The 56,705-nt window shown below is 54.9% G+C and carries 56 protein-coding genes; 36 read left to right on the top strand and 20 right to left on the bottom strand.

The window, feature by feature from the left end; genetic code table 11:
- Window positions 1-1,240: fibronectin type III domain-containing protein (locus AC0LWF_RS21175; protein ID WP_474653524.1), on the top strand; the 1,240-nt coding region annotated here is incomplete at its 5' end.
- A 263-nt stretch (window positions 1,241-1,503) separates the two neighbouring features.
- On the opposite strand, the gene AC0LWF_RS21180 is transcribed toward AC0LWF_RS21175, so the two are convergent.
- The 5 genes from AC0LWF_RS21180 to AC0LWF_RS21200 all read right to left on the bottom strand — a co-directional run bounded on the left by AC0LWF_RS21180 (window position 1,504) and on the right by AC0LWF_RS21200 (window position 5,714).
- Complete coding sequence (locus AC0LWF_RS21180; RefSeq protein ID WP_474653525.1) at window positions 1,504-1,896, bottom strand: hypothetical protein; 393 nt, start codon at window positions 1,894-1,896, stop codon at window positions 1,504-1,506.
- Between the two features lie 171 nt (window positions 1,897-2,067).
- On the bottom strand, window positions 2,068-2,292 hold the full coding sequence (locus AC0LWF_RS21185) for a hypothetical protein (protein ID WP_474653526.1): 225 nt from the start codon (window positions 2,290-2,292) through the stop codon (window positions 2,068-2,070).
- A gap of 1,222 nt (window positions 2,293-3,514) precedes the next feature.
- The gene (locus AC0LWF_RS21190; protein WP_474653527.1) at window positions 3,515-4,204 is read right to left on the bottom strand and encodes an NUDIX hydrolase; all 690 of its coding nucleotides are present in this window, start codon (window positions 4,202-4,204) and stop codon (window positions 3,515-3,517) included.
- A 3-nt stretch (window positions 4,205-4,207) separates the two neighbouring features.
- Window positions 4,208-4,705, bottom strand: coding sequence for a large conductance mechanosensitive channel protein MscL (gene mscL, locus AC0LWF_RS21195; RefSeq protein WP_474653528.1), 498 nt, complete (start codon window positions 4,703-4,705; stop codon window positions 4,208-4,210).
- A 55-nt stretch (window positions 4,706-4,760) separates the two neighbouring features.
- On the bottom strand, window positions 4,761-5,714 hold the full coding sequence (locus tag AC0LWF_RS21200) for a diacylglycerol/lipid kinase family protein (RefSeq protein WP_474653529.1): 954 nt from the start codon (window positions 5,712-5,714) through the stop codon (window positions 4,761-4,763).
- Between the two features lie 111 nt (window positions 5,715-5,825).
- Between AC0LWF_RS21200 and AC0LWF_RS21205 the strand changes: the two genes are divergently transcribed.
- Together AC0LWF_RS21205 and AC0LWF_RS21210 are read left to right on the top strand one after the other, a co-directional pair.
- Complete coding sequence (locus AC0LWF_RS21205) at window positions 5,826-6,965, top strand: DNA alkylation repair protein (RefSeq protein ID WP_474653530.1); 1,140 nt, start codon at window positions 5,826-5,828, stop codon at window positions 6,963-6,965.
- Window positions 6,962-8,002: an FUSC family protein gene (locus AC0LWF_RS21210; protein ID WP_474653531.1), complete on the top strand. Its 1,041-nt coding sequence runs from the start codon at window positions 6,962-6,964 to the stop codon at window positions 8,000-8,002. The genes AC0LWF_RS21205 and AC0LWF_RS21210 overlap by 4 nt, the downstream gene beginning before the upstream one ends.
- 95 nt (window positions 8,003-8,097) lie before the next feature.
- On the opposite strand, the gene AC0LWF_RS21215 is transcribed toward AC0LWF_RS21210, so the two are convergent.
- The 6 genes from AC0LWF_RS21215 to ilvA all read right to left on the bottom strand — a co-directional run bounded on the left by AC0LWF_RS21215 (window position 8,098) and on the right by ilvA (window position 12,431).
- The gene (locus AC0LWF_RS21215) at window positions 8,098-8,385 is read right to left on the bottom strand and encodes a transposase (RefSeq protein WP_474653532.1); all 288 of its coding nucleotides are present in this window, start codon (window positions 8,383-8,385) and stop codon (window positions 8,098-8,100) included.
- Window positions 8,386-8,425: 40 nt separating this feature from the next.
- On the bottom strand, window positions 8,426-8,569 hold the full coding sequence (locus AC0LWF_RS21220) for a hypothetical protein (RefSeq protein WP_474653533.1): 144 nt from the start codon (window positions 8,567-8,569) through the stop codon (window positions 8,426-8,428).
- Window positions 8,570-8,684: 115 nt separating this feature from the next.
- Window positions 8,685-9,008 (bottom strand): zinc ribbon domain-containing protein, encoded by a 324-nt coding sequence (locus AC0LWF_RS21225; RefSeq protein ID WP_474653534.1) that lies wholly within the window; start codon window positions 9,006-9,008, stop codon window positions 8,685-8,687.
- A 63-nt stretch (window positions 9,009-9,071) separates the two neighbouring features.
- Window positions 9,072-9,677 (bottom strand): TVP38/TMEM64 family protein, encoded by a 606-nt coding sequence (locus AC0LWF_RS21230; protein WP_474653535.1) that lies wholly within the window; start codon window positions 9,675-9,677, stop codon window positions 9,072-9,074.
- A gap of 42 nt (window positions 9,678-9,719) precedes the next feature.
- Window positions 9,720-10,898 carry an MFS transporter gene (locus AC0LWF_RS21235; RefSeq protein WP_474653536.1) on the bottom strand — a complete coding sequence of 393 codons (1,179 nt, stop codon included), beginning with the start codon at window positions 10,896-10,898 and terminating at the stop codon, window positions 9,720-9,722.
- 258 nt (window positions 10,899-11,156) lie between these two features.
- Window positions 11,157-12,431, bottom strand: a complete 1,275-nt coding sequence (gene ilvA, locus AC0LWF_RS21240) for a threonine ammonia-lyase IlvA (RefSeq protein WP_474653537.1) — start codon at window positions 12,429-12,431, stop codon at window positions 11,157-11,159.
- A gap of 419 nt (window positions 12,432-12,850) precedes the next feature.
- Between ilvA and AC0LWF_RS21245 the strand changes: the two genes are divergently transcribed.
- The 5 genes from AC0LWF_RS21245 (at window position 12,851) to AC0LWF_RS21265 (ending at window position 15,934) form a co-directional block, all read left to right on the top strand.
- Window positions 12,851-13,495: a DUF2238 domain-containing protein gene (locus tag AC0LWF_RS21245; RefSeq protein WP_474653538.1), complete on the top strand. Its 645-nt coding sequence runs from the start codon at window positions 12,851-12,853 to the stop codon at window positions 13,493-13,495.
- Between the two features lie 29 nt (window positions 13,496-13,524).
- Window positions 13,525-14,100, top strand: coding sequence for a histidine phosphatase family protein (locus AC0LWF_RS21250; protein WP_474653539.1), 576 nt, complete (start codon window positions 13,525-13,527; stop codon window positions 14,098-14,100).
- Window positions 14,091-14,510 (top strand): GNAT family N-acetyltransferase, encoded by a 420-nt coding sequence (locus AC0LWF_RS21255; RefSeq protein WP_474653540.1) that lies wholly within the window; start codon window positions 14,091-14,093, stop codon window positions 14,508-14,510. The genes AC0LWF_RS21250 and AC0LWF_RS21255 overlap by 10 nt, the downstream gene beginning before the upstream one ends.
- Before the next feature lie 129 nt (window positions 14,511-14,639).
- Window positions 14,640-15,404, top strand: a complete 765-nt coding sequence (locus AC0LWF_RS21260; RefSeq protein WP_474653541.1) for a GNAT family N-acetyltransferase — start codon at window positions 14,640-14,642, stop codon at window positions 15,402-15,404.
- Between the two features lie 272 nt (window positions 15,405-15,676).
- The gene (locus AC0LWF_RS21265) at window positions 15,677-15,934 is read left to right on the top strand and encodes a hypothetical protein (protein ID WP_474653542.1); all 258 of its coding nucleotides are present in this window, start codon (window positions 15,677-15,679) and stop codon (window positions 15,932-15,934) included.
- Window positions 15,935-16,165: 231 nt separating this feature from the next.
- On the opposite strand, the gene AC0LWF_RS21270 is transcribed toward AC0LWF_RS21265, so the two are convergent.
- Both AC0LWF_RS21270 and AC0LWF_RS21275 read right to left on the bottom strand, forming a co-directional pair.
- Window positions 16,166-17,191, bottom strand: a complete 1,026-nt coding sequence (locus AC0LWF_RS21270; RefSeq protein ID WP_474653543.1) for an electron transfer flavoprotein subunit alpha/FixB family protein — start codon at window positions 17,189-17,191, stop codon at window positions 16,166-16,168.
- Window positions 17,192-17,211: 20 nt separating this feature from the next.
- Window positions 17,212-18,060: an electron transfer flavoprotein subunit beta/FixA family protein gene (locus AC0LWF_RS21275; protein WP_474653544.1), complete on the bottom strand. Its 849-nt coding sequence runs from the start codon at window positions 18,058-18,060 to the stop codon at window positions 17,212-17,214.
- Window positions 18,061-18,371: 311 nt separating this feature from the next.
- On the opposite strand from AC0LWF_RS21275, the gene AC0LWF_RS21280 reads away from it, so the two are divergent.
- The 9 genes from AC0LWF_RS21280 (at window position 18,372) to map (ending at window position 31,262) form a co-directional block, all read left to right on the top strand.
- Window positions 18,372-20,675 (top strand): (Fe-S)-binding protein, encoded by a 2,304-nt coding sequence (locus tag AC0LWF_RS21280; protein ID WP_474653662.1) that lies wholly within the window; start codon window positions 18,372-18,374, stop codon window positions 20,673-20,675.
- Window positions 20,676-21,019: 344 nt separating this feature from the next.
- On the top strand, window positions 21,020-23,440 hold the full coding sequence (locus AC0LWF_RS21285; protein WP_474653545.1) for a 3-hydroxyacyl-CoA dehydrogenase/enoyl-CoA hydratase family protein: 2,421 nt from the start codon (window positions 21,020-21,022) through the stop codon (window positions 23,438-23,440).
- A gap of 81 nt (window positions 23,441-23,521) precedes the next feature.
- Entirely contained in the window at window positions 23,522-24,730 is a 1,209-nt protein-coding gene (locus AC0LWF_RS21290) for an acetyl-CoA C-acyltransferase (protein ID WP_474653546.1), read from the top strand.
- Window positions 24,731-25,628: 898 nt separating this feature from the next.
- Complete coding sequence (locus AC0LWF_RS21295; RefSeq protein WP_474653547.1) at window positions 25,629-27,422, top strand: acyl-CoA dehydrogenase FadE; 1,794 nt, start codon at window positions 25,629-25,631, stop codon at window positions 27,420-27,422.
- 17 nt (window positions 27,423-27,439) lie between these two features.
- Entirely contained in the window at window positions 27,440-29,167 is a 1,728-nt protein-coding gene (locus AC0LWF_RS21300; RefSeq protein WP_474653548.1) for a long-chain-fatty-acid--CoA ligase, read from the top strand.
- Window positions 29,133-29,567, top strand: coding sequence for a PaaI family thioesterase (locus tag AC0LWF_RS21305; RefSeq protein ID WP_474653549.1), 435 nt, complete (start codon window positions 29,133-29,135; stop codon window positions 29,565-29,567). Before AC0LWF_RS21300 ends, AC0LWF_RS21305 begins: the two co-directional genes overlap by 35 nt.
- A 114-nt stretch (window positions 29,568-29,681) precedes the next feature.
- Complete coding sequence (locus AC0LWF_RS21310; RefSeq protein WP_474653550.1) at window positions 29,682-29,906, top strand: hypothetical protein; 225 nt, start codon at window positions 29,682-29,684, stop codon at window positions 29,904-29,906.
- Between the two features lie 332 nt (window positions 29,907-30,238).
- On the top strand, window positions 30,239-30,427 hold the full coding sequence (locus AC0LWF_RS21315; protein WP_090579883.1) for a hypothetical protein: 189 nt from the start codon (window positions 30,239-30,241) through the stop codon (window positions 30,425-30,427).
- 91 nt (window positions 30,428-30,518) lie between these two features.
- Window positions 30,519-31,262, top strand: a complete 744-nt coding sequence (gene map, locus AC0LWF_RS21320) for a type I methionyl aminopeptidase (RefSeq protein WP_474653551.1) — start codon at window positions 30,519-30,521, stop codon at window positions 31,260-31,262.
- Here the strand turns inward: map and AC0LWF_RS21325 are convergent.
- Entirely contained in the window at window positions 31,246-32,274 is a 1,029-nt protein-coding gene (locus tag AC0LWF_RS21325; protein WP_474653552.1) for an AraC family transcriptional regulator, read from the bottom strand. The two genes, map and AC0LWF_RS21325, sit on opposite strands and share 17 nt — an antisense overlap.
- A gap of 126 nt (window positions 32,275-32,400) precedes the next feature.
- On the opposite strand from AC0LWF_RS21325, the gene AC0LWF_RS21330 reads away from it, so the two are divergent.
- Entirely contained in the window at window positions 32,401-33,048 is a 648-nt protein-coding gene (locus AC0LWF_RS21330; RefSeq protein WP_474653553.1) for an SOS response-associated peptidase family protein, read from the top strand.
- Between the two features lie 74 nt (window positions 33,049-33,122).
- Here the strand turns inward: AC0LWF_RS21330 and AC0LWF_RS21335 are convergent, their stop codons facing one another.
- Window positions 33,123-33,911, bottom strand: a complete 789-nt coding sequence (locus tag AC0LWF_RS21335) for a helix-turn-helix transcriptional regulator (protein ID WP_474653554.1) — start codon at window positions 33,909-33,911, stop codon at window positions 33,123-33,125.
- A 128-nt stretch (window positions 33,912-34,039) separates the two neighbouring features.
- On the opposite strand from AC0LWF_RS21335, the gene pyk reads away from it, so the two are divergent.
- Both pyk and AC0LWF_RS21345 read left to right on the top strand, forming a co-directional pair.
- Complete coding sequence (gene pyk / locus AC0LWF_RS21340; protein ID WP_474653555.1) at window positions 34,040-35,083, top strand: pyruvate kinase; 1,044 nt, start codon at window positions 34,040-34,042, stop codon at window positions 35,081-35,083.
- Between the two features lie 112 nt (window positions 35,084-35,195).
- Entirely contained in the window at window positions 35,196-37,169 is a 1,974-nt protein-coding gene (locus AC0LWF_RS21345; RefSeq protein WP_474653556.1) for an ABC-F family ATP-binding cassette domain-containing protein, read from the top strand.
- Window positions 37,170-37,499: 330 nt separating this feature from the next.
- On the opposite strand, the gene AC0LWF_RS21350 is transcribed toward AC0LWF_RS21345, so the two are convergent.
- Together AC0LWF_RS21350 and trxB are read right to left on the bottom strand one after the other, a co-directional pair.
- Window positions 37,500-37,940: a Dps family protein gene (locus AC0LWF_RS21350; protein ID WP_474653557.1), complete on the bottom strand. Its 441-nt coding sequence runs from the start codon at window positions 37,938-37,940 to the stop codon at window positions 37,500-37,502.
- A 44-nt stretch (window positions 37,941-37,984) separates the two neighbouring features.
- A complete protein-coding gene (gene trxB, locus AC0LWF_RS21355; RefSeq protein WP_474653558.1) occupies window positions 37,985-38,938 on the bottom strand; it encodes a thioredoxin-disulfide reductase in 954 nt (317 codons plus the stop codon).
- Between the two features lie 260 nt (window positions 38,939-39,198).
- Between trxB and AC0LWF_RS21360 the strand changes: the two genes are divergently transcribed.
- Both AC0LWF_RS21360 and AC0LWF_RS21365 read left to right on the top strand, forming a co-directional pair.
- Window positions 39,199-40,107 carry a DUF8832 domain-containing protein gene (locus tag AC0LWF_RS21360; protein ID WP_474653559.1) on the top strand — a complete coding sequence of 303 codons (909 nt, stop codon included), beginning with the start codon at window positions 39,199-39,201 and terminating at the stop codon, window positions 40,105-40,107.
- A 180-nt stretch (window positions 40,108-40,287) separates the two neighbouring features.
- Window positions 40,288-42,039 (top strand): diguanylate cyclase, encoded by a 1,752-nt coding sequence (locus AC0LWF_RS21365; RefSeq protein ID WP_474653560.1) that lies wholly within the window; start codon window positions 40,288-40,290, stop codon window positions 42,037-42,039.
- Between the two features lie 58 nt (window positions 42,040-42,097).
- Here AC0LWF_RS21365 and AC0LWF_RS21370 read toward each other — a convergent pair whose 3' ends face one another.
- Window positions 42,098-43,135, bottom strand: coding sequence for a hypothetical protein (locus AC0LWF_RS21370; RefSeq protein ID WP_474653561.1), 1,038 nt, complete (start codon window positions 43,133-43,135; stop codon window positions 42,098-42,100).
- A gap of 129 nt (window positions 43,136-43,264) precedes the next feature.
- Window positions 43,265-45,487, bottom strand: a complete 2,223-nt coding sequence (locus AC0LWF_RS21375) for a methyl-accepting chemotaxis protein (RefSeq protein WP_474653562.1) — start codon at window positions 45,485-45,487, stop codon at window positions 43,265-43,267.
- A gap of 226 nt (window positions 45,488-45,713) precedes the next feature.
- On the opposite strand from AC0LWF_RS21375, the gene AC0LWF_RS21380 reads away from it, so the two are divergent.
- Window positions 45,714-46,523, top strand: a complete 810-nt coding sequence (locus AC0LWF_RS21380; RefSeq protein WP_474653563.1) for an alpha/beta fold hydrolase — start codon at window positions 45,714-45,716, stop codon at window positions 46,521-46,523.
- Window positions 46,524-46,580: 57 nt separating this feature from the next.
- Here AC0LWF_RS21380 and AC0LWF_RS21385 read toward each other — a convergent pair whose 3' ends face one another.
- A complete protein-coding gene (locus tag AC0LWF_RS21385) occupies window positions 46,581-47,192 on the bottom strand; it encodes a superoxide dismutase (protein ID WP_474653564.1) in 612 nt (203 codons plus the stop codon).
- 234 nt (window positions 47,193-47,426) lie between these two features.
- Between AC0LWF_RS21385 and AC0LWF_RS21390 the strand changes: the two genes are divergently transcribed.
- From AC0LWF_RS21390 to folE, 13 genes are all read left to right on the top strand, one after another.
- Window positions 47,427-47,927 carry a sugar nucleotide-binding protein gene (locus AC0LWF_RS21390; protein WP_474653565.1) on the top strand — a complete coding sequence of 167 codons (501 nt, stop codon included), beginning with the start codon at window positions 47,427-47,429 and terminating at the stop codon, window positions 47,925-47,927.
- 116 nt (window positions 47,928-48,043) lie between these two features.
- Window positions 48,044-48,610 (top strand): dTDP-4-dehydrorhamnose 3,5-epimerase, encoded by a 567-nt coding sequence (gene rfbC, locus AC0LWF_RS21395; RefSeq protein ID WP_474653566.1) that lies wholly within the window; start codon window positions 48,044-48,046, stop codon window positions 48,608-48,610.
- Window positions 48,607-49,599 carry a dTDP-glucose 4,6-dehydratase gene (gene rfbB, locus AC0LWF_RS21400; RefSeq protein WP_474653567.1) on the top strand — a complete coding sequence of 331 codons (993 nt, stop codon included), beginning with the start codon at window positions 48,607-48,609 and terminating at the stop codon, window positions 49,597-49,599. Before rfbC ends, rfbB begins: the two co-directional genes overlap by 4 nt.
- Window positions 49,599-50,444: a dTDP-4-dehydrorhamnose reductase gene (gene rfbD / locus AC0LWF_RS21405; protein ID WP_474653568.1), complete on the top strand. Its 846-nt coding sequence runs from the start codon at window positions 49,599-49,601 to the stop codon at window positions 50,442-50,444. The genes rfbB and rfbD overlap by 1 nt, the downstream gene beginning before the upstream one ends.
- A gap of 182 nt (window positions 50,445-50,626) precedes the next feature.
- Entirely contained in the window at window positions 50,627-51,049 is a 423-nt protein-coding gene (locus AC0LWF_RS21410; RefSeq protein WP_474653569.1) for a GNAT family N-acetyltransferase, read from the top strand.
- Window positions 51,050-51,161: 112 nt separating this feature from the next.
- Entirely contained in the window at window positions 51,162-51,713 is a 552-nt protein-coding gene (locus tag AC0LWF_RS21415) for a DUF402 domain-containing protein (RefSeq protein ID WP_474653570.1), read from the top strand.
- A gap of 7 nt (window positions 51,714-51,720) precedes the next feature.
- A complete protein-coding gene (gene lepB, locus AC0LWF_RS21420) occupies window positions 51,721-52,443 on the top strand; it encodes a signal peptidase I (protein WP_474653571.1) in 723 nt (240 codons plus the stop codon).
- Window positions 52,444-52,497: 54 nt separating this feature from the next.
- Entirely contained in the window at window positions 52,498-53,616 is a 1,119-nt protein-coding gene (gene queG / locus AC0LWF_RS21425; RefSeq protein ID WP_474653663.1) for a tRNA epoxyqueuosine(34) reductase QueG, read from the top strand.
- Between the two features lie 26 nt (window positions 53,617-53,642).
- Window positions 53,643-54,686: an HD-GYP domain-containing protein gene (locus tag AC0LWF_RS21430; RefSeq protein WP_474653572.1), complete on the top strand. Its 1,044-nt coding sequence runs from the start codon at window positions 53,643-53,645 to the stop codon at window positions 54,684-54,686.
- 39 nt (window positions 54,687-54,725) lie between these two features.
- Window positions 54,726-55,031 carry a hypothetical protein gene (locus tag AC0LWF_RS21435; RefSeq protein ID WP_474653664.1) on the top strand — a complete coding sequence of 102 codons (306 nt, stop codon included), beginning with the start codon at window positions 54,726-54,728 and terminating at the stop codon, window positions 55,029-55,031.
- A 238-nt stretch (window positions 55,032-55,269) separates the two neighbouring features.
- A complete protein-coding gene (locus AC0LWF_RS21440) occupies window positions 55,270-55,497 on the top strand; it encodes a chemotaxis protein CheB (RefSeq protein WP_474653573.1) in 228 nt (75 codons plus the stop codon).
- A gap of 145 nt (window positions 55,498-55,642) precedes the next feature.
- Window positions 55,643-55,870 carry a YneF family protein gene (locus AC0LWF_RS21445; protein ID WP_474653574.1) on the top strand — a complete coding sequence of 76 codons (228 nt, stop codon included), beginning with the start codon at window positions 55,643-55,645 and terminating at the stop codon, window positions 55,868-55,870.
- Window positions 55,871-55,913: 43 nt separating this feature from the next.
- On the top strand, window positions 55,914-56,507 hold the full coding sequence (folE, locus tag AC0LWF_RS21450) for a GTP cyclohydrolase I FolE (RefSeq protein WP_474653575.1): 594 nt from the start codon (window positions 55,914-55,916) through the stop codon (window positions 56,505-56,507).
- Window positions 56,508-56,705: the final 198 nt, after the last annotated feature.

A 56,705-nucleotide genomic window follows, 5' to 3' on the forward strand; every position in this document is an offset into this window, starting at 1 on the left:
CAGCCCAACTGCTTCGCAAGCGACCGTTACCGGTCTTACGCAAGGCGCACCATATAAATTCCGCTTGGTCGTTACCGGCGGTCAGAACGCAGGCAATTCTACCGTTCTAGACGCGACAACGCTAACGGTACCTGTAGCGAATTTTGCACTGAAAGGTGCTGCAACGACGACAGGTGCATCGTTCACATGGACAGCTGCCGTGCGCGCAACAGGTATCATCGTTGAGCAATCCAGTGATGACGGAGCGAATTGGAAAAAATCAACGAGCGCAACGATAGCGACTTCCGCAACAACAGCAACTGTTTCGGGCTTGACGCCGAATACGACATACAAGTTCCGTTTGAATATAACTGGCGGCGCTAATGCGGGAACTTCCAATGATGTTGAAGAGAAGACATTGCCGGTGCAAATCACAACCTTTGCAAGCACGGGTAAAACGGCGACTACCGCTTCATTTAAGTGGACACCAAGTACAGGTGCGAATGCATCGGCTGTTACGGTGGAGCAGTCCACAGACCAATTGAACTGGGAAACGTCTACAACAACAGATACGCCGCTTGCATCGAGCGCGGCAGTCGCAACGGTAATAAGTCTGACGCCGAACAAGGCGTACAGCTTCCGCTTGAGAGTCGTCGGCGGCATGAATGAGGGGCTTTCGAATGTGACGGCGGTAACCACGATTCCACAGCCAATTACAGACTTGATGAGAAGCGACGCGACAACGCTTACGAGCATCTCGCTGCAGTGGACGCAGGCGAAAGAAGCGACAGCCGTCGTTCTTCAACAGTCCACGAATGGCACGACATGGACGCCAGCAGCAACGGGCACGCTCAGCCCGGAAGCATCGGAAGCAACCATCATAGGCTTGCTGCAAGGCGTATCATTGAAGTTCCGTTTGCTTATTACTGGGGGTCAGAATGTGGGGTATTCCAATGTTCTGGATGCGACTACGCTAACTGAACCGATAGCCGACTTTGCACTGAAAGGCACCACGACAAAAACAAGCGCGATGTTTACATGGACAGCTGCCGTGCGCGCATCAAGCATCATCATTGAGCAATCCAGTGATGGCGGGTTGAACTGGAAAAAAGCAACAAGCGCAACGATTTTGAATTCCGCAACAACCGCGAGCGTTACGGGACTAAAGGCAAATACCTCTTATATGTTCCGATTGAAGGTTGTCGGTGGCGCAAATGCGGGCACGTCTACTAGTGTTGTTGAGACGCAGACAAGCCCCTAATCGTTTCAAGCGTTCTATGATTCGTCAAGGCGCGGTTCCCAACTAGTCGGGAACCGCGCTTTTTTACTAAATGTTTCGCCGATAACGGCGCGGTCTCCGATCGATTCGGAGATCGCGCTTTTTTGAGTGTGTTTCATGGAAAACCAGCTGTCCCTTTAACGAAGCCTCTGCTTACAATCGTTTTTGTTGTTGCTGGGGCGCATACTCGTCCTAAATTCGGCGAAACGCTGAAGCGCTCCGCCGGAAACGAAAGCACACGGCAGCTAGATAATATTGCTATACCAATCTAATAGAGCATTTTTTACTGCGCTTTTAATCTCTTTCTCGATGAAACTTCCTGAGTATATTCGGGTCGAAATCGAATCATACACAGCATCGATGTTGATGCTATCTAAATGGGTTGCCGACACCCATAGCCCATATATCCTTGCGTTTGCATACGAGATATAAATTGCTCGAAATGTATTGGATTGCATTTCTAAAGTACGATCAGTTTCAACAAATGCTCTAATAACCGGCATCATTTCAGACTTTACACGCTCTATCACATCGGTAACATCATCTTGATCCCAGTGGTTTTTGTTCATTTTCTCTTGCTTCAACTTTTTAATTCGGTCTCGGAAGTCTACGAAATCGAAATCATCTTCTTTATTCATTCCTAACTATTCTCCTTTCAAAAATGTATTGCCATGGCAGGGCTGCGCATCACATAGTAATCTGTATCGACGACTTGGTGCCCATAGATTTTCAATAAAAAGGGGCACGGATCAAATTCCGTACCCTCGCCGGCTATAGATTGGATTGACCTAGCAAACTACATATTCATTTCAATTATGAATCGAGATTGCTTGAATACTACGAGGATTAATAAACAAGACTTCATTATTGACCAAGAACAGTGCAGAATTCCCTTCAAAGCCAAGGAAAGTAGCTTGGATCCCTTGTGGACCAGTGTGATCAAATACAACGTCTACGCGTACCCCTGGAGAGAGACGGAACAAAATGCTTGGAGCTCCTCCAAACCCTCTATCGAAACCAAAACCACAACTCATATCTTTTTCCTCCCTTCAATGAATCTCATATACAATATGAGAGTCTGTATGCAAATGACAAGGCTAATCTACTAATGAATTAATGAATTTTGTGAGATTGAGAGATTTGCAACGCTACATAATGGAGATCTGACTTAACATGATTTACGAGATGAATGCAACGAGATCGCTTGAATGCTGCGAGGATTAATGTACAAGACTCTGCAATTGGACAGGAACAGTGCGGAATTTCCCATAAATCCAAGAAATGTAGCCTGAATCCCTTGCGGACCAGTGTGGTCAAATACAACGTCTACGCGTACCCCAGGAGAGAGACGGAATAGTATGCTTGGGACTCCATTAAAGCCTCTACCAAAACCTCCACAAAAACCACAACCCATATATTTAGCCTCCTTTCTTTGACTCTCAATTAAAATATGAGAGTTTACTAGCAAACGGCAAGGCTAACTTACTACTACAATAATGGATTTTGAGAGGGTATCCCTTTATTTCTAGACACCGTGGAGGGTATCTAAGAGAGGTCGCTTGTAAAAGCGGAGGCAATCTGTTTTGTTGTGAACCGATGTTGGCGCGGCGGCATAAGCTAGGAGCAAATGGCCATTTGACTATGGAGGTGAGGGTATGCCGTTTATACCGAATTTCCCGCGAGCCTTATTAGATGAGCATATGCGCTGGCACCATACTCATCATCATGATAACCCGGCTCTGCTGCCGCCTGGCTACGGGCAGGAGTTTATGCAATTCCACCGGTATTTTATTCGAAAAGCACTGCAGTGGTATAACGCTCAGGGCCTCGATCCGCAGCTTGTGGCGGCTTGGCCGAGTGTGCCTGAAGTCATTCGTAACGCCCCGTGCTACAACCGTGCGGCTGAAGCCCGCGTGGTGAATAACCCGCAGTCCTTCGCGACGCTGGATCAGCTTGGCTTGTTTATTGAAGGCACGAACTTGCACGGCTGCATTCATCAAGAGGCGGCGAGATGGTATAACGAAGAGGCGCTGAACGACTTCGACATTGCGCCGGCCACTACGATGTTCTACAAAATCCACGGGCTCATCGATCAGTGGTATACGAACTGGGAACGCGCAACGGGCCAACCGAACGCGGGCAGAGGCGGCATCGAGGCTGGTATCGCCGCCGTACCGCAGCTACAGCCGCAGTCACAGTCTAAGTCGAAGTCGAAGAATCCGGGAAAAAGTAGCCAAAAAAAAAGCGCTTTACTGCTCAAAGGGAGAGCAGTAAAGCGCGGAATACACCGGAATAGTAGCTTGCAGGCCTTGGCACGAAATCCGAAGCCTTTACTTGAACGGAAGCCGCTACTGGCTGCTGATCAGAGCCAAGTCGGAAACCGGCCGCCGCTGCGTGATCCTGCCGACCCTCAAACAGCGCAATCATCGCTTCGAGATCGGCTTCGTAAATCCCGGCCACTTCTTCCGGCTGCAGCGTTAGTGAAGCGAGCGGCGCGTCGTAAATAAAGCCGAATACTTCGCTCGCCTCGCGATCGATGAAGTCCACGCCTTTGGCGAAGCCCGCCGTTTCCTTGCGGGCTTCGCCAAGCGGGATGAGCGCATCGAACGGTACATATGCGCCGAGCTCTTCTTCGATTTCCCGAGCGGCATCGCGCATCGTTTCGCCGGCGCTTAGATGGCCGGCAGCGGTAACGTCGAAGTGGCTCGGGAACGTGTCTTTGTCTTCACAGCGCTGCTGAAACAGGACAAGCCTGCGCTCGCCGTCCCGCCGCGCCAGCCAGCAATGAATGGAGCGGTGCCACAGCCCGCGCGCATGTACGTCGCTGCGGCTTGCTGTGCCGAGCCAGTTACCGGCTTCGTCGTAATAATCGAACTGCTCTTCCTCAGCGGAGGAAGCGGGAACAGCTGCGTCAGCGCCATTATCGTTCGAATCGTGCGCCGCCAACGGTTAGGCCAAGCCTTCCTGTACGCCATCTGGCATTTCTGTCAGATGCGAGGTGCAGTGACCGCAGCGCGTTGCTTTGATCGGAATTTTGGTCAAGCAGTACGGGCAGTCCTTATCGGTCGGTTCAGGGTTAGCTACGACCTCTGGTTCCTTGGTGCCGATACGGCGGAGCGTGTTAGCCCCCTTCACGATCATGAAGATACAGAAGGCAACGATGGTGAAATCGAGAACAACGTTAATAAAATTGCCGTATGCGATGACAGAGACCGATTCTGCCTGTGCTTTTGCCAATGTATCAGGACGCTTGTCCACATGGGAGAGCAAGAAAAACTTATCCACCAGATTGACATTGCCCATGAGCTTGCTGATCGGCGGCATAATGATGTCGTTCACGAGTGAGGTGACGATTTTGCCAAACGCACCACCTATGATTACCCCGACAGCAAGATCGAGCACGTTGCCTCGGACGGCGAACTCTCTAAACTCTTTTAAAATTTTCATGATGCTATCAACTCCTTCTGCCCTATTATATCGAAATCGAGAAAACGTTCAAAGATTATCTCACCAAAAGCAGCCGATTTGAAGCAGCTTCCACCTCAAGAGGCACCTCGCAGGCCGGTTCGCCGTCTCCGAATGCGGAGATAGACGCAGCTCCTTCGACAGAATCCCCGGTCACCGATACGCGGCCACCGCGCAGCATTGTCACGAACGGTAGTCGGACATGCTTACCTGTGAGCAGTGTAGGGAAAAGACGAAGCAGCTGCAGCGGCGTGCACGTATGCACAATGCAAATATCAAGCAGTCCGTCGGAAGGCGATGCCTCCGGGCAGATACGCAGGCCGCCTCCGTAAGCGGGTACGTTGCAGATCGCAGCCATCCAGCCGCGCTTGTACACATGTGGCGTACCGTCAACCGTCACCGTCATCAGGCGAGGGCGATAAGTCAGCAGCATGTGTATGAGGGCGATGAGGTAGGCAAGCGAGCCGACGCCAAGCTTATTACATAGCTTCTTATATGAAGAGCGATTCACCGCAGACGCGATTGCTGCGTCGAAGCCGACAGCGAGTGCTGTCAGAATAGGTCTAGGCTGTTTGCCCCCATCGCCAATCATTATTAAGTCGATCGGCATAGCCTCGCCTTGAAGCACACGTTCCAGCGCTGCAAGCGGCTGCTTCGGAATGTCGAAGGCGCGCGCTGTATCGTTGCCGGAGCCGGACGGGATGAGTCCGAGCGGAACGCCGCTGCCTGCAAGAAGCGGCAGGATACTATGGACCGTGCCGTCGCCGCCGATCACTGCAACCGCTCTCACTTCCGGATTCGAGTCATTGCTGCTCAAGCTGCTCTGGCTCCGCGCAAGCAGGCTTCGCAATTCCTCGCACGCCGTCTCCGCTGAAGCCGCTATGACCGCTTGATACGGAAGGCTTCTGCGCCGCAGCTCGGCTTCAACAAGCTTCCATATTGTTTTCCCACGGCCGCTTCCAGCTCGTTCATTAACTACGAATATCCACATGACGCGACTCCTCCTAACGACTTGCACTCATTATAAGGGGCGGTGTACAGGCTCGCCAACTTCTTTTTGCAGCAGAATCGGCTATAATAACGGAAGGAGGTAAGACAAGATATGGCTGAACCGTTAAAAGCAATGTATGACCTGCCGTTTCTGCGGCAATTCGCGGCGCGCGTCGCCTCCGCGTGGGCACCTTTTGAGCAAGAGGCGTTTATCCGGCTCGTCATGGGTGACGGCTGGGAGGCGCTTGAGCTGAAGGGCCGAATTCGGCGCATTACGCACGCACTTGGGGCAACTTTGCCTGCATCATACCCGGAGGCACTCGGTGTATTGCTTGCCATTCATGAGCAGTGCGCAGGCTTCCCGTACTTATTTTTCCCTGATTTTGTTGAGGTGTATGGTCTGGAAGAGCAGCATCACGAGCGTTCCTTGGACGCGCTTGCGCGCTTCACAGTGCAGTCCTCAGCTGAGTTCGCGATCCGGCCGTTCTTGATGCAAGCGCCAGAGCGCACGCTCGCGCGTATGCTGGAATGGGCGTTGAGCCCCAACGAGCATGTACGCCGGCTTGCCAGCGAGGGCTGTAGACCGCGCCTGCCGTGGGCGCCGGCCTTGACGATGTACAAGAAGGATCCGTCACCGATCGTGCCGCTGCTTGAGCTATTGAAGTGCGATCCATCGCTTTATGTACGAAAGAGTGTCGCTAATAATTTGAACGATATCGCGAAGGATCATCCAGCGATTGTGCGAGAAATCGCGAAGCGCTGGAGCGGTCATCACCAGTGGACGGACTGGATCGTTCGCCATGGCTGCCGTACCCTCATCAAAGCGGCGGACCCGGAAATCATGGCGCTGTTCGGCTATGAGGAGCACAGCGATGACGCGGAAGGCTTCGTCGAGCACGCAGCGCTGCAGTCGCTCTCGCAGGAAGTGCGCATCGGCGAAGATAGCGAGCTTCGCTACGAAGTGAAGCTTCGCCAGTCGCCAAGCACAGAGCTGCTGCGTCTACGCGTGGTGCTCGGCGTCTTCTATGTGAAGTCCGGCGGCAAGGTGACGGAGAAACGATTCCTTGTATCCGACAAGAAAGCTGCGCCGGGGACTAGCTTCTCAGGCGCGAAGAAGCTTAGCTGGAAGGATTTATCGACACGTAAGCATTATGAGGGGCTACATAGGCTGACTCTTGTGGTGAACGGCCTTCCGGTCGCCGAGACGAACATTCATTTGTCTGAGTCTGTCATAAGGAGCGGTGTGGAATGACAATTGGCGCACGAGTTCTGAAGACGGGGCTTGCCGTCGCTCTGGCTGTCTACCTGAGCAATATGCTCGGCTTTGCCTCCCCGATCATCGCAGCCGTTGCTTCGATCTTTACCATTCAGCCGTCCATTTCCAGATCCTGGCAGCAGGTCGTCGATCAGCTCCAAACCAATTTGCTCGGCGCCGCTGTCGCACTGGCGGCGGTTCGTCTGTTCGGGACGGCGCCGATTGCGGTCGGACTTGTTTGTATTATCGTCATTCTTATTAGCATCAAGCTGCGGATGGAGAGCACGATCGGCCTTACGCTGGTTACGGTTGTAGCGGTTATGGAAGCGAATCAGGAAGGTTGGACGTTCGCGCTCGACCGCGTCCTCATGGTGCTGACAGGGATGGCGGCCGCTTTTGCCGTGAACACGCTCATTATTCCGCCGCGTCCGCGCAAGCAGTTCGTCAGTCAAGTTCAAGAGGCCTACAACCAGCTGTCGCTCCTGCTGCGCCTCGCTATCTCGAATGAGATGAAGGAGGATGTGCACCGCAGGGAGAAGGAGAAGCTGGTCGGCATTCTGCGCAAGCTGGATGAGGCGTACTTGCTGTTTGAGGAGGAACGCTCGATCCTTCCGAAGCGCAAGGTTGCGCGGGCGAGGCAGCTTATTCTGTCCAAGCATCTCATTAAAGCGCTGCATAAAGGCGTCGATCTGCTCGAAGTCGTAGAGGAGCATTATTTCTCGGCGGCGGATGCGGAGAGATGGGCGAAGCGGTTCGATGCGCAAATCGAGGAGCTGGCGAAGTATCACGAGCATATCCTGCTCAAGCTTGCCGGCAAAATGAAGCCGTTCGCGACGATTGAGCCTGAACAGGAACGGGAGGATCGGCTGATTGAGCAGCTGACGAGTTACCTGCATGAGGAACACGGGCAGAACAAGCGCCTTGTGTTCGTAGCATCGTCGATGCTGGAGTACGGCTATCATTTACGCCGGCTCGACAAAGTGGCAGATCAGGTGCAGCAGCGTGAAGGCGCTGCAGAGCTGAGTCTGCAATGACCAAAACGCCCTTGTATCCGCCTCTGCGAAGAGCAACTATTGCTCATCGCTGGCAGGTACAAGGGCGTTTATCGTCATACGTTTAGTTTAGGCAATTATTTATCAACATCGTCGGGATGTCTGCGCGGATGCTGCAGATGCGCTTCATGCTGCGTAATTTCCTTCTTCGGCGTAAGCCGCTCATCGGTTTTGCCTTCATGGTGATTATCGAAGTCGAGCTGGACGAGCTCCCATTCCGTAGTCCCGATATTCGGGTCAGCAGGGAAGACATCATTGCGCTTCAGATGCTCCTCACGCCCAATCTCGTTCTTATAAACACCATCTACCTCAACGGGCTCACCTGACACCGGGTCCATCTGATTATGCCCTAATTGTTCGTTCATCACGTTCTCCTCCTGAAAAGTCTCATCGGTCAGCCGCAGCCTACAGGCCATGCTTAGGAACAGCGGCGCGGTCAGCAGCGGATTGCGCTGAGCTCGCCTCAGCTTTGCCTGCGCCTGTCCGATCTGCTTTCGACTGCGCCTTGCTAGCTTTCACTTGCAGGTGGGACGGTTGTTCGCCTGACATATGGTGGCCTCCTGATCGATAGGTCATAATAATTGAAATGCCTTTCTCAGTGTGCCACGAGGGAGGAGAAACTATGTAGAATAGGTGAGACTGGGGGCTGTGCCAGCAGCCGTTATCATTGCGGCGACAGCAGCCGCAATCCGCAGGATGGGCAATCGACGTCTTGATGAGTGACAGGATCGCCACAGGCAGGACACGGCTCCGTGAAAGGCTGCTTGGCCGCAGCTTGCAAGGCCATGGCGTTCTCCGCCTGTCGCTCTTCGGGCGACTCCTTGCTGGCAGCATGCGAGGCAGATCCGCCAAACAGCGCTTCCACGAACTGCTTTAAATCGGTATGCTTGCCGGAGTCGTCACCGGAGATTCGGATCATGACGATCATCGCCGCAACGAGTGCGCCGGCAACGGTAAGAACAATAACGGTTGCAATCGTATTCATCATGGCTGAGGTTCCCCATTTCGTTCAGTTCAAGGTCATTTGCTTATTGCTTAAGATTACCTAAGATTACTTAAGATGATAGCGGGTCTCCAGCTTCTTGCCGCCCAGCCACATCGCAACGAGCAGTACGAGGGCAAGAATGATCCGCCAAGGCTGCTTGGTCAAATCGCCGATATCGAAGCTAAGCACCGATACGCTCAGGATCATGACGGCTTTGCCGAGCAGAATCGCGAGGACGAATGAACCGAAGGAGATACGGCTAAGTCCAGAGACGACATTGATGAAAGCAGAGGGCGAGAAAGGAAAGCAAGCGAATAGAAACACCGGTGTAAAGCCGCGTTTCTCAATAAACACGAGCAGCTTCGAGGCGCGCGGAAATTTGCGGCGGATCCAGCCGCTTAGATGGCCGCCTAGCCTGCGCGAGATCCAGAACAGCAGAAGCGAGCCGCTGCAGACGCCGATCCAGGATAGTAAGGAACCCAGCCATAGCCCATAAATATTAGCGTTGGCAGCGACGAATACGAGCAGCGGCAGCACCGGCAGGAACGATTCCGCCAAAGGGAGTAGAATGCCCGGCAGCGGACCGTATGCCTTATAACTCTCGAGCGTCCGCTGTAGATGCTCGAGGTCTAGATTTTTAAGTGAGTGAATCCAATCTCGATAATAATCCATGCGTGTAACTCTCCCCTAACCTCATCCCGGTAAACCGCAGCTTTATGACACTTCTTTCTCTCTAAACGCACGGAATGGGAACCAAATATAGAAAAATCCGATAACGGCGTACATAATGCCGCTGTACCACAGCACTGCCGACTGGCCTTGCCAAGTAGCAAGCGTACCGCCGATGACAGGCCCAATCATGCCGCCAATGCCTTCAACAGTGGAGAAGATGCCCCATCCGAGCCCTTGCTGCTTCGGGGGCACATAGTTGGCGAGCAGCGCATTCCAAGCAGGAAGCAGCGTCGCATACGAGAGGCCGAGCACTCCGGTCAATACGATGCACTCCCACATCGGCGGTGCGAGCGAAAGCAGGTACAGCGAGACGCCAATGAAGACGAAGCCGAGCACGAGAAACCATTTCTTGCCGCCAAGGATGTCCGATAAGCGGCCAAGCGGAATGAGGCCAAGCACCGTGCAGGCGCCTCCGGCCGTCAGAAGCAGCGAATATTGCGCACCGTTCATGCCAAGCTTGTTCTCGGCGAAGCTAGGCAGAATAGGGACGAGCATCCCAGCGCCCATCGTCTGCAGCACCATGCCAGGCAGCAGCAGTCGCATATGGCGAAGACGGTCTTTCAGAATGACGAACTGCTCCCGAAGCGGAAGTGACGTTGCTGCGCCTGGCGCCTTGCTGTTGTTAATGAATAGCGAGAGCAGCCAGCAGAGCAGTGCGAACCCAAGGAGCAGGTAGTAGGTGAAGGACTTGCTATAATCGAGCAGCAGGTTGCTAACGATCGGTCCGGCACCGATACCGATGAACCAGATCGTATAGAGGAAGCCCATTTGCATCGCCCGACGGTCATCCGACACTTTCGTTAAGCAGACGATCCAGATTGGCGAGATGCCTACCCCGTATAATGCTGCGGCTACAATGAAGAGCCAAGGAACATGTGCGAAAGGGACGAGAAAGATGCCGATGAGCGAGACAAACAAGCCGGTATGTACGACGAAACGAATTGAGAACCGGTCAAGCAGATAACCGATCGCCATCTTCAGCGCGGTATCGGTTAAGTAGTGGGCGGTTATCGCAATGCCGATAATATCGAGCGATAAACCGAGCATTTTTTCCCCGTAGATGGGCAGGAAGCTGATAAGTGCAGCCCCTCGCACGAATTCGACGAAGAACAGAATGACGGAGAACAGAATAATTTCGCGTGAAAATAATCGTTTCGGCATGTGTCTGAATCCCCTTTGCATCCACGATTCGGGAACAACGGGCGGGCAGGCTTCTTCATTATATGCAAGCTGGTACAAAAATCCAACCAAGCCATGCAGCCAGTATATCTATCGAAGAGTCACTGCCCCTCCATTTACGAATCGGATGATCAGTACGTTTCACAAAGTATTATCAGGTTTCCCCTAAACACGCCAAAACATTGCAAAAAAAGCCCGTCCGCTCGTTAGGAGCAGTCGGGCATTCGATATCAGCAAGTATTAGATGAGCAGATTGAACAGGACAGGGTCTTTGTTCAGCTCCACGAAATTGAGGCCTTTCTTGTTCATCCGTTCGACGAGCGGTTCATAATCTTGACGGTTCTTCAGCTCGATGCCGACAAGGGCAGGGCCGTTATCCTTATTATGCTTCTTCGTATATTCAAACCGCGTGATGTCATCGTCCGGTCCGAGCACCTCATCGAGAAATTCGCGAAGGGCGCCGGCACGCTGCGGGAAGCTGACCATAAAATAATGCTTCAGCCCTTCGAAGACGAGCGACCGCTCCTTAATTTCTTGCATCCGGTCGACGTCGTTGTTGCCGCCGCTAATGACGCAGACGACTGTTTTGCCAGCGATTTGTTCACGGTATAGGTCAAGCGCCGCAATCGGCAGCGAGCCTGCAGGTTCTACCACAATCGCGTTCTCGTTGTACAGATCGAGCATCGCCGTACATGCTTTGCCTTCCGGCACGATAATAATATCGTCGAGCATTTCGCGGCACATGCGGAACGTCAGCTCGCCGACCCGCTTCACTGCGGCGCCGTCAACGAACTTATCGATCGTATCCAGCGTCAACACTTCGCCGGCATCCAGCGATGCGCGCATAGATGGCGCACCTTCTGGCTCGATGCCGATAATCTTCGTGCTTGGAGATACGGCTTTCACATAAGCGGCAACGCCTGCAGCAAGACCGCCGCCGCCGATTGTGACAAATACGAAGTCTGGTGCAGAATCGACCGCTTCCATAATCTCTTTGCCGATTGTGCCGTTGCCTGCAATAATCTTCGGATCGTCGAAAGGATGGATGAAGGCGAGATCATCCTTGCGGCTAGCTTTGATTGCCTCATTGAACGCATCGTCGAAGGTGTCACCTGTCAGGATGATTTCGACATCCGATCCGCCGAAGAACGCCACTTGGGTGACCTTCTGGCGCGGCGTCGTGCTTGGCATGTAGATTTTACCAGGGATGCCGAGCGTGCGACAGGAGTACGCAACGCCTTGCGCGTGGTTGCCTGCGCTTGCGCAGACGACGCCGCGGAGCAGACGCTCCTCCGGCAGCGACTTAATCAGATGATAAGCGCCGCGCAGCTTGAAGGAGCGAACTACTTGCAGGTCCTCTCGTTTCAGCAGCACGTTGCAGCCATAACGCTCCGACAGCACCCGATTCTGCTGCAGCGGCGTGCGTGCCGCCACTTCTTTTACATGCATTTGCGCCTGTGCGATCTCCGTCAGTCCAACGGTGTGTGTGCCGCTGTAGTCCCATTCATTAGCCATAGCCTTCATGCTCCTTTCATCCTCTCCCAAACACAACTGAGCAAATAAAAAAATCCCGCCCCGAAAGGGACGAGATTCGTATCTCGCGTTACCACCCTAATTCCGTATGCGCATCACGCCTAATCGCTGGCGGATGACATAACGGCTCCTTTGTCACGTACGATCATACGTGCTCCGTGTAACGGCGGATTCCGTCCGTGCTTACTGTTAAAGGTTCGGCACGGATTCTCGGGGAGGATACAGCAAATGCTTGGCAAACGCCGGCTTTCAGCAGGTACCGGCTCTCTGGGGGATGCCTTCTCGCAAATGCGCGTGTTCCCGTCAGTAGAATTTTCATAATTTCGAATTATTCTTGTTATACTCCCCAGAAGGGGCAATTGTCAACGGGTTTGTTCGTGACAGGAATTGGAGGGGTAAAATTGCCATTTCGGCGCAATTATGTGCTGCACATCGAGATCGTTCTATTCCTCGTCTTCTGGGTGCTGCTCGCGATTCACCCGAACAGCGTACTCGACTGGTGGATGGAAAATATATTGAACGTTGTCGCGATCCTTGTGCTCGCAATCAGCTATCGCAGGTTTACATTCAGCAGGCTGTCTTATACGTTGATCCTTCTGCTGATCATGCTTCATACGATTGGCGCTCATTATGCGTATCACGAGACGCCGGTCGATCGGTGGATGAAGTCGCTGTTTCATTTGAAGCGGAACATGTATGACCGTATCGTCCATTGCGGCTTCGGCCTGCTGCTCAGCTATCCTGCAATTGAGCTGCTTACTCGCGTTGGTCGGACACGCCGGCTATGGGCATATCTGCTTACGCCGTGGATTCTGCTTGGCTTCGGTGCGCTCTATGAGATCGGGGAAATGTACGTCGTATTCCTCGCGCCAAAGAAGGAAGGGCAAGATTTTCTCGGAATGCAGGGGGACATCTGGGATTCGCAGCATGACATGGAGATGACGCTGTATGGGGCAATTCTCGCAGTAGCTGTAATCGTATTTTGCAGAAAGCTGTGGAGGAAAAATTCAGATACACCGCCGCCGGAAATGGAATATAATGAGTGAAACACGTCATTTCTGGGGAGGGGATTCGAGTGCGAACAAAGCTAATCTTCGTTAGACATGCGGAGTCCGCCGGCCCTTTTGTGCCTGAGCATGACCGGACGCGAGGGTTATCCGAGCGTGGACAAGCCTCCTTGATTCGCGTTGCTGAGACGATTTGTGAAATGAATATCGATCATGTTGTCTCCAGCCCGTATCGGCGGGCGATGCTTACGCTGCAAGGGTTAGCGGATGCCCGTAGACTGCCGATTGTTTGCTATGACGCGCTTCGGGAACGCCAGCTGCATGGTTCCGAATATCCGCTTACCGGGGAAGAGTTCCACGGGGCGATTCAGCAGTCCTTCGAGGACAAACGCTTCGCGCTGCCAGGGGGAGAGTCGTTCGCGGAAGCCCAGCAGCGGGCGCTTCCGGTCATTAAGCAGCTGCTTCGCGAGCATCAAGGCCAAACCGTTGCCGTTGGGACGCATGGGAACATTATGGTGATGCTGCTGAATGCGTTCGATGAAAAGTACGATTATGCATTCTGGCAAAGCACCACGATGCCTGATTTGTATGAAGCGGAGTTTGAAGGCGAGCAGTTGATGGAGGTGAGACGGCTATGGAGTTGATCTATCGGGAAATGACGATTGGCGATTACGAGGCTGCTTACTCGCTATGGGCGAAGACCGAAGGGATGGTGCTCAGCAGCGCCGACTCCAAGGAAGAGGTCGAAGCGTATTTGCTGCGCAATCCAGGCTGCAGCTTTGTTTGCGAGACGGAAGGCGAACTGCTAGGCACGATACTAGGCGGTCACGACGGCAGGCGCGGGTTCATCTATCATGTTGCCGTGTCTCCGAATACGCGAGGAAGAGGCATCGGACAGCGACTGGTTCAGCTGTCGCTTGGCAGGCTGCGCGAAGCGGGCATTTCCAAATGCCATCTTTTCGTACTGGAGGACAATGCAATCGGAGGGCGGTTTTGGGCTCGGACGGGCTGGCAGAAGCGGTCAGGGATTTTGCTGTTTTCGAAGGATACATAGGGAAGCTAGGGGAGCGGGAGAACGCAAGATCTGGAAGCTGGGAAGCTGGAGGCTAGAAAGCTAGAAAGCTAGAAAGCTAGAAAGCGAGGCTGGTCGAGGCTGCATATTGATATCTGCAAAGTAGAGCGTTTGGAGGACTACGATCTGACTTCGCTGCTGACCGAGAGTGAAGCGCAGGGATTCCGCCATGTCGGGCGGCTCGTGAGCAACTATCATGATGGTTCTAATCGGTTCGATCGCGAAGGTGAAGTGCTGTTCGTGGTGAGAGTTGATGGCCAGGTGGCTGGCGTTGGCGGGCTTAATCGAGAGCTGCATGATATGGCAAGGCAAGCGGCTGGTCGCGTGAGGCGAGTTTATGTGGCTTCGGCGTATCGCAGGCAGGGCGTTGCCCGTGCACTTATGAAAGCGATAATGGAGTATGCTGAGAATGGGAGCTCCTTCGCGTATGATCGGCTCGTCTTGCGGAGCGGTAGTCCGGAGGCGGATATATTTTATCGTTCACTAGGGTTCCAATCGGTGGATGGAAGTGAGAGTATTACTCATGAGTTACTATTCAATCAAACAATCGAGGAGGAACAGAAAGTGGAAAACAACAGCATTCAACATATGGTGATTTTTGATTTGAAGCATGCAGCAGGATCGGTGGAGGCCGAGCAGTTTCTGAAGGATGGCGAGCGCTTGTTGACGTCTATTCCAGTCGTTCGTAACTTCCAGGTGTTCAATCAAGTGAGCGTCAAGAACGACTACCAATATGGCTTCTCCATGGTGTTCGATAATCAGGCAGATTACGAGGCCTACAACGCTCATCCGGTTCACGTTGACTTCGTAGAAGGCCGTTGGGTGCCGGAAGTGGCGCGGTTTTTGGAGATAGATTTTAAGAATTATGGGGCTTAACTTTATTACGTACTCTGAGAGATCGTATTGGTTCTCTTAACTCTTCAATTGAAGCCCATTGAATGCTGAGAGATCATATTTGCTCTCTCGGAAGGACTCAGACAGCGAAAATAGCCAATATCACCTCTGAGAGATCATATACGTTCTCTCGGCTACAAAATTAGTTTGTTTCGACGTTGAGAGATCATATAGGTTCTCTTAGCGTAACTGAGCAGCAAAGTGCTGGGTGGAAAACCTACATAGGCGGTTGGAGAGAGGAGCGGAGGAGTAGGATGACATTACGGCAGTTTGCGCGTGGCTTGACTGGTGCGCTGGTTGTACCTTGGTTAATCTACTTCGCGCTTAATTATTTCGTCGATCATAGAAACCGAGCACTCCAAGATTATGCGTATCATGACAGCTATTTCTTGGCGGTGAATGTTGGATGGATCGGGTACGTTGCTCTCGTTGTCGTGCTGCTCGCGGTATATAGCGTCGTAGTTGCGAGCTTCAATTGGATAGGGAACAGAAGAAAACCAGGCCGCCGTTAGGAGCCTGGTTTTCTTTGTGTTGCGTGTTGTTGCGGGCTAACGAACCGTAATAACCTTATTCAGCGGAATTCGGCACTTTTGAAACTGTAACGAACTTAAGCAACGCTATCGAGCTTTTTCTGGGGCAAAAGAGGTTCGTTTGGCAGCAATAGCGTGTCTGTGGTTCGTTAGAAATCTGAAGGCGAGTTATTTTCGCCAAATAGCGACTCTGTAGTTCGTTAGCGCGACGAGTTAGGGACCGGGCTTCTGCAAAATCGTTCGGAATTGCTCGGTCAGCAGAGGGACCACCTCGAACAGGTCTCCGACGATGCCGTAATCGGCGACGCCGAAGATTGGAGCTTCGGGGTCTTTGTTGATCGCTACGATGACGCGGGATTGGCTCATGCCCGCCAAGTGTTGGATCGCGCCGCTAATGCCGCAGGCGATGTAGAGCTTCGGCGTGACTGTCTTGCCCGTCTGTCCGATCTGCAGCGAGTAATCGCAGTAGGCAGCATCGCAGGCGCCTCGTGATGCGCCGACCGCTCCGCCGACGACGGCGGCAAGCTCTTCAAGCGGCGCGAAGCCCTCCGCGCTGCGCACTCCTCTGCCGCCGGAGACGATAATGTCGGCCTCGGCGAGATCAATCCGTCCGCTCGCTTTGCGAACAACGTCGCGGACGATGGTCCATAATGGCGGCGCCGTGTACGGCAGCGCCGCGATTATGCCCTCGCTGCCGGGAGCGACCGGCTCCGCGACGGGCAGATTGTTCGGGCGCACCGTAATGACCTGCGGTGCGCCGGGGAGAAACCGCCGCTGCTCGAACGCCTTGCCGGCGTAGAGCGGGCGCGTAAAGATCGCGGCTGCGCCGCCGCCCGTCTCGAAGTCGACGGCGGTCACATCCGCGATGTGGCCGCCATGCACGGCGGCGGCCACGCGGGGCGCGAGCTCGCGCCCCGCTGCGGTGTGGCCGAGCACGATGATGCTCGGCTGCACCGCAGCAATGGCTGCGCCGATGGCGGCGGCGTACGCCTCCGGCACAAAGCCCGCTAGGGCGGGGTCGTCTACGACGTGGACGACCTCCGCCCCGCGCGCGGCGAGCTCCGCGGCGGCTGCGCCGAGCGCCGCGGACGCTCCGCCGCCGACAACGACGGCGTGCACGCTGCCGCCGTCCCCGGCTAGTCGCCGCGCTGCGCCGAGCGCTTCCAGCGCCACGCGCCGCAAGGCTCCCTCCGCGCACTCGGCATACACGAGTGCCGTTCGTTTCCCTGTATCGCTCATCGCGTTCATACGCCTCCTCTCTAAAACAATTTCGCTTCGCGCTGCAGCAAATCCGCAAGCTGTGCGGCTTGCTCCTGCGGCGTGCCGCCGAGCTTGCGTCCCGCCGCGCGAACCGGCGGTGCGAGCAGCGCTATGCGCTCTGTCCGCGGCGAGAGATCCGCCGCCGCGAGCCCAAGCTCCGAAGCGCTGATCTGCTTCAGCGGCTTCTTCTTCGCTTTCATAATGCCCGGCAGCGACGGATAGCGCGGCTCGTTCAGCCCCTGCTGCGCCGTAATGAGAGCGGGGAGGGGAACCTCGACCGTCTCCACGCCCCATTCGGTGTCGCGTTCTACGACAGCGACTTGTTTCACTCCGCCGCCTTTAGCCCACGATGCTCCACTCAGGCTCGAGCTGTTTCCTCCCGGACCTGCTGAGCCGCCAACATCTCTAACCTCCACCTTCAGCGCCGCCGCCGCTTGCGGCAGTCCGAGCCGTTCCGCGATTTGCAGCGCGACGCTGCCCGCGCCGCGGTCAACGGCGAACAGCCCGGCGAGCAGCAGGTCTGGCTGCAGCTGCTCCACCACTTTGGCGAGGGCAGCGGCCACGGCATAGCCGTCATCGCCCTGCAAGCCGTCCGCAGACAAAAGCACCGCTTCGTCTGCGCCCATGGCAAGCGCAGTTCGGAGCGCCTCAATGGTGCGGTCCGATCCGCAGGAGACGGCGATGACGCTGCCGCCGTGCGCCTCGCGCAGCCGAAGCGCTTCCTCCAGCGCGTATTCGTCATATGGATTAATGATGAATTTCACATTTTGCTCGTCTGCGGTTCCATTCACGAGCTCGATTTTTTCCTCCGTATCAAACGTCTGCTTCATCAGAACGACTAGCTGCATCGCTTCGAAAGCACCTCCTGCTGTAACTCTAAATTGACCGCATCAGTCATACCGCTGCCGAGCGGCCGAATACGATAAACTAAGCCCTCCATGCCTGCTTGCGACTAGTAGTTACCTTATGAACTTGGCCCTTAAAATAGACCGCGGGCCGCCCCGCGGAAGGTGCCTATCCGCATGTTCCCGGCAAGAGGGACATATACTGAACCACTCCCGTTATCCAAGGCACAAACGGCTCCGAAGGAGGGATCTTTGTGGGGTTTCTAAGCGCGCATCTGCTCGCTGCGCTCTTGCGGTGGCTGCTGCTTGCAGGGATGACGGCAGGAGCGATCGCGAGCTTTTACCTCGTTGTGAGCAGGAGAATTGGCTACATCCGGCTTGGTCGAAAGGCAGCGCCTAGAAGGCCCGCCCCGCCCTATGACGAAGCTGGTGACGAGTATGACGACCGCGATGGCGAGAGCGAGGAAGCAGTCCGTCTCACCTCTTTTTCCGCGAATGCCGCACTGGCGTCAGAAGCGGTTGCGAGTCCCGAGGCACGCAGAGGGTTGGAGTGGGTTTACCAAGTGTTCGGTCACCGCAAGCTGCTGAAGGACATACGCAGCGGACTGATGCATCTGGTTCTGTTCTACGGGTTTATTGTGCTGCAGTTTGGCGCGCTGGACATCATTTGGGAAGGAATCAGCGGCTCGGCGCTGCCTATTCTGGACGATCACTGGTTTGTGTATACGCAGGAGATTACCGTGTCGCTCGTGCTGCTGGCGCTGCTCTACGGCGGCTTCCGGCGATATGTGGAGCGGCTTCGCCGTCTGAAAAGAGGCTGGAAGCCCTCTATTGTGCTGTGGTTTATCGGGGGTCTGATGGTGACGGTGCTGTTTACGCAAGCTTTTAATCGCTTGCAGGACGCGTCTTCAGGCAGCGCCTCGCTGTATGTGGGCTACGCCCCGGTATCCTCGGCAATTGCTGAGGCGCTGCGTCAGGTTGACGTTACACCGGGCGTCGGCCGCGTATTTTACGAGCTGTTCTGGTGGCTGCATTATGCCGTGCTGCTGTCGTTCCTGGTGTATGTGCCGCAATCGAAGCATTTTCATATTCTGACCGCTCCGGTCAACCTGTGGCTGCGCCGCCGCTCGCCGCCTGGAAAGCTGACGCCGCTCGATCTTGAGGATGAAGAGGCGGAATCGTTCGGAGTTGGCGCGATTGAGCAGTTTACGCAAAAACAGCTGCTCGACCTCTATGCCTGCGTCGAATGCGGACGCTGCACCAACGTATGTCCGGCATCGAATACCGGCAAGCTGTTGTCGCCGATGCATCTCATTATAAAGCTTCGCGATCACCTGACGGAGAAGGGGGCTGCGATTACGTCGAAATCTCCGTGGGTGCCGTCTTTCGGAGGCGCGGGGGTGGCGGCAAGTGCGCATATGATGCAGAGCGATACGCCGGTGCTTTGGGTGAAACAGTCCGAAAGTGAGGGTGCCGCCGTAACCATTGAACCGACGATGTCTGCGCAAAAAGGCGCGTGGACTCTTCACGGCGACATCGCTCCCGCGGATGTGGCGCTCATTGGCGACGTGATGACGGAATCGGAGCTGTGGTCGTGCACGACCTGCCGCAATTGCGAGGACCAGTGCCCCGTAGGCAATGAGCACGTTGACAAAATCATCGATATGCGCCGCTTCCTCATCCTGACGGAAGGAAAAATCCCGGCAGAGGGCCAGCGTGCGATGAACAATATCGAGCGGCAGGGCAATCCGTGGGGGCTGCCTCGTTCGGAGCGAGGGGGCTGGATCTCGGCGTACAATAGCGCTTTTGCTATAGAGGGGGCTGGGGCTGCACCTGTGCTGACGATGCAGGAGGCAGCGAAACGGAAGGGGAGCGAGGAGCGTCCGGAGCTGGTGCTGTGGGCTGGAACGATGGGCGCTTACGACCAGCGGAGCCGCAAAGTGCTGTTCGCCGTCGTGCGGCTGCTTCAGCATGCAGGCATTCCGTTTGCTGTGCTCGGCGGAGAGGAGCGCAACTCCGGCGATACGGCGCGGCGGATGGGCAACGAGCTGCTATTCCAGACACTGTGCAGCGAGAACATTGCTACGCTCGAACGCTATGGCGTGAAGCGGCTTGTGACGATTTGCCCGCATACGTTCAATGCGTTCAAGAATGAATATCCGGATTTTGGGCTGAGCAAAAGCGTCGTGGTGGAGCATCATACAACGCTGCTCGAACGGCTCGTCGCGCAGCAGCTGATTAAACCGGTGCACCCGCTTAAAGAGCGAGTCGTGTTTCACGATTCGTGCTACTTGGGCCGCTACAACGGCATCTATGATGCTCCGCGAAATTTGCTTCGCGCGATTCCGGGAGTGAAGCTGCTGGAGATGGAGCGCAATCGCGAAAATGGCATGTGCTGCGGCGCAGGCGGCGGCCTCATGTGGATGGAAGAACGCAGCGGCGTGCGGGTGAATGAAGCGCGAACGTCGCAAGCGATGGCTACGGCGCCGACCGTCATCGGCTCGGCCTGCCCGTACTGCCTGACGATGATGGAGGATGGCATCAAGCTGCTCGATGCGGAGGACACAGTCCGGGCACGCGACGTCGCGGAGCTGCTGGCGGAGAGCGCGTTTGGGTGAGGTGAAGCTGCAGGCTGGCAGGCTGCGGCAAATGCGCCTTTGTGGAGCTGAGAGCACAAATACGTGCTCTCAGCGCGGGAAACGCGCAAAGTAGCTCGCGAGAGCACATATATGCTCTCTCACGCATCAATCTCTCTCGCCGCCGGCGGTTTGTGGAGCTGAGAGATCGTAATGCGTACTCTCAGCCCCAAAATTAGCCGATTGTAGCTCTGAGCGTGCAGATTCGGCACTCTCAGAGAAGGAACCAGCCGAAATCGGCAGCTCTCTCGCCAACACTATGCCGGTCCGCCGGCCACCGAGAGCAGCATTTTCAAACTAACTACCTAACTAAAGGAGGGAGCCATGTGGGAGGAAAAACGCCAGGGACCCGCATTAGCCGCGCGGCGGTTATCGGGTCGGGTGTGATGGGAGCGGGTATCGCCGCTCATCTTGCGAATGCGGGCATTAGCGTGCTGCTGCTCGATATTCCGCCGTCGACGCTGACGGAGCAGGAGACGCGCGCGGGCAGGACGCTGCAGGATCCGGCTGTGCGCAACCGGCTTGCGGCCGCCAGCATTGCGAGGCTTACGAACCAACAGCCGCCCGCTTTATACGACGCTGCTTTCGCAAGGCGGATTACCGCAGGCAACTTGGAGGATGATCTTTCCAAGCTGACGGATATGGAATGGATCGTCGAAGCCGTCGTGGAGCGGATCGACGTGAAGCAGGGCGTGTTTGCGCGCATCGAGCCGTGGCTTGGGCCGGAGACGCTCGTCACTACGAACACCTCAGGCTTGTCGGCAAGCGCGATGGCAGAGGGGCGCGGCGAACAGTTCCGAAAACATTTTGCCGTCACCCATTTCTTCAACCCGCCTCGTCACATGAAGCTGGTCGAGCTTGTTGCCGGTCCGGATACGGAATCTGCCGTCATGGCACGGCTAGCCGCCATCTGCGAGCGCCAGCTTGGCAAAGGCGTCGTCACCGCAAAAGACACGCCGAACTTCATTGCGAACCGGATTGGCACGTACGGGATGATGACGACTTTTGCGGCGATGAAGCAGTTTGGGCTGGGCGTCGATGAGGTGGATGCGCTGACCGGACCGGCAATGGGACGGCCGAAGACGGCGACGTTCCGCATGTTGGATCTCGTCGGACTAGATACGCTGCTGCATGTGGTGGACAATGTGCGGGAGCGGAGTGATGACGCAGAGGATCAGGAAGCTTTTGCAAGACCGCCGGAGCTTGAAGCGCTTGTGGCTCGAGGGTGGATCGGCGAGAAGGCCGGATGCGGATTCTATCGCAAAATCAAACGTCCCGGCGGAGGAAGCGACATCGAAACGCTCCAGCTGGATACGATGGAGTACGCGCCGCGCCGCAGCGTGAACTCCCCGGTCACCGAGGCCGCGAAGTCGGCAAAAGGAGCCGCAGGCAAGCTCAAAGCGCTCCTTTTCACAGACACGAACGATCGTTATGCGAAGTTCTCGTGGCAGGTGACGAAGACGGTGCTGCTTTACTCGGCGCGGCAGGTCGGCGTCGTTGCGGATACGATTGACGATATCGACAAGGCGCTCGTCTGGGGCTTCAATTGGGAGCTTGGGCCGTTCCAGCTGTGGGATGCGATCGGGCTTGAGAAGTCGGTGCAGCGGATGCGGGCAGAGGGCGACGACATACCGGGGTGGCTCAGTGAGTGGCTGGCTTCGGGAAATAAAAGCTTTTACAAGGAGGAGGGGCAGCGCAGATTTTATGTGGACAGAGGCGAATACCGGCAGTTGGAAGAGAAGCAAGGTGTCATATCGCTAGCTGCGCTGAAGCGTGCCGGCCGAACAATTCTCGGAAACTCTGGAGCCTCGCTAATAGACATTGGCGATGAAGTCGCATGTCTTGTGTTTCATTCGCCGAACAATGCGATTGGCGGTGATATCCTGAGCGCAATTCGGCAGAGCGCGGACGAGGTTAGCCGTAATTGGCGGGGGCTTGTGCTTGCCAATGAGGGACGGCATTTCTGCGTCGGCGCGAACCTGATGATGCTGCTCATGGAAGCGCAAAACGGCGATTTCGACGAGGTCGACGATATTATCCGCCTATTCCAAAACAGCATGCTGACGCTGAAGCGGCTCGATCGGCCTGTCGTCGCAGCGCCGCACCGGATGACGCTTGGCGGCGGGGTGGAGGCTTGCTTGCCTGCGGATCGGATTATTTTCTCGGCGGAGACGTATTTCGGACTCGTCGAGACTGGCGTAGGGTTAATTCCGGCAGGTGGAGGCTGTAAAGAAGCGGCGGTAATGGCGGCTTCGCGCGCCGGAGCGCTCGGCGATTTGCAGCCGCATGTGAACGCTTTGTTCGAGACGATCGCGATGGCGAAGACGTCAACGAGCGGCTACGATGTGCATCGAACGGGGCTGATGCGGCCTGGGGACCGCGTCATTATGCGCGACGAGACGCGTGTAGCGGAAGCGAAGCGCAGCGTGCTTGAGCTGGATCAGGCGGGATACGCAGGGCAGCCGGCGGGGGCTCGGATTCGCGTCGCGGGCCGCGAAGGACGCGCGGTGCTGCAGCTCGGCGTGGAGGCGATGCGCCTCGGCGGGCAAATCAGCGAGCACGATGTGAAGATCGGCCGCAAGCTCGCGCATGTGATCGCCGGCGGCGACGCAGCGCCGGGGGCTGAGGTGAGCGAGCAGTATTTGCTCGATCTGGAGCGCGAAGCGTTCCTCAGCTTGTGCGGCGAGCCGCTGACGCAGGCGCGCATGCGGCATATGCTCTCGACGGGCAAGCCGCTGCGTAACTAGGCGTGAGGGGTGTAACAGCGAAGCAGTAACGATAAAAAAAGTAATGATTGCGATGCCACTACCTAAAGGAGGTGACCGCCTATGCCAAGTGCGAATCAGAATCATCCGCTCGACGCTGTCATTGTGTCGGCGGTTCGAACGGCTGTCGGCAAGGCGAAGAAAGGCAGCCTTCAAGGCACGAGAGCCGAGGATTTAGGCCGCGCAGTGCTGCGCGCGGCGGTGGACCGCGTCCCCGGACTTACATACGGGGACGTGCAGGACGTTGTCATTGGCTGCGCGATGCCCGAAGGGGAGCAAGGCCTGAACTTTGCCCGCATCATGACGTTGTATGCGGGCTTTCCGGTGACGACGCCGGCCGTCACCGTCAACCGGTTTTGCGCCTCCGGCTTGCAGGCGATTGCCTATGCAGCGGAGCGCATCCGGCTCGGCGAGGCCGACGTCGTGCTCGCCGGAGGTGTCGAAAGCATGAGCCACGTCCCGATGACGGGCTTCAAGCTTTCGCCGCATCCCGGCATTGCCGACGCGATGCCGGAGGTGTATATGGGCATGGGGCATACCGCCGAGGAGGTGGCGAGGCGGTATGGGATTAGCCGCGAGGCGCAGGATGCTTTTGCAGCGGCGAGCCATGCGAAGGCGGCAGCAGCGCAGGCAGCCGGCCGCTTCGCGGAGGAGATCGTTCCGCTGCATGTGCAGCTGGAAGGCGTCGATGACAACGGCCGGCCTTGGTCGCGCAGCTTCGTGTTTGACAGCGACGAAGGCGTGCGCGCCGACACGACGCCGGAGGTGCTCGCGAAGCTGAAGCCGTCCTTCGCGCGCGAAGGCACGGTCACCGCGGGCAACGCCTCGCAGATGAGCGACGGCGCAGCAGCCGTCGTCGTGATGAGCCGCGCTCGCGCTGAGCAGCTCGGCGTGAAGCCGCTCGCGGTATTCCGCGCGTACAGCGTCGCAGGCGTCGCGCCAGAGGTGATGGGGATCGGCCCGATTGAGGCGATCCCGAAGGCGCTGGCGCGCGCGGGCATTTCACTCGAACAGGTGAAGCTGTTCGAGCTGAACGAGGCGTTCGCGGCGCAGTGCTTGCCGATCGTTCAACGGCTCGGGATCAACCCCGAGCTCGTGAACGTGAACGGCGGCGCGATTGCGCTCGGCCATCCGCTTGGCTGCACGGGGACGAAGCTCAGCGTCTCCCTCATCCACGAGCTGCAGCGCCGCGGCGGCGGCCTCGGCATCGTCTCCATGTGCGTCGGCGGCGGTATGGGCGCCGCGGGAGTGTTTGAGGTACCTTCGGCTTAGATACGAGAGTGATGTGGGGTGCCCAGTACCCCACATGAGCGGAAATTGGTCCGAAACGGTGAAAGAAGGGTAGTGGCTACCCTGCATTGGCGGAAATCCGCGTGAAAAGGCGGAAGAGGTGTAGCAGGTACCCTACATTGGCGGAAATCCGCGTGAAAAGGTGGAAGAGGTGTAGCGGTTACCCTAAATTGGCGGGAATCCGCGTGAAAAGGTGGAAGAGGTGTAGCGGTTACCCTACATTGGCGGAAATCCGCGTGGAAAGGTAGAAGAGGTGTAGCGGTTACCCTACATTGGCGGAAATCCGCGTGAAAAGGTGGAAGAGGTGTAGCGGTTACCCTACATTGGCGGGAATCCGCGTGAAAAGGTGGAAGAGGTGTAGCGGTTACCCTACATTGGCGGAAATCCGCGTGAAAAGGTGGAAGAGGTGTAGCAGGTACCCTACATTGGCGGAAATCCGCGTGAAAAGGTGGAAGAGGTGTAGCGGTTACCCTATATTCTCGGAACCATAGGCAACCAAGCGCGAGAAGCTGGTTAGGTGGACTACATTCGCCGAAATCCGCTCAAACGAGCGCAAGAAGCTGGTTTGCTGGACTACATTCGCCGAAATATGCCCAAACGAGCAAAAGAAGCTAGTTAGGTGGACCACATTCGCCGAAATCCGCTCAAACGAGCAAAAGAAGCTGGTTTGCTGGACTACAACTACTAAAGAGTATCCCCCAGGGACCCACATTAGCGAAAAAGCAGCCAATCGGCAAAAAGAATCCCTCAGGTACCTACATTGGCGTAAATCCAGCAGTTCGGTCCAAAGAGAGTCCTCCAGTTACCTATATTAGTTGGACGAAAGATGAAGTCGGTTTACGGTAAGCCCCTTGCTTCTCCTAGAAAGGAGTGAATAAATATGGCGCAAAACAATCGTTGGGGCGGGCGCTTCGTGGTGGAGGATATTACGCCGGAAGCGATCGTCACGCCGGAGGACTTCACCGATGAGCAGCGGATGATCGCGGATGCGGCGCGCGCTTTTCTTGCGGGTGAGGTGCGGCCGCGCGATGCGGAAATTGAGGCGCTCAATTATGAGCTCACCACGCAGCTGCTGCGCAAAGCCGGCGACCTCGGCCTGCTCGGCGCGGACGTGCCGGAGGCTTACGGCGGCCTCGGCCTCGACAAAGTAAGCTCGACGCTGCTCGCCGAGACGTTCTCCGAGGCGTCCTCGTTCGCGCTCTCGATCGGCGCGCATGTCGGCATCGGAACGCTGCCGATCGTCTTCTTCGGCACCCCTGAGCAGAAGCAGCGCTACTTGCCCGATCTCGCCACTGCCAAGCGGATTGCCGCATACTGCCTGACGGAACCGGCTTCCGGCTCCGACGCGCTCGGCGCAAGGACGACGGCGCGGCTGTCGCCGGATGGCAAGCATTACATCTTGAACGGCTCCAAGCTGTACATTACGAACTCCGGGTTCGCGGATGTGTTCATCGTGTACGCGAAGGTGAACGGGGACCATTTTACCGCATTCATTGTGGAGCGCGGCTACTCAGGCTTCAGCATCGGACCGGAGGAGCACAAAATGGGCATCAAAGGCTCGTCGACCTGCCCGATCTTCTTCGAGGATACGCCGGTGCCTGTGGAGAACGTGCTCGGCGAGATCGGCAAAGGCCATCTCATCGCGTTCAACATTCTCAACATCGGACGCTTCAAGCTCGCTGCTGGCTGCGTCGGAGGTGCGAAGGAAACGATCGGACTCTCTTCCAAGTATGCCAATCAACGCAAGCAGTTCGGACGCTCCATCTCCTCTTTTCCACTCATCGGGGCGAAGCTGGCTGATATGAATATTGCCACCTATGTACTGGAAAGCATGGTTTACCGGACGGCAGGCTGGATCGACGCGCTTCTGCAAGAGAGTGAAGCGGAAGGCGGTTCGGACGAGAACGCCGGAGCAAGAGCGGCCAAAGCGATCTCCGAATACGCGCTAGAATGCTCGATCAACAAAGTATTCGCTACGGAAGTGCTCGATTACGTCGCGGACGAAGGCGTTCAGATCCATGGCGGCTACGGCTACATCCGTGATTACAAGGTGGAGCGGATTTACCGGGACTCGCGGATTAACCGGATCTTTGAAGGGACGAACGAGATTAACCGCATGCTTATCCCCGGCACCCTGATGAAAAAAGCGCTCAAAGGCGAGCTGCCGCTTCTGCGCAAAGCGCGCGCTCTCCAAGCGGAGCTGCTGCAGCCGATGCCGCTTCCTGCATTCGATGAGCCCCTTTCCAAGGAGACGTATAGAATTCAGCAGTCGAAAAAGATCTTTCTCGCAGTCGGCGGTCTTGCCGTGCAGAAGTATGGGTTGGCGCTCGAACAGCAGCAAGAGGTGCTCTGCCTGCTTGCGGATATGATGATCCAAGTGTTCGCCATGGAAAGCGCCAACCTCCGCACGCGCAAGATGCTTCAAAAAGCCGATCCAGCCGCTGCAGCCCGCATCAAAAACGCAACTGAAATGACCGTTGTTTTCGTGCAAGAAGCGATGGAGAGAATCGAACGTTACGCGAAGACGGCGCTGTCCGCACTGGAGGAAGGCGACTCGCTCCAAACGCAGCTTTCGGTGCTGAAGAAGCTGACGCGCGCACCGCTCTCCGATACGATCGCGCTCAAACGCGGCATTGCCGCTCGTGTCATCCGCAGCGAACAGTACACGTTGTAGGAGGAGGCGCACGCGTTATGGATCAGGCGCAAGCATATCCGTGGTTACGAAATTACCCCGGCGAAGTGCCGCATACGTTCGATATTCCGAACATTAGAATCAGTGATATGCTGCTTCAGACGGCAGCCAAATTTCCGAGTAATGAAGCGCTGCACTTCTATGGCAAACGAACGACGTACCGCGAGCTGCTGGCTGCCGCGAATCGGATGGCGGCTGGCTTGCAAGCGATTGGCATCGGCAAGGGCGACCGTGTCGCGATCATGCTGCCGAACTGCCCGCAGACCGTCATCTCTTACTACGGTGTCCTGCTCGCCGGTGGGATTGCCGTCATGACGAATCCGCTCTATGTGGAGCGGGAGCTGACGCATCAGCTTAAGGACAGCGGCGCGAGGAGCATCATTACGCTCGACTTGCTCTATCCGCGGCTGGCGCGGGTGCGCGGCGAGGTGCCGGAGGAAGGTCCGGTGCCGCAGCTGCGCACCGTGCTCATCACTTCGATTCAAGATGAGCTGCCTTTTCCGAAAAATATGCTCTACCCGATCAAGCAGCGCCGCGCCGGCCATAGCCCAAGCATTCCTTACGGCAAGCATGGCGTCACAAGGTACACTTCATTTCTATCCAAGGCCCCGAAGCTGCCGGCTGAAGTTGCGGTCAACCCGGAAACCGATACGGCGCTGCTGCAATATACCGGCGGCACGACCGGGCTTGCGAAGGGCGTTATTCTCACACACCGAAATTTAGTTGCCAATGTGATGCAGAGCGCCGCTTGGATCTATCGCGTGGATGAGGGCAAGGAGCGCTTTCTTGCCGCACTGCCGCTCTTCCACGTCTTCGGTCTAACCTCGCTCATGAACTTGTCTGTCATGAAAGCAGGCTCCCTTATCCTACTTCCCCGCTTTGAAGTTGAAACTGTTCTACAGACGATACGCAAACAGAAGCCATCGCTTTTCCCCGGAGCCCCGACGATGTACATCGCTTTGCTCAATCATCCTGATATAAAGAAATATGATCTCTCTTCGATAAAAGTTTGCGTTAGCGGTTCGTCGCCGCTGCCGCTTGAGGTACAGACGAAGTTTGAAGAGTTGACCGGAGGCAGGCTCATTGAGGGCTACGGCTTAACGGAGGCATCGCCCGTTACCCATGTGAATCCAGTATGGACGAAGCGCCGGATCGGCTCCATCGGTCTGCCGCTGCCGAACACCGAGGCGCGTATTGCGGATATGGAAACAGGCGAGGATCTGCCGGATGGCGAGATCGGTGAGCTGCTCGTTCGAGGTCCGCAAGTTATGAAGGGCTATTGGAACAATGAGGCTGCGACGGAGGCGGCGTTCCGCGGTGAATGGCTGCGTACCGGGGACTTGGCGCAGTCTGATCGAGACGGCTTCTTTGCGATTGTGGATCGCATCAAGGACATCATTATCGCGAGCGGATTTAACGTATACCCGCGTGAGATCGAAGAAGTGCTCTACGAGCATCCAGGTATCCGAGATGCATGCGTAATCGGGGTGAAGGATGAGTACCGTGGAGAGACGGTCAAGGCGTTCGTCGTGCTGCGCAAGGATGTGAACGTATCGGCGATGCAGCTGGACCGCTGGTGCCGCGATCGGCTAGCTGTCTTTAAAGTGCCGCATCTCTATGAATTCCGCACGGAGCTGCCGATGTCGATGATCGGGAAGGTGCTGCGGCGTAAGCTGCAGGAGGAGGAAGCGAATGAACGAGAAGGAACAGGAGGACCCCCGCCGTGATGAGCTGGGGCAGCTGAACCAGCTTGCCGAAGCTGCGAAGCCGACGTTCTGGGGCTATCTCGGCTGCGAGCTGGTCCATGCTTCGCCTGGCAAATGCGGCATCTCGCTGCAGGTGAGACCGGAGCATCTTAATCTCGCACATATTGTGCATGGCGGCGTGCTCGCTTCGCTGCTCGATAACGCGATGGGGCTCGTCGTTATTTTGGAATGCCCGGGGGAGAAGACCGTCACGACGCAGTTGAACGTGCATTATTTGCAAAGCGCAGGGCAAGGTGAAATCCGCTGCGATGCGACGCTTATCCACAAATCTCGGCGAACGCTCACATTACAAGGCAGTATTGTCGATAATAATGGTGAGCTGCTGGCTTGGGGAAGCGGAACATTCCGCCGAGTAACTTAATTGTAACATGTTACATTTCTGCAGAGGGTTGTCTGCCACATTGAAAGCGCTATCCCTTTCCCCTATAATTAGCCTGTAAATGGAAATCTTTATTGGGGAGATGGAGGGTGCATAATGGTTAGCCCATGGGTTACGGGCGCGGTCATCCTACTCGGCATCATCGTCGCGGTTACAGGTGTGATCGCCTACTTGCGGATGTATAAGAACAGCGCTTGGTCAGCCATGACTTCACGCTCGCCGGAATCTGATCCGCGAAGGACGATTATTATGGGTCCGAAGCAGCGAGAAGAGTCTGCATCTGCCGAAGCGAAGGAAGAGCCTGAACGGGACGAGGATTGAAATAAATGTAAAGTTTGGGTGTTCGCTTTTAAGTAAAAGTTTAAAATGTTATAATTAATTGATAAATGAAACAATTTCGGCAGAAGTTGCTGCAACGAGATTGTTTCAAGAAACAATTCTGCATATAAAGAAGCAGCGCAGGATCGTTTCGAATGAAACTATTTGGTGGATGTGATTTGATTTCTAGCTGCTCACAGAGCTTCCTTTTCTCGCCTTCGTTCAAACGGATTGTCAGGCACCAGTGGGGTACCAGCCGCGGTTCAAGTTCCGCCGTGCGCGTTCTCGTACAGTAACTGTTAGGACCAGTAAGCCGATGCTAGGGAGGGGATTTCATGGCGAAACGCAGCCATAATGAAGTCAAAGAAAGCCTCGTGGAGCTGACTCGCATTTTTCAGCCGAAAGATTCACGGAAATTTGTCAGAGAGTATATCCGCAAGTATCGAATCATGGGGGGATATGAGGAAGAATTAACTCTGCTGGTTGAACATGAGATGGGCAGACTCCGGTCGTCCGTCAGCTGAATAAATTAATTATTAACCTTGTCCGGCACGTTAGGACAAGGTTTTTTTGTTATATGCGCCTGTGCTGACGGAGGGGGAGGAAGGCTCCAAGATGATACATTACAAGACGGATGATCAGCTGCGCTCCATACGTAAGGCAGGGCGCATCGTTGCGGCGTGCCACAGGGAGCTTGCAGCGCGGATAAAGCCCGGTGTGACGACGCTTGAGATCAATCGGTTCGCAGATGCCTACATGCGCAGATGTGGTGCGCGGCCGGCGCAGATCGGGTATAAGGGCTATCCTTTTGCAACTTGTGCATCTGTCTGTGATGCGGTGTGCCATGGCTTTCCGACGGCGACTCCGCTGAAGGCAGGGCAGATCGTGACGATTGATATGGTTGCGGAGCTGGACGGCTGGATGGCGGATTCGGCATGGACTTATGCTGTCGGCAAAGTGAGTCCTGAGGTGCAGCGGCTCATGAAGGCGACGAAGCAGGCGCTCTACCGGGGCATCGCACAGGCTGTAGAGGGCAAGCGGCTTGGCGATATCGGCTACGCGGTGCAGCAGATAGCTGACCGAGAAGGGTACTCGGTCGTGGAGGAGTTCATCGGACACGGCATCGGACGGAGGATGCACGAGGACCCTCAAGTGCTTCATCGTGGCAAGCCGGGGACGGGCAAATGGCTGCGCCAAGGGATGGTCATTACGATCGAGCCGATCTTGTGTTTGGGCGGCCCTCTTGTGAGCATCGACAATGACGGTTGGACGGCACGTACGATAGACGGCTCATGGAGCGCGCAATATGAGCATACGGTGGCCGTGATGGACGGGGAACCGATTATTTTGACGAGGTGATGAGCGGCTCGGAGCGTTGGGTGGACCGGTACTCGCGCGGCGTCATGCCCGTCTTCTTCTTGAACAGTCTGTTGAAAAATTTCATGTCCTGATAGCCGGCGCGCAGAGCAATTCGGCTTATCAATTCATCTGTGCTCGCCAGCAGCTTGCAGCTAAGGTCGATTCGTGCGCTCTGGACATAGGCGAGGAATGTCATGCCCGTCGCCTTCTGGAAGCTGCGCTGAAATTGGCGCTCGCTGACGCCAAGCTGCGAGGCCATTGCGGCAACGGATAGCTCGGAAGCTGAGCAGTCGGCATCGATGGCTTCAATAACCTGCTGCATGGAGCTAGGCGGCATCGATTGCTTAGTCTGCTGCTGGGGCAGCGCTTCGCGTTCGAGCTGCCTGCGGTAGAGCATAATGAGCAGCTCGATAACCGCTGCACACATCGAAGCGGCATAGCCGGGGCGGCGCGTCGTGAATTCTTGGTACAGCTTATGGAACAGCAGCTGACCTTCCTCGCCTCGCTCATGCACATGCAGCCACTGTCTCCCGTCGCATAGCTGGCGGTACATGGCTGCGATAGATGGCTCGGCAGGCACAGCGTGCAGCAGCTTGTTCAGCGTCTCCATCGTAAACGTGCAGTTGTAGATGATGAGTTGGCGGCTTCTAGCGGTCGATCCAGGGCGAAATACATGCGAGACGCCGACCGGTATGAAGAAGAGGTCGCCTCTTGCAACCGGCATTTGCTCGTCGCCGATGTAATGGAAGCCCGTCCCCTCGGCAACGATGCACACCTCGATGAAATCATGCGCATGCATAAGCAGCTCGAAGGTTTCATGTACTCTGTTCACGTAGATCGGAGCTTCATTGTCGCTCTCGAAGAGGGAGGAGAAAGGCAGCAGACGCTCGCCCCTTGAGAACTCCGGCACGGAGGAGGGGCGTTTGTTCGGCGCATTCGGCGGCGTGCCAGGCGTATTCATCTGTGTGTTCGACGTATTCGGCACATTCGGCATTCCTGGAATACTTGGCATGGGGCGGATTCCCTCCTTTCGTTATCTTTGATTATAACGCACCTGCAGCGAAGTAGGGTGGAACGTTCACACATGATTTAGACGCATCCAGGCAATAATAGCCGAAATAACTGGAGGTGTTTTCCGATGTGTGAAGCAATTGCCATTACGGCGCAATCATCCGAGCTGACGGATAAGTTCGAGCTCGACAATATCTTGCTCTATATCGCAAACCGAAACGAAGTGACGCCGACCGATACGATATCGGCGATCTTTGAACATAAGGAGTCAGGTCGGATCTTGGATGAGTTCCGCTGGGGAATGGTGCCCTACTGGGCAAAAGATTCCGTACATATGGACCGAAGTCAGCTGTTCCATAAGCCAATCTACGAGCGCATTGTGCAAAAGCAGCGCTGTATCATCCCGTGCAACGGCTTCTATGTGACACGGACAATTGGCAAAGAGGTGCATCGCCTCAAGCTCATCATGCGCAGCGGAACCTTCGCCATTGCCGGACTCTACGATGTGTTCCGCCAAGCATCCGGCTTCGAGATGCGCACCTGCACGATGATGATGACGGAAGCGAATGCGCTCGTCTCGCCTTATCAGCCGCTGATGCCGGCGATTCTCGAGCCCGAGTCTATCGGCGATTGGCTGCATCGCGGGAAGCGCCCGCCCTATGAGCTGCATTCGATGCTGCACCCGATGGACGAGCTGCGCATGATTGGCATTCCGCTAGGCGGCACCGGCGACGAGGAAGTCGAGCTGCAAGCTCCTCGGACGGAATGGGTGTAGCTCATCTGCATAATTGGAGGGACCGCTGCTGCGGTCTCTTTTTTTTTTGTCTGATGGAACTTTGTTGCCTCTGACTACTCCAGCTGTGACCGCTCCATAATGACATCAGAAGGTAGCCGTCCGACCACTTTTTTGAAAATCCGATTGAAATATGAAGGGTCGCTGTATCCGAGATGGTCGGAAATATCCTGCACCGTCAGATGGGAGTGGCGGAGCATGTAGTGGGCAGTCTTCATCCGTTTGCGGTGCACATAGTCGCTGATGGTGAGGCCGGTCACTTTGCGGAACAGCGTTGCGGCGTAGTTCGGGCTGACGCCGATGCAGGCGCCGAGCTCGTTCTTGGTGATTTTGCTGCGGTAATGATTCTCGACGTATTGCTTCATCCGCTCGATATGTTGAATGGAGGAGGGAGCCTTCTCTCCCTCGTCGTACTCGCGGCTGATCGTGACGATGAGCTCCGTCAGCAGCGCGGCGCACATGACAGAGAAGTATCGGTCGCGTGCGGTCCATTGCTCTACAATGCCGAGCAGCTTCTCCATCAACAGCTCCGGCATATGCGTGACCCAGCGCAATGGTGCTCGCCTCGAGAGAATGGGCAGCAGCTGAGTCGCGGCGGTGTCGGCGGGACTGAAGCGGACGGTAACACTTTCGCGGATGCTCCCTGAACCGCGCAGCTCTGCGGCGGGAATGCCTGCCGGGATGAGCAATATCTCGTTCTTGCGGCAGCTGACAACTTGACCGGCATAGGTGAAGCTGGTCTGGCCAAAACGAATCCAGATGAGTGTAAAGCTATCGATGCCGAGCATCCGGCGCTCCTCTTGCAGCACCCCGCGCTCCTGCCTAATATCGAAGATATGGAACATAAGGACAACACTCGCTTTTTGTCGATTAGTATACTATTTTACAGCTACTGTACTATAGTGCATCGCGCTTGTGCAATCGTTCTTTTAAAATGAAAGAAACGGATTGAATTTGGACAGGAGTGAGCGACATGAAAAAAACAGCGATTGTGTGTACAATGGGACCCGCTTGTATGGCCGCTGAGAAACTGGAAGGCATGCTGAAAGCAGGCATGAACATCGCTCGTCTTAACTTGGCGCACGGAGAATTAGATGATCACCGCGAGCGTATTCTGATTGTGCGTGAAGCTGCGCGCAAGCTGAATGTGCCTGTATCGATCTTGCTCGATATTAAAGGACCGGAAATTCGTACAGGGCTCCTGCAGGAGCCGTCTTATATGCTGCAAAGCGGAGAGTTTTTGACATTGACTACGGAACAAATCGTCGGCAACGCGTCGCGGATCTCGGTATCGTATGATCTCGCGAAGGACGTGGTTGTTGGCTCGCGCATCATGATCGACGATGGCCTCATCGAACTGAAGGTCGTTCGCATCGAAGGAACGGAAGTGGTGTGCGTCATTCAGAACGGCGGCATCATTAAGTCGCGTAAAGGCGTTAACCTGCCGGGCATTCGTACTAGCTTGCCAGGCGTGACGGAGAAGGATAAGCTTCATATTGCTTTTGGCATTGAGACTGGCGTCGATATTATTGCGATGTCGTTCGTCCGCCGCGCGGAGGACGTAATGGAAGTGAAGCGCATGCTGGCAGAGCAAGGCGCTAGCCATATTCAAGTACACTCGAAGATCGAGAACCAAGAGGGACTCGACGAGCTGGAAGCGATTATCGCGGTTTCCGACGGCATTATGGTCGCGCGTGGCGATCTTGGTGTTGAAATCCCGATCGAAGACGTACCGTTCGCGCAGAAGCGCATGATTGCAGCTTGTAACCGTGCTGGTAAATTCGTTATTACAGCAACGCAAATGCTTGAGTCCATGCAGAGCAACCCGCGTCCGACGCGTGCCGAAGCTTGCGATGTAGCGAATGCGGTATGGGACGGTTCTGATGCAGTCATGCTCTCCGGAGAGACTGCTTCGGGCGCGTATCCGGTTGAAGCGGTGCAGACGATGGCTGCAATTGCGATCAAAGCCGAGGAAGCGCTAAAGGAAGTTGTAAAGAAAGATTTGATTGAAGCTTAGCCAATCGTTTAAAGTGAGTAGAGGACAAAATTATGCGATGGTGCTCGTCCGCGGTGGACGGGCAGCTCTCACGGTTTTGAGATTCACTAACGTTAGGCGGGAATGAATAGCGATGCACGTATTAACGGTTGATCATATTTCGAAGAACTATGGCGAGAAAGTATTGTTTCAAGACGTGTCGTTCGGCGTTGAGATGGGCGACAAAATCGGCATTATCGGCGTCAACGGTACCGGTAAGTCGACGTTTCTGAATGTCGTTGCAGGAATAGAGCCCCCTGATTCGGGCTCTATTCTTGTTGCTGGAGGCGTGACGGTGCGCATGCTGTCGCAGGACCCGCAGTTTGATCCGGAGCAGACGGTGCTTGCGCATGTGCTAGGCGGCGACTCGCCGCAGATGGTTGCGATCCGCGCTTATGAAGCGGCGCTTCAGGCACTTGAGCTGAAGCCCGGCGATGCGGAGCTGCAGGAGATGCTTGTTCGCGCGAATCAGCGGATGGCTGAGCTGGATGCATGGGGCATTGAGAGCGAGGCGAAGATCGCACTGTCAAAGCTCGGTATTACAAGCTTCGAGGCGAAGCTCGGGGTGCTGTCAGGGGGCCAGCGTAAGCGTGTGGCGATGGCGGCGGCTCTTATTCAGCCAGCAGATGTGCTGCTGCTTGATGAGCCTACGAACCATATCGACAACGAGTCGGTCGCATGGCTTGAAGGGATGCTGCAGAAGCGCAAAGGCGCGCTGCTGATGATTACGCATGATCGGTATTTCCTTGATCGTGTCAGCAACCGGACATTGGAGCTGGATCGCGGACGGGCGCATTTCTACTCGGCGAATTACAGCCAGTTTCTGGAGCTGAAGCTGGACCGCGAGGAGCGGGAAGCGGCATCGGAATCCAAGCGGCAGAACCTGCTGCGTAATGAGCTCGCTTGGATGCGCCGCGGGGCGAAGGCGCGCACGACGAAGCAGCAAGCGCGGATTCAGCGTTTCGAGGCTTTGAGCGCGGCAGCGCCGGAGAAAGCGCTCGGCAAGCTTGAGGTGTCCGTGGCTTCGACACGCCTCGGGAAGAAGATCGTTGAAATCGAAGGCTTGACCAAGTCGTTCGAAGGTCGGACAGTCATTCGAGATTTCAGCTATATCGCGGTGCCTGAGGACCGCGTCGGTATCGTCGGACGCAATGGCCTCGGCAAGTCGACGCTGCTGAAGCTCATCTCCGGTAAGCTGGAGCCGGATGCGGGCGAGGTTCGTCTTGGGCCGACGGTGAAGCTCGGCGTGTTCTCTCAGGAGCGCGAGGAGATGGATGAGTCGATGCGCGTCATTGATTTTATCAAGGAGAGCGCGGAGCGGGTCATGACTGGCGACGGTACGACTGTGACAGCGGCGCAAATGCTGGAACGGTTCTTGTTCCCGCCGGCGCAGCAGTGGACGCCGATTGCGAAGCTGTCCGGCGGCGAGAAGCGCAGGCTGCAGCTGCTTCGCGTGCTGATGGAAGCGCCGAACGTCCTGCTCCTCGATGAGCCGACGAATGATCTCGATATAACGACGCTGACGGTGCTTGAAGATTATCTAGACGACTTCCCTGGCGTCGTGTTCACCGTATCCCATGACCGGTATTTCCTGGATCGGACAGTCGATCGGATTCTAGCTTTTGAAGGCGACGGCGTAATCGAGCAGCATGTCGGCAATTTCTCGGATTATCAGACCTATGCGGAAGCGCATGGGGTGCGCTCGCAGGCTGGAGCGGCGGCGGCAGGTTCCGCTGCAGGCGGCAAGAGTGGCAAGGCCGCTGAGTCTGCAGGCGGCGCTGGAGTGGACGCATCCGCGTCTGCGCCGGTGAAGGAGCCGGTAGGCCCGACCAAGATGAGCTACAAAGAGCAAAAGGAATTCGAAACGATCGATGCCGACATTGAGAAGGCGGAAGCTGCGCTTGCAGCTGTGCAGTCGAAGATGGAAGTGTCGAGCAGCGATTCCGCTACGCTGCAGGAGCTGCTGAACGAACAGCAGGAGCTGGAAGCAAAGCTGGAGCATCTGATGGAGCGTTGGACGTTCTTGAATGAGCTTGCCGAGCAGATTGCGGCGAATAAGAAGAAATAGTTGAAAGAAGAGCCGCCATGTGAAAGCAGGGCGGCTTTTTTATTTTGTTTGTTGGGGCAGCCGGGACTTAGCTGGCATGGTTGGAGTCTGCGTGGGGGAGAGGCGGAAGAAGCTGGTTTGGTGGACTGCAGTCGGTAAATTGCGGGGAAGTGGAGGCATGAAGCTGGTCTGAGCAGTTTTTTTGTTGATATTGTAGCCAAAGAGAGGTACCCAGTACCCCTCTTGCGGTCTTTTCGCCGGAAATTGGTCAAAGAGAGGTACCCGCTAATAGCTCCAAAAAACAAGAAAGCAGCCCCCGAGTAGGCTGCTATTCATTGCTTACTCGAAATCCTAGCGTCCGTTAAACGCCTTCAGCATCCAAATATGCTTCTCCAGCGCGCTGTGGATGGCGAGGAGCATGTCGCCGGACGTTTCGTCGCCGCTCGATGCTGCTTCTTCCATACCTTCCTTCAGCTCCGCTACGATTGCGGCGAAGTCAGCGATGACGGAGTCGACCATCTCGATGGCGGACTCTTTGCCGTTCGCTTCCTTGACTGTCGACAGCTCGATATATTCAGACATCGTAGCTACCGGCTGACCGCCGATTGCAAGAAGCCGCTCTGCGATTTCGTCGACATGCAGCGTTGCTTCCTCATACAGCTCTTGGAACTTCACGTGCAGGGTGAAGAACTGATTGCCTTTCACATACCAGTGGAAATTGTGCAGCTTGACATAGAGAACGCTCCAGGTCGCAATTTGTTTGTTCAGAATCGTTTGCAGTTTTGTTGTCATGTTGGTTAGCTCCTTTGTAATTGAATTGGTATATATAGCTAAAATTAAACTTCGACTACTTTTTTCAATCGCCCAGCTTTATACGATTCGAGCTCATGCTCACAGTCGAGCGCTGCCATACAGCCGCTGCCGGCAGCTGTAATGGCTTGGCGGTAACGATGGTCCTGTACGTCGCCGCAAGCATACACGCCTGGAATGTTCGTGAGCGAAGTGCCTGGCTGGACCTCTATATAACCGAGTTCATCAGTCGTCACTTGACCGCCGAGGAAGCCAGTGTTCGGCGTGTGCCCGATAGCGACGAATACGCCGTCCGCTTCGAGCAGTGTTTCTTCGCCCGACGCATTGTCACGGACACGAAGTCCGCGTATGCCCCGCTCGCCTGCTTCGACTTCAATCGGCGTGACGCCCAGACTCCATTTGATCGAGCCATTGGCGCGAGCCCGATCCTGCATGATCTTCGATGCGCGCAGCTCTTCGCGGCGATGCACGAGCCTTACCTCAGATGCGAACCGCGTCAAGAAGCCCGCCTCTTCCATCGCAGAGTCGCCGCCGCCGACAACGATAATCTTCTTTCCACGGAAGAAAAATCCGTCACATGTCGCACATGTGCTCACCCCGCGCCCGATATTGTCACGTTCGCCAGGGATACCCATATATTTTGCCGAGGCGCCAGTGGAAATAATCATCGAATGTGTAAACATTTCACTGCCATTCTCAAGCGACAGCTTGAACGGTCGCTTAGACAGATCTGCGGATTGCACCCATCCTGCCTGGAAACGAGCTCCGAAGCGTTCAGCTTGCTGGCGCATATTCGCCATAAGGTCGGTGCCGAGCACTCCGTCCGGGAATCCGGGGAAGTTCTCCACCTCCGTCGTTGTCGTCAATTGGCCGCCTGGCTGTGGACCTTCCAGTACGAGCGGGTTATACCCGGCACGAGCGAGATAGATGGCTGCCGTAAGTCCGGCTGGCCCAGTACCTACAATTACGATATCTTCCATGGGGAACAACTCCCTTCGATGTAAACCGATCATCCAATAATGCTGTCGAGCACGAGTTCTTATTAATAATAACTTCTAAATTAAAATTATTATAAATAAGATCGGAAGTCAACCCTTTTTTCACAATTTAACATGTGCTGGAGCGATAGCTGCACTTGGACCGCTAATGCTGGATAGCTGAATAATTCGGGTTAAGTTGGCAAAACAAGTAAGAAGTCGCTTAGGCGTCGTTAGGTTTAGAGGAAGCGAGGATAACATATATGAGGAACAAAGCAAGGGCGGCATTATTCGTTACGGCGGCGCTTCTGCTGCTGATAAGCAGTACAGGCTGCCGAAGAGGCGCTCCTGTCGTACAAACGCAGACGGCGGCAGCGATGGATGCTATGCCGTCCGATATGCATCACAACCCCGACAGCGAGATGAGCATGGATATGGTGGAACCAAGCGCTAAAGGGCCGAACCGCACTGATATTGCCAAATGGACATGGCCAAGCGGGATGCCGCAAGCCGGCAAACCGGCGCTGCTGCGTATCGCTGTTACGGATGCTGGCGGAGAACCTGATCAGAAGCTTCAAATCAACCATGAGAAGAAGCTTCATCTCATCATCGTAAGCAAAAGGCTGTCGTCGTTTATGCATCTTCATCCCGTTGAAACGAAGGCGGCAGGTGTGTTTGAAGTGGTCGTTCAATTCCAAACAGCCGGCGCATACAAGCTGGTCGCTGATTTCAAGCCTGCAGACGGCAGCCAGCAATCGCTGAGCAATTGGGTGGTAGTTGCGCGAGGCAAAGGGAGCGAGCCGAAGTCTGAACCGGTATTGACAGCCGACAAGGAGCTGACTCGTTCAGCAGGCGGTATGGGCGTAAGCTTGTCCTTTAATCAAGAGCCGCGAGCGGGAGCATCCGAGATGCTGACCTTCTCATTCCGCGATCAGATGAGCGGCAAGCCTGTCACCGATTTGCAGCCTTATCTAGGGGCAGTCGGTCATGTGGTCATTATGGATGCGGACGCGGAGCACTATGTGCATGTGCACGCGATGGATGAGCTGGGAAAGGGACCGAACGCGGAATTCCATGCGACATTCCCAGAGCCGGGGCTGTACAAGATATGGGGGCAGTTCAAAAGGCATGGCCAGCTTCTGATCGTGCCATTTGTAATTGAAGTGAAATAAGCTGTTTTGCTCGCCTTGCTGTCAACGAAAACTTAACAAATTATTAAATTGTTGGATAAACCGGCTGAAGTTGCTTCAGCCGGTTTTTTTTATTTGCCTAAACTGATAAAATATTCGTAAATCTTTGAATTATTTTTCATTGTCATATGAACAACTGTAGTCAAGCGAGGAGAACAATCCATGATTCAGCGAGGCAGAGACGAGACGGACCTGTTGTCACAAAACCGTCTTATGAACCACAGCAAGAAGCTGTATATCGAAGAGTTGTTTAGTAAGCTTCATCAGCTGCAGCAATTGTGCGCAGTTGTGGATGTAGACATGTCATTGGACAATGCCGCTGAAATCTACCGCATTGTGCATTCGATAAAAGGAAGCGCGCCGACAATCGGGTTCAAGCGGATCGGCAAAGTCGCGCAGCAGCTGCTCTTGAGTTGGCATTGGGCGAGGCAAGTCTCGCTGACGGCGGTTCTGGAAGAATATGACGACGCCTACCTTATGCAGCTGTTTCGGGGGAGCACGCTGGAGTCGATGCCGCTGCTTTGCGCGCTGGAAGCAGAGATTGATGAATCCGCGACCGTCATTGCTTCACTTCAGCAGGAGGCACCACTTGTGCCGATCGAAGGGCAAGGCGCGCATACGGATCTGCCTGGGGTGAGCAGGATTCTAATCATTGATGACGATGCTGGCCTTCGCACTTATTTGGCAGGCAGGCTTGAACTCGAAGATTACCTGGTCGATACGGCATCGAACGTGCAAGAAGCGATGACATTGCTGAGAGGCAGCAGCTACCATCTGATTACGCTCGATCTGATGATGTACCCGCAAAGCGGTTACGAAATCATGCATTTGCTCAAGAACGATCGAGCGATTCGGTTAGTGCCGATGATTGTGTTGTCCGGAATCAATGATACAGAAGATAAGGTACGCTGTCTCGATATGGGAGCTGATGATTATGTCAGCAAGCCGTTCGATTATGAAGAGCTTAGTGCGCGTATTCGGAGAATATTGGAGCGCAATCGGGAGTATGAAGTGGTTGCGTTCCGTGATCCACTCACAGGCTTGTACAACCGCCGGTTCTTCGACTGCCAGATTGAAGTGGAGCTGAGCCGGATGACCCGGAAGCCGGCGAACATTTCGATTGTGCTGCTTGATGTGGATCATTTTAAGAACGTGAACGATACCTACGGTCATCAGATTGGCGATCTTGTGCTGCAGCATTTTGGCCAGCTTCTTGTCAAAAGCCTGCGCAGCTCCGATATTGTGGCGCGGTGGGGCGGTGAGGAGTTCGTCATCATTATGCCGAATACGACCGACTCCGATGCCTACAAAGCGATCGGCACCATCCTGCACAAGGTGCAGAGTACGCCCATTGTGACAATCGAAGATCGGAGCTTCTCCATTACGTTCTCGGCCGGTATTTCTCAGTGGCGCTCTGGCCTTACCGTGGAGCAGTGGATTCAACGGGCGGATTATGCGCTATATAAAGCGAAGCATCTGGGACGTAACCGCATGTACAAGATTTCAAGCAAGCTTCGTACCGATCAGACGGCGGCTGGCTTCGTGTCGGTAAAGAAGGTTATCGTCGCTGAAGATGACCGGGTGCTCCGGATGATTATGGTCGATAATTTGAACAGCGCTGGCTACCAAACACTGGAGGCCCACGATGGCGAGATGGCGTACCACATGCTGATGAGCGAGGGCGCGGATCTGTGCATATTGGATTGCATTATGCCGGTGATGAGCGGTCTTCAGGTGCTGAAGCGGATGAAGGATGAAGGCTCACGGCCTGCAAGCACCAAGATTATGTTCGCGACTGGTCACGATCTATCTGATACGGCAAAAGAAAGCTTGGCGCTTGGCGCGGATCACTTCATAACGAAGCCGTTCTCCATGCAGGACTTCGAGCGGAAGGTACGCAGCTTAATGGAATAGAGAATCGCCCGCAGTCCAATTTGGATTGCGGGCGATTTTTTTTTGAGCGTGGGTTGTGTTAGCCTTGTTGCTCAGTCTCTTCCAAGCGCTGAAGCGCTTCAAGGTTGTTCTCGATGACTTCCGGGTATGGCTGGAAGTTGTCATCGTCATTTCGCGGTATGCCAATTGGACCAACAAACAGCTCAAGTCCTACGTTATCGCCGGATTGAACAGGGAAGTAAAGCAGCGATTCCGGAATGCGGCGTCCGTTGAGGCGGAGAATGGTATCAACGCTGCCGGTAATGACGACGCCATTCACGGAGACGATGCGTCCGTTATTGTTGATGCGAACGACGCCAGTCGAGTTAAGCGCTTGTGCGATGCTCATGCCCGGGAAGTGTCTTACGCGGTATGAGTTCGTAATCCACGGGAAGAAACGTCCGCCGTTGATGAAGACCGTTACGAAGCCGGGGAACGGTCCAGGCGGGAACGGTCCAGGGCCAGGCGGGAATGGGATTGGAATGGGTATCGGGATCGGGAACGGTCCGGGCGGGAATGGGCCGGGACCTGGGAACGGTGGAGGCGGGAATCCGCCAGGACCGCCGGGACCTGGGAATGGCGGAGGCGGGAATCCGCCGGGACCGCCGGGACCGCCAGGGAAACCGCCGGGACCGCCGGGACCACCAGGGAATCCACCGGGACCGCCGGGACCAGGGCCGCCAGGGCCTCCTGGTCCACCAGGGAATCCGCCGGGTCCGCCCGGCATACCAGGGAATCCGGGACCGCCAGGGCCGCCAGGGCCTCCTGGTCCACCAGGGAATCCGCCGGGACCGCCCGGCATGCCAGGGAATCCGGGACCGCCAGGGCCGCCAGGGCCTCCTGGTCCACCAGGGAATCCACCGGGACCGCCCGGCATACCAGGGAATCCGGGACCGCCAGGGCCGCCAGGGCCTCCTGGTCCACCAGGGAATCCGCCGGGTCCGCCTGGCATACCGCCGGGACCGCCCGGCATGCCCATGCCGCCGCCTGGCAAGCCTGGGAACATACGCGGACCACCGCATCCACAATCGCGCGAGTAGCCTTCAGGCATGCCTGGAATATAAGCGTAAGTACTCATGAATCGATCTCCTTTACCGAAAACATGATTAGGTAAATGTCTCGGTTCAGTGTATGCGCCTATTCTCCAGGGTGTGTTTAATAAAAAAAGACCTCGCGATCATGGACTGATCGCGAGGTCTATTCTTTATTAACGCTTGCGTGCATCGCTAAGCTGGAACTGTCCTACAAGCTGTTGAAGGAACGCCGTAATGGCTTCAACATGATTGGATGTGTGGCGAACGTTTACGAAGTCTCCAAGCAGATCCTGCACATTGCTTTCCACCTCGGTTGAAATAATGCGGTTCTGCTTGCTCACCTCCGCGATTTTCTCCATAATGACGACCACCTCATCGATGATTTGCAATTTCAAAGTGTCATTATCTTGGCTGCTGCTTAAGAGCTCGGAGGCAGCTGCGACGAGGAGAGTTCCTTCCGTTACGACTTTGGTGCCTTCGGCCATCGTCTCTGTAGCTTGTTTAGCGTTGACATAGATGTGGTGGACGATGTCGTGCACCTGTTCCGTTGACTGCTTGGTATGGTCGGCCAATTTGCGGATTTCAGCCGCGACGACGGCAAAGCCTTTACCTTGCTCGCCGACCCGCGCAGCTTCAATGGAGGCGTTCAGCGCCAGCAGCTGCGTCCGTGACGATATTTCCTCAATGACACGAAGGACATTGCGAATTTCATTCGTAGTGACCATAAACGCTTCGACAGACCGGTTCGTTTCCGCAACGTGCGCTGCAATCTGCTCCATTTTATCGCCGATTCGAACAAGCTCGTCTTGCGCGACATTGATATTGGCAGATGCCTTGTCCTCCAGCATGCGCAGTGTCACACGCATCTCGCCTGCGACATCCTTGGCGATGTCGATATCCTTCAACTGGCTTCGAATGCTGAGGATCATATCGCTGACTCGGCTGCTGACCCGCTCGGTCGTGCCGGCTGTCGCTCCGGTTGTCTCGAGCAGCGTGCGTTGGTTGGTCAACACGTCGCTGGAAGCAAGCTTCACCTGAAGCATAATGCCTTCGATCGAATCGATCATATTGTTAATCCATTTCGCAAGCTCGCGCGTTTCGTTGTTTGGAAAAGAGCTCGTATCCAGCCGCTGGGTGAGGTCGCCCTTGCCTTCGGCATTAATGCGGATAAATTGATTCAGTCTGCGCATTTGACGAACCGTCACTTTGTTCCCTTTATGATCAAGAGCGCGCATCATGGCGAGGCCAAATAAGAAACTGAAGCCGCCAACGAGAAGTGAGCCGACAACAGGGGCGGTGATGGCGAAGAGATAATAAGCGAGTATAGCGCTAAGGACGCCGAGACAGGCGAGCCATCCCGTCACCAGCTTGAACTGCGTATACCGGATGCTGCGGATGCGGTAGACTTCCTCCAAGTCCCCTTCGCACATCATCCCCCATAGATCGGGACTGTGCGGAAGCTGGAAGGTGACGCCTTTGCCAATGACGGGAATGTGCCGGTAATCCGAATAGCCGGGAAATTGGACGAACAGATTGGAGCCGTTTCGAATGGTGTTCGCAACACCGGGATGAAGCTGCCTTGTAGCGGGATCAGTAAAGATAAGCTCAAGCTCTGTATGCTCCTTAACGGATACGGTGCCAAAGTCCGTGGATACGCCGTCCTTCAAATTGTCGCCATGCGTAAAGGTCCGATCCTCGAAACGGCTGCGTGACAAGGCGGTGCCCGGCGCGATGTGCGTGGCAAGCCCGGGGCGAGCCATAAACAGATAGTTGTCGCCGGAATCGGGATAGACATGGCCGGATTCTCGCTGAATGAGATCGCCAATCACGTCGTTCGGTACACGGCCGCACAGGGCGCCTTGCCAGTTGCCGTCGCGCACAATCGGGGAAATAAACAGAAGCGTCATTTTATCATGAAAAGAAGACGAGCTCGGCCCGATGGTAAGCGTCCAAGGATCGGCATAAGGCCCAAACAAACATTTGCGACCGCCGGACGGTTGATCTTGGGAATACGTTAATCCAGGCGCCAGCACACTTCCTGCGCCATATAGCTCTCCGACATGACGTGGCTCAGTCGAGAAACTAACGCGGTTCTTCTCGTCAAGCAGGAAGAGTTCGGAGAAATCCGAGGCTCTCGCCCGGGTTCCGGCAAACAAACCCTCCAAAGAGGCGGTTGCGTTCGAAGCTATAACAGCATCAATAGGCTGCTTTAGGGTCATTTGATGAAGCAAACGGTCAAGATGATCCCAGTATTCGGCTGCCCATGCCTGAAGGATGTCCATCCTTGTTTCTGCGATGCCTTCGAAAATGTCCTCAACATCCTCTTTCATCGCAGCATTGAGCTTGTACGACCGCCATAACGGCAGTCCCTTGCGAAATCCCAACCAATCGAACATCAAGTACCCCTTCTCTCTCTTCTTGGATATCATGGGAGGAATTATAACATGTCGTCTGGGAAAAAGGTTGGAACTTGTTGAAAAAAAGCTTGGATTTCGAAGATGTGTTAGGTATTTAGACATAAACACAGCGTCAAATGCCTATCCGGTGCCTATCTCGAAGCATCGATGCTATCTTCCAGCCATGCTGTATACATATAAGATGGGCGAAAGGTGGTTGATCAGAATGGGGCACTACGTGGAAGTGGAGAAGGGCGTAAAGCTGTATGTCGAGGATATCGGATCAGGGAAGCCGGTCATATTCGTCCAGGGTTGGCCGGTCAATCACAAGATGTTCGAATACCAGTACAATGTGCTGCCGAAGCGCGGTTACCGTTGTATCGGCATTGATCTGCGCGGCTATGGCAGGTCGGATGCACCTTGGAGCGGCTATGACTACAATCGCATGTCAGACGATATTGCCATCGTGGCGGATACGCTTGGGCTTCGGCACGCGATGTTCGTCGGCTTCTCGATGGGAGGTGCGCTGGCGATCCGTTACGCCGCCCGGCATTGTGGGAGAAGGCTATGCGGACTCGTGCTCGCGGCGGCGGCGGCGCCGGTGTTTACACAGCGGCCGGACTTCCCATATGGGACACCTGTAGAGCAAGTCAATACGACCATCGCCGGACTGTACGTCGATCGGCCCAAGACAGTTGCAGATTTCGGCGTAACCTTCTTCGCGAAGCCGATCAGCGATCCGTTCCGCATCTGGTTTAACGGGCTTAGCTTCGAAGCCTCTTCCTACGGAACGATAAAAGGACTCGAATCGCTGCGCGATGAAGATTTGCGCGAGGACCTCGCCAAAGTACAACTCCCCACAACGATCCTTCATGGCAAGCTCGATGCTATCGCGCCCTATGCGCTGGCAGAGCAAATGAACAAGGGCATTCAAGGCTCCAAGCTCGTTCCATTCGAGGAGAGCGGACACGGGCTCTTCTACGACGAGCGCGAGAAGTTCAATCAAGAGCTGCTGAATGCCTTGGACGGCAAATAAACAAAGAGGACCTCAGCGCAATGATGCGCTAAGGTCCTCTTCTTCATAAACCGCGAATTACTTCGCAGCGTCGTAGCGTTTGCCAACCTCAGACCAATTTACAACGTTCCAGAACGCTGCAATGTAGTCAGGGCGTTTGTTTTGGTATTTCAGGTAGTAAGCGTGCTCCCATACGTCCAGACCAAGAAGCGGCGTTTCGCCTTCCATGATCGGGCTGTCTTGGTTCGGAAGGCTGTACACTTTCAGCTTGCCGTCTTTGCTAAGTGCAAGGAACGCCCAGCCGCTGCCGAAACGAGTTGTTGCTGCTTTCGCGAAGTCCGCTTTGAACTGCTCAAGGCCGCCCAGCTCGCTAGCGATTGCATCAGCCAAAGCGCCAGTAGGCTCGCCGCCAGCGTCTGGTCCGATTGTTTCCCAGAACAGGGAGTGGTTCGCATGGCCGCCGCCGTTGTTGCGGACAGCTGTGCGGATTGCTTCAGGAACGCTGTTCAGATCAGCGATCAAATCTTCGATCGATTTGTCTTGCAGCTCAGGAGCGGACTCCAGCGCAGCGTTCAGGTTTGTTACATAAGCGTTATGATGACGGTCGTGGTGAATCATCATCGTTGTCTCATCGATATGCGGCTCAAGCGCATTGTTTGCGTAAGGCAATGCAGGCAATTGGTGTGCCATTGTTCAAAAACCTCCTATATTATGTATCAATTTTTTCTTTTCCATTATGCTCCTTCCGGGCACATAAATCAACATAATTGTTTGTAAAGTAGCCCGTGATGCCAGCAGCCGGAAGAACATCTTCTAGCATGAACCAAACCTTCATTTCCCATACAAAATAATCCGGAATCGAACCAAAATGGGCACCTGCGGAATATACATAAAGTAACATCATGGGAAGCAAGGTGAGCGCACATGACGGCGAAGGAAAGAGCATTGCGGGTTATTGTAACAGGTGCGGAAGGGGAGCTTGGGCTTACGCTTGTCTATGGCATGAACGAGCCTGGAATCGCGGTTCTCGGCTTCAGTCGAGGCGGGATGGATGTCGATGATCTGGAGCATTGCCGCCAGGTTGTGAAACGGTATCAGCCGGACGCGGTTATTCACTGCGAGCCGGCATTGTCAATTCGCAATGTCGCGCTTGCGGCCAATGAGTTCAGCGCCAAGCTTGTCTATGTTATTCAAGGCGAAGCAAGCGAGGCGGAGAAGGAGATCGGGCCTCTTGCGCGCCGTGCGTATGTTGTGCAGCTCGATTCGGAGCTGTATGAGAGCCAAGGAATGAATAAAGAGCTGGCAGCCTTCTTGCTTCACCTCGTACAGACGGATAACTACGGACTCTATCAGCTATCTGCTAGCGGCGAGCTCACATGGCACGCATTCAAACAGCAGAAAGCCTGGCGATCCAGCGTACGGTAGCAATACCTATATCAAAATATTTTCATGAACATATACTAGTTTAGAATGTTGGTGGACTAGCGCGGACATGAAAGCATGAAGCGCGAAAATAGAGACTAGGAGGAGGCGAAGGCGGATTGAAAGTGACGAGTATTGTTCTGCCGGGCGTTAAGCTGATTGAACCGGATGTTCACGGAGATAACCGTGGTTTCTTCTCGGAGAGCTATAACGAGCAGAAGCTGCAAGAGCATGGGATCTGCCATCGCTTCGTGCAGGATAACCATTCGTTATCTGTAGAAGCGGGCGTGCTGCGCGGCCTGCATTATCAGCTTGCGCCGATGGCGCAGACGAAGCTCGTTCGGTGTACGAGCGGCGCAATCTATGATGTGGTCGTCGATATTCGGCAAGGCTCCAAGACTTACGCGAAGTGGCAGGGATTTATTTTATCAGCATCAAACTTCCGTCAGCTGCTCGTTCCGCAAGGGTTCGCGCATGGCTTCTGCACGCTCGTACCGAACTGTGAAGTGCAATACAAGGTCGATCAGTTCTATTCGGCAGAGCATGACCGAGGCATTGCTTGGAATGATCCGGCGCTTGCTATCGATTGGCCGACAGCTAAACCTATTCTGTCCAGTAAAGATGCGGGGCATCCCGTCTTGCTGCGCGCAGAGACGAACTTCATATTCGAGGGTGATCAAGGATGAAAATCATCGTAACAGGCGGATCAGGCTTTATCGGCAGCAACTTTATTCTCTATATGGCGCAGAATCACCCCGAATACGCAATCATCAACGTCGATGCTCTCACCTATGCAGGAAATCCACACAATCTGCGCGCGGTGGAGAATCATCCAAGCTATCGGTTCGTGCAAGCCGATATTGCTGACCGTACGGCGCTTGAGCCGGTATTCGCAGCGGAAAATGCAGACGCGGTCATTAACTTCGCGGCGGAATCGCATGTGGATCGCAGCATCGTGCAGCCGGATATTTTCGTGCGGACGAATGTGCTGGGGACTCAAACGCTTCTTGATCTATCGAAACAATATGGCGTTGCCAAGTTCGTGCAGGTGTCCACGGACGAGGTGTACGGTACGCTCGGCGCTACCGGATTGTTCACCGAATTAACGCCGCTTGCGCCGAATAGCCCTTACTCCGCAAGCAAAGCAGGGTCGGATATGCTCGTCCGCGCCTATTACGAAACCTATGGCATGAACGCGAATATTACCCGCTGCTCCAACAACTATGGACCTTATCAGTTTCCGGAGAAGCTCATTCCGCTCATGATTCAGAATGCCCTTGAAGATAAACCGCTGCCCGTCTATGGGGACGGTCTTAATGTGCGCGATTGGCTCTATGTCGAAGACCACTGCCGCGCCATCGATCTCGTGCTGCACCGCGGCGCGCCAGGTGAAATCTACAATGTCGGGGGCACGAATGAGCGGACAAATATAGAAGTGGTTCGCCGAATCGTTGCCGAGCTTGGCAAGCCGGAATCGCTCATTACGTACGTGCAGGACCGTCTTGGCCATGACCGCAGATATGCCATTGACGCTTCGAAGATCCGGGAAGAGCTTGGTTGGACGCCGATGTATGATTACGAGTCAGGGATCAAATCGACCATCGAATGGTACTTGAACCATACAGAATGGCTGGAAAATGTGCGTACAGGCGCATACAGAGGGGGACGTTCTTGATGAAGCTATTCGTAACCGGTGCTGGCGGTCAGCTTGGAATGGAGCTTATGCGGCTCGAACTCCCGCCCGACATCCAGATTCTCGGAGCGGGACGTGATCAGCTGGATATTACGAACGCCGAGCAGTGCCGGGAGGTGCTCGCTGCCTATGCGCCGGATGCGGTCATTCACTGCGCTGCGTATACGGCCGTCGATAAGGCGGAATCCGAGCCGGATGCAGCCTTCCTTGTTAACGAGGAGGGAACGCGCAACATCGCGCTTGCAGCTGCTGCTTGCGGTGCCAAGCTTTGCTACATTAGCACGGACTATGTTTTTGACGGAAAAGCGAGTGAGCCATACGAAGAGCAAGATCCCGTTCATCCGCAGACTGTCTATGGTAAGTCCAAGCTGGCAGGTGAGCAGGCGGTACAGGCGATTCTGGACCGCTTCTTCATTGTGCGCACGTCTTGGGTTTTCGGAAAATACGGCAATAATTTCGTTCGTACGATATTAAAGCTTGCCGGCGAGCGCAGCGAGCTTCAAGTGGTGAGCGATCAGATCGGCTCGCCGACGTATACGCTCGATCTGGCACGCTTTCTAGTTGAACTTGTGCAAACAGAGCACTACGGCATCTATCATGCTTCCAATCAAGGCATATGCTCGTGGTACGATTTTGCCCAGGAGATTCTGAATGAGAGCGGCATGCAAGCAGTGAAGCTTGTCCCATGCGCGACCTCAGCGTTTCCTCGCCCCGCAGCCCGTCCGGCGTACTCTGTGATGTCCCATGCGGTGATTAAGAGAAATGGACTAACCGATCTAAGACCATGGCAGGAGGCGTTACACCACTATTTAAGCGACAAAGCGTGAGTCTCAATGGATGAAAACGCTTTAATTTAAGCGCTTTCAACAGAAAACGGTAGATTTAATATATTTTTTAAGGAATTTTAAAGATTTCAGCAGGAATTTGAACAAATTTGTCGTATTATTAATTTTACCTAAAAATTTAGCACTGCCGTTCTCATATTGCGTTTGAAGAGGAGCTTAAAGAAATGGACGTTCGATCCTTCCAATTAGCTGATTATCGGCCTGTTACTGAACTGCTGGAAACTGTTTTGACGGAGCAATGCTACGATCAAACGATGGAAGCTTTTGCCCGCCAGTTGTCTTGGGACAGCGAGCTTGTGCTTGTCGCTGCTGACGGTGAAGAAATCGTTGGCATTATTATCGGGACGATTGATAATGGCCGTGGCTATTATTATCGACTTGCCGTACATCCGAACTATCAACGTCAAGGAATCGGCAAGAAGCTGATCGGTTCGCTTCGCGGAAAGTTTGAAGGGCGTAATGTTTCGAAAATTTTAGTAACAGCGGATGAGCACAACGAGCCAATACTCTCACTCTATGAATCGCTTGGATACGCGGCTACTGATTTCTTCCGTTCTTTCCAGAAATTAAGCATTGTGACCGGCTAATTACTAATAGTCATATGTGAAATGGACAAGCATATCTGATGCGTCATTGATTTTGGCGAACAGATATGCTTTTCTTATAGTAAGAAAGTACCTCTCTAGGAGTAATACGCTTATGACAATGTATCGTCCCTGTGTAATCAAGAGCTTCAAAAATAATGGACATCTTCACCGCATGTGGCTGGAGAATTGGCAGGTGCCGGGCGAGCTGCTCGCGCCGGAGCATTCTGCCGAGGGAATGCATGTCTTCATCAATCGCCAGACCCCGATTCAGGAAGCAGACGGAAAGCAATGGATCAGCAGGGTCCCGGCGGTTTCTTTTTTTATCCCGGGCGAGTGGTTTAATGTGGTCGGTCTGCTGGAGGAGCATGGCGTCCGTTATTACTGCAACGTCGCTTCGCCACTGTTCTTCCAGAACGATGTGCTCACCTATATTGATTATGACCTCGACGTCATTGTGCCTCGCGGCGGTAAGCCTCAAATCGTCGATCAAGAGGAATACGAGCTGCATAAGATAGCCTATCATTATTCGGAGGAAGTTAACCGAAAAGTAATGGAAGGGCTTCAGGCGCTGCTTAGCCGTATTGAGAGTGGACTTGCTCCGTTCAACGACGAGCTAATTTTGGCCTATTTTGAAGCGTGGAACAAACAAATAGGCGAGGTGTAGCAATTAGATGGTTGAAGGTCCGCGATTGGATACGAATTCGCCTCATGCTGTAGAGGATGCACCGATTGGGCCGCGTACACGGAAAGGTTCGCCTGCCAAGCGGCAGAAGCCGGCAATGGAACAAGGTAAGAAGGACAAGGTCGGAATGGAACAAGGCAAGATGGACAAGCCGCTTCGCGCTGCCAAAGAGGAGCGGAACAGTCCGCCATGGATTGCCGAGCTGCGGAGCTGGCTGTTAACGCTTGCAATTGCGGTGCTTATTGTCTTTGGCATGCATGTTTTTGTATTTAATCTTTCTACGGTGAAAGGACAGTCGATGGAACCGACGTTGTACGAGTCGGAATGGCTGTTCATTAATAAATTCGCGTTTCTGACCGGTTCGCCTGCCATTGGCGATGTTGTCATTTTGAAGGATCCGGCAGAAGGAGAAGGGCGCAAAGAGTTTCTGGTGAAGCGCATCGTCGGCTTGCCTGGAGATACGATTGAAATTCGTCAAGGTCAGCTGTACCGAAACGGCCAGCTTGTCGTCGAGTCATACACCGATACGGAAATTGAGGATCTCGATTACGGTCCGGATAAAATTAGCAGCGACCATTATTTCGTGATGGGCGATAATCGGCATGCGAAAGCGAGCAGAGACAGTCGTTCGTTCCATGCAGTGCCTCGCTCTTCGATTATCGGACGGGCAGATTTGATTATTTGGCCGATCGCGAGGTTAAACCATTTGTAACAGGAGGCTTCTTGCTTGGACAGCAGCATAGATTGGAATCAGTTAAAAGAGGATATGAAGGCTGCTGCAGCGGAGCTTGGCATAGATAAGATCGGCGTTGCATCTGCCGCGCCATTCATCGAGCTGCGAGAGCGGCTCGAGCGGCATCGGGAGCTTGGCTATGAGTCTGGCTTCGAGGAGCCGGATCTCGCGAAACGGACGGAGCCGGAGCTGTTATTTGACGATCCGCAATCAATAATTGCGATTGCGATAGCTTATCCGTCGAAGCTGCAGGACCCGCCGAAGTCGGAGCCAGGTGCGAGAAGGGGCATTATTTCGCGCTCCGCATGGGGCGAGGATTATCATTCGGTGCTGCGAGAGCGTCTGCGCCGATTGGAAGCATGGCTGCTCGAACGCGTACCGGAAGGGCGCTTCCTTAGCATGGTTGATACGGGAGCGCTATCGGACCGTGCCGTAGCAGAGCGTGCTGGCATTGGATGGATTGGCAGCAACTGCTCGATTATTACGCCGGAATGGGGTTCTTATGTCTACCTTGGCGAAATGATAACGAACCTGCCGATTCCACCGGATGCACCAGTCACCGAGAGCTGCGGAAGCTGCACGGCGTGCATCGACGCGTGTCCGACGGATGCGCTCGTCGCGCCGGGGCAGCTCAATTCGCAGCGGTGCATCTCCTACGTCACGCAGACGAAGGGGATCGTATCCGATGAGCTGATGCGCAAGATCGGCAACCGGCTGTACGGCTGCGATACGTGCCAGGTCGTCTGTCCGGAGAACAAGGGTAAGAATGCGACGCATCAGCCCGAGCTTGCGCCGGACAACGAGAAGGTGAAGCCGCTGCTTGTGCCTTTACTTGCGATGGGGAACCGCGAGTTCAAGGAGCGCTACGGCGCGAGCTCCTCGGCGTGGCGCGGGCGCAAGCCGATTCAGCGCAACGCCGTTATCGCGCTGGGGAATTTCAAGGATGCAAGCGCCATTCCTGCGCTTGCGGATGTGCTGCAAGGCGACCCGCGCTTCGAGCTGCGGGCGACAGCGGCTTGGTCGCTTGGCCGCATTGGCGGCGAAGGGGCGAATGCGCTGCTTCGCTCCGCGCGGCAGCGCGAGCGAGATGAGGCGGTCATAGAAGCGATTGATAGCGCGCTGGCGACAGGCGGCGATACTACTTCGATATAACCATCTTTGGGGAGAAGGTCTACAACATGAAATATGTCGATATGGAAGCAGTAGAGTCCGGCGATATTCTTGGCAAGACGATCTATGCGGTCAACGGCCAGGTGCTGCTGTCGGCGAATGTTCAGCTGACCGTTTATATGATTAGTACGCTCAAACGTATCGGCATCACGAATATCTATATAAAAGATGCCAACATGCCGGATATCGAAGAGCAGGAAGAAATTTTGTCTGATGAGACGAAACGGGCAATCATCAAACAAATGTCGGAGACGATGGATGCTATTCGCTCTGGCAAAGACTTCAATTCTCGTTCTGTCAGCCTGGTCATCGACGACTTGTTGGATGATGTTATCCGCAACAAGGAAGTTCTCATTCATTTGAACGATATTCGGACACGCGACAATATGGAATATTTGCATGCGATGAACGTATGCATGATGTCGACGCTGCTCGGTGTCGGTCTGTATCTGAACCAGATTCAGCTGAAGGAGCTGGCGATCGGCGCGTTGCTGCATGACGTGGGCAAGCCGGATCTTGAACCGACTGAAGGCGATGTTGAACCGAAACGCCATACGTGGCGGGGCTTTGAACTGCTGAAGTCGAAGCGAGAATTCAGCCTGCTTATCGCGCATGTGGCGTTCCAGCATCATGAGCATGTCGATGGCACTGGCGTGCCGCGAGCCCTTGCCGGGGAGCAAATTCATCTATACTCTCGCATCGTAGCGGTTACGAATATGTACGACAATTTGCTGCAAACCGGAAGCGCGGAAGGCGGTCCGCTGCTGCCGCATGAGGCGTGCGAGCGGATGATGGCGATGTCCGGGACGATTCTGGATCACGAGATATTGACGCAGTTTTTGCGTGCGGTATCGATCTATCCGAACGGCGTGTCGGTGAAGCTGTCGACGAAGGAAACAGGCATCGTTGTCGGTCAGCATCGCGGCTTGCCGGGCAGACCGATCGTCCGCGTTCTTGAGCGCGAGAGCTCGCGGGAGAATGACAATTTTGCAAGCCGCGAGATTGATCTGGCTAAGCATACAACGGTGTTTATTGAGCAGGTGCTCGGCTAGAGTTGCGAGCTTACGCTGCTGCGCTAAGGGGTGAACGCTATCGCATTCGGAATTAAGCGAGAAGAGCTGAACTTGTGGAAGAAGCGGGTCGCGAGCGGAGATATCGCGTTCATCACGCATTATTGGCATGAGCCGCGGTGGGATGGCATCACAACCGTCACGAAGGTCGGCTGCAGTGACGTAGCGAAGCTCGAAGAATGGTGCCGCAGCCAGGGGCTCGATCCGGCGTACATCCACCGGAGGCAGCCGTTCCCGCACTATGACCTTATCGGCCGCAAGCAGCTCGAGATTCTGCGACGCGAAGGGTATGAGGATCAGATAACGCGGTTCAAGCTGGACGAATAGATGAATATGGCGCGCGTCGCAGCACAGCGGAGGTTACATCCGCTGTGCTGCTTTTTTGTTGTAGCGGAAGGGGAGGTGAAGTGAAGCCGGAGCAAGAGTATCCCCCAGGGATTCACATCGGCGGAAATGAGGCGAAATTGGAGAAAGAGTGTCCTCTAGGGATACACATAGAGGAAAAGTAGCGGGAATTTGCTAAAGAGTGTCCCCTAGGGATACTCATTGGTGCGAAGTCAGTGGAATGAGCAAAAGAGAGTCCTCCAGGCACCTACTGTCGATGCCGGTTGGCGGAGGCGGTCATACTTCGCATAGCCGCAAGGGCTCGCGAACGCTCGGACAGGATGAGAAGTCATCCGTCGTATATGGAATGCCGAAGGCGGCGTTCGAAGCGGGCGCGGTCGAGAGGCAGGTGCATCTTGCCGGCATGGCAGAGCGCTGCGCTCGCTGCTATACTGCACTATCATGTTGACCCTGCCGGCGGCAGGAGCTTTGTTCTTTTGCGGCGGATATGCCTTATTCGTCCAAGCAGCAAAGCTTGTTTGCGAACATGTGGTCCTACATGATATGATAGGTTGCAAAATGAACATTTTCAGATGAGGCTAGGTGATAGAACGATGTGGACGGCTATAATTTCGATCATTACGCTTATAGTTGGCGCTGTTGGCGGTTTCTTCGTCGGCGTATACTACTTGCGCAAGCAACTGGAGAAAATGCAGAACGATCCAGAAGCGTTGAAGAAAATGGCGAAGCAAATGGGCTACAATTTGAATAATAATCAGATGCAGAAAGCACAGCAGATGATGAAGAATCAACAACAACATCCCGGTAAGCGGCGGAGATAAGGTTAACGCCTTGCGGGCTCATGGAAAGGAGACGGTGGTAACGATGGCGGGCAAGAAGGATTACGTCAATTCCCTCGTTTCGGATAATCGGGAAAAAATAGAGCACCACGTTCGGGAGATTTTACGCCTGATCGGTGAAGATGTCGACCGCGAAGGGCTGCTGGAGACGCCGGCGCGCGTGACGCGAATGTATGAAGAAATCTTCGCGGGCTACGAAGTCGACCCTCGCGACGTGCTCGGAGTGACGTTTGATGAGCAGCATGAGGAGCTTGTTATCGTGCGTGACATTGTCTACTACAGTCAGTGCGAGCACCATATGGCGCCGTTCTTCGGCAAAGCGCATATCGGCTACATCCCGAGCGGCAAGATCGCAGGGCTGAGCAAGCTGGCGCGCCTCGTGGAGGCGATTACTCGCCGCCTGCAGGTGCAAGAGCGCATCACCTCGCAGATTGCGGACATCATGGATGAAGTGCTTCAGCCGCACGGTGTTATGGTTGTCGTCGAAGGCGAGCATCTTTGCATGTGCGCACGCGGCGTGAAGAAGACGGGCAGCAAGACGGTGACGTCTGCTGTTCGCGGCGAATTCCGCACAAGCGCGGCGCTCCGTTCGGAGTTCTTGTCGCTGCTGAAGCAATAGCTTTACAAGAGAAGAGGCTCTCCATGCGGAGAGCCTCTTTCCTTAGAGAAACCGGCGTTCAGTGAAACGTCGGTTTTTTGCTATAGTGGTAAATCTGCAAATGTAGATCCCAGGGGGATACACAATAAAATCGACTATAAAGTGGGGCCATATTACTTGGACAGCTGCACTGAGAGCATGTATCTGTGCTTTTAGCAC

Source organism: Paenibacillus sp. sgz302114, assembly GCF_056120345.1.

Bases quoted from the DNA above. Each gene is read 5' to 3' on its own strand.
- AC0LWF_RS21180 (WP_474653525.1), bottom strand. From the start codon at position 1,896: ATGAATAAAGAAGATGATTTCGATTTCGTAGACTTCCGAGACCGAATT.
- AC0LWF_RS21185 (WP_474653526.1), bottom strand. From the start codon at position 2,292: ATGAGTTGTGGTTTTGGTTTCGATAGAGGGTTTGGAGGAGCTCCAAGC.
- mscL (WP_474653528.1), bottom strand. From the start codon at position 4,705: ATGAAAATTTTAAAAGAGTTTAGAGAGTTCGCCGTCCGAGGCAACGTG.
- AC0LWF_RS21200 (WP_474653529.1), bottom strand. From the start codon at position 5,714: ATGTGGATATTCGTAGTTAATGAACGAGCTGGAAGCGGCCGTGGGAAA.
- AC0LWF_RS21205 (WP_474653530.1), top strand. From the start codon at position 5,826: ATGGCTGAACCGTTAAAAGCAATGTATGACCTGCCGTTTCTGCGGCAA.
- AC0LWF_RS21210 (WP_474653531.1), top strand. From the start codon at position 6,962: ATGACAATTGGCGCACGAGTTCTGAAGACGGGGCTTGCCGTCGCTCTG.
- AC0LWF_RS21215 (WP_474653532.1), bottom strand. From the start codon at position 8,385: ATGAACGAACAATTAGGGCATAATCAGATGGACCCGGTGTCAGGTGAG.
- AC0LWF_RS21220 (WP_474653533.1), bottom strand. From the start codon at position 8,569: ATGTCAGGCGAACAACCGTCCCACCTGCAAGTGAAAGCTAGCAAGGCG.
- AC0LWF_RS21225 (WP_474653534.1), bottom strand. From the start codon at position 9,008: ATGATGAATACGATTGCAACCGTTATTGTTCTTACCGTTGCCGGCGCA.
- AC0LWF_RS21230 (WP_474653535.1), bottom strand. From the start codon at position 9,677: ATGGATTATTATCGAGATTGGATTCACTCACTTAAAAATCTAGACCTC.
- AC0LWF_RS21235 (WP_474653536.1), bottom strand. From the start codon at position 10,898: ATGCCGAAACGATTATTTTCACGCGAAATTATTCTGTTCTCCGTCATT.
- ilvA (WP_474653537.1), bottom strand. From the start codon at position 12,431: ATGGCTAATGAATGGGACTACAGCGGCACACACACCGTTGGACTGACG.
- AC0LWF_RS21255 (WP_474653540.1), top strand. From the start codon at position 14,091: ATGGAGTTGATCTATCGGGAAATGACGATTGGCGATTACGAGGCTGCT.
- AC0LWF_RS21265 (WP_474653542.1), top strand. From the start codon at position 15,677: ATGACATTACGGCAGTTTGCGCGTGGCTTGACTGGTGCGCTGGTTGTA.
- AC0LWF_RS21270 (WP_474653543.1), bottom strand. From the start codon at position 17,191: ATGAGCGATACAGGGAAACGAACGGCACTCGTGTATGCCGAGTGCGCG.
- AC0LWF_RS21275 (WP_474653544.1), bottom strand. From the start codon at position 18,060: ATGCAGCTAGTCGTTCTGATGAAGCAGACGTTTGATACGGAGGAAAAA.
- AC0LWF_RS21280 (WP_474653662.1), top strand. From the start codon at position 18,372: ATGACGGCAGGAGCGATCGCGAGCTTTTACCTCGTTGTGAGCAGGAGA.
- AC0LWF_RS21290 (WP_474653546.1), top strand. From the start codon at position 23,522: ATGCCAAGTGCGAATCAGAATCATCCGCTCGACGCTGTCATTGTGTCG.
- AC0LWF_RS21295 (WP_474653547.1), top strand. From the start codon at position 25,629: ATGGCGCAAAACAATCGTTGGGGCGGGCGCTTCGTGGTGGAGGATATT.
- AC0LWF_RS21300 (WP_474653548.1), top strand. From the start codon at position 27,440: ATGGATCAGGCGCAAGCATATCCGTGGTTACGAAATTACCCCGGCGAA.
- AC0LWF_RS21305 (WP_474653549.1), top strand. From the start codon at position 29,133: ATGAACGAGAAGGAACAGGAGGACCCCCGCCGTGATGAGCTGGGGCAG.
- AC0LWF_RS21310 (WP_474653550.1), top strand. From the start codon at position 29,682: ATGGTTAGCCCATGGGTTACGGGCGCGGTCATCCTACTCGGCATCATC.
- AC0LWF_RS21315 (WP_090579883.1), top strand. From the start codon at position 30,239: ATGGCGAAACGCAGCCATAATGAAGTCAAAGAAAGCCTCGTGGAGCTG.
- map (WP_474653551.1), top strand. From the start codon at position 30,519: ATGATACATTACAAGACGGATGATCAGCTGCGCTCCATACGTAAGGCA.
- AC0LWF_RS21325 (WP_474653552.1), bottom strand. From the start codon at position 32,274: ATGCCAAGTATTCCAGGAATGCCGAATGTGCCGAATACGTCGAACACA.
- AC0LWF_RS21330 (WP_474653553.1), top strand. From the start codon at position 32,401: ATGTGTGAAGCAATTGCCATTACGGCGCAATCATCCGAGCTGACGGAT.
- AC0LWF_RS21335 (WP_474653554.1), bottom strand. From the start codon at position 33,911: ATGTTCCATATCTTCGATATTAGGCAGGAGCGCGGGGTGCTGCAAGAG.
- pyk (WP_474653555.1), top strand. From the start codon at position 34,040: ATGAAAAAAACAGCGATTGTGTGTACAATGGGACCCGCTTGTATGGCC.
- AC0LWF_RS21345 (WP_474653556.1), top strand. From the start codon at position 35,196: ATGCACGTATTAACGGTTGATCATATTTCGAAGAACTATGGCGAGAAA.
- AC0LWF_RS21350 (WP_474653557.1), bottom strand. From the start codon at position 37,940: ATGACAACAAAACTGCAAACGATTCTGAACAAACAAATTGCGACCTGG.
- trxB (WP_474653558.1), bottom strand. From the start codon at position 38,938: ATGGAAGATATCGTAATTGTAGGTACTGGGCCAGCCGGACTTACGGCA.
- AC0LWF_RS21360 (WP_474653559.1), top strand. From the start codon at position 39,199: ATGAGGAACAAAGCAAGGGCGGCATTATTCGTTACGGCGGCGCTTCTG.
- AC0LWF_RS21365 (WP_474653560.1), top strand. From the start codon at position 40,288: ATGATTCAGCGAGGCAGAGACGAGACGGACCTGTTGTCACAAAACCGT.
- AC0LWF_RS21370 (WP_474653561.1), bottom strand. From the start codon at position 43,135: ATGAGTACTTACGCTTATATTCCAGGCATGCCTGAAGGCTACTCGCGC.
- AC0LWF_RS21375 (WP_474653562.1), bottom strand. From the start codon at position 45,487: ATGTTCGATTGGTTGGGATTTCGCAAGGGACTGCCGTTATGGCGGTCG.
- AC0LWF_RS21380 (WP_474653563.1), top strand. From the start codon at position 45,714: ATGGGGCACTACGTGGAAGTGGAGAAGGGCGTAAAGCTGTATGTCGAG.
- AC0LWF_RS21385 (WP_474653564.1), bottom strand. From the start codon at position 47,192: ATGGCACACCAATTGCCTGCATTGCCTTACGCAAACAATGCGCTTGAG.
- AC0LWF_RS21390 (WP_474653565.1), top strand. From the start codon at position 47,427: ATGACGGCGAAGGAAAGAGCATTGCGGGTTATTGTAACAGGTGCGGAA.
- rfbB (WP_474653567.1), top strand. From the start codon at position 48,607: ATGAAAATCATCGTAACAGGCGGATCAGGCTTTATCGGCAGCAACTTT.
- rfbD (WP_474653568.1), top strand. From the start codon at position 49,599: ATGAAGCTATTCGTAACCGGTGCTGGCGGTCAGCTTGGAATGGAGCTT.
- AC0LWF_RS21410 (WP_474653569.1), top strand. From the start codon at position 50,627: ATGGACGTTCGATCCTTCCAATTAGCTGATTATCGGCCTGTTACTGAA.
- AC0LWF_RS21415 (WP_474653570.1), top strand. From the start codon at position 51,162: ATGACAATGTATCGTCCCTGTGTAATCAAGAGCTTCAAAAATAATGGA.
- lepB (WP_474653571.1), top strand. From the start codon at position 51,721: ATGGTTGAAGGTCCGCGATTGGATACGAATTCGCCTCATGCTGTAGAG.
- queG (WP_474653663.1), top strand. From the start codon at position 52,498: ATGAAGGCTGCTGCAGCGGAGCTTGGCATAGATAAGATCGGCGTTGCA.
- AC0LWF_RS21430 (WP_474653572.1), top strand. From the start codon at position 53,643: ATGAAATATGTCGATATGGAAGCAGTAGAGTCCGGCGATATTCTTGGC.
- AC0LWF_RS21440 (WP_474653573.1), top strand. From the start codon at position 55,270: ATGAGCAAAAGAGAGTCCTCCAGGCACCTACTGTCGATGCCGGTTGGC.
- AC0LWF_RS21445 (WP_474653574.1), top strand. From the start codon at position 55,643: ATGTGGACGGCTATAATTTCGATCATTACGCTTATAGTTGGCGCTGTT.
- folE (WP_474653575.1), top strand. From the start codon at position 55,914: ATGGCGGGCAAGAAGGATTACGTCAATTCCCTCGTTTCGGATAATCGG.